This window comes from Hallella seregens ATCC 51272, assembly GCF_000518545.1.
In the GTDB taxonomy this organism is placed as follows: domain Bacteria; phylum Bacteroidota; class Bacteroidia; order Bacteroidales; family Bacteroidaceae; genus Prevotella; species Prevotella seregens.
In genome coordinates this window covers 68,729-126,399 of the sequence record NZ_KI912452.1, presented here as the reverse complement: position 1 = coordinate 126,399, position 57,671 = coordinate 68,729, and the positions used below count along the sequence as shown (strand labels likewise).

Annotated in this window: 40 protein-coding genes and 1 pseudogene (1 of these 41 cut by a window edge); 31 read left to right on the top strand and 10 right to left on the bottom strand. The window is 57.9% G+C overall.

Annotated features, from left to right (window positions below):
- The 7 genes in view from L888_RS0112305 to L888_RS0112275 are tightly spaced (at most 43 nt apart) and all read left to right on the top strand, a layout consistent with a single transcriptional unit that may run on beyond the window.
- Positions 1-1,980, top strand: partial view of a SusC/RagA family TonB-linked outer membrane protein gene (locus L888_RS0112305; RefSeq protein WP_245594887.1) — the 3' portion only. The gene continues 1,365 nt to the left of window position 1, outside the view; 1,980 of the gene's 3,345 nt are visible here — the last part of the coding sequence; its start codon lies off the left edge, out of view; it ends in the stop codon at positions 1,978-1,980.
- Positions 1,981-1,991: 11 nt separating this feature from the next.
- Positions 1,992-3,614, top strand: coding sequence for a RagB/SusD family nutrient uptake outer membrane protein (locus L888_RS0112300; protein WP_245594886.1), 1,623 nt, complete (start codon positions 1,992-1,994; stop codon positions 3,612-3,614).
- Between the two features lie 23 nt (positions 3,615-3,637).
- A complete protein-coding gene (locus L888_RS0112295) occupies positions 3,638-4,537 on the top strand; it encodes a hypothetical protein (RefSeq protein WP_005845137.1) in 900 nt (299 codons plus the stop codon).
- A 43-nt stretch (positions 4,538-4,580) separates the two neighbouring features.
- Positions 4,581-5,282, top strand: a complete 702-nt coding sequence (locus tag L888_RS0112290) for a fibrobacter succinogenes major paralogous domain-containing protein (protein WP_027953101.1) — start codon at positions 4,581-4,583, stop codon at positions 5,280-5,282.
- Positions 5,272-6,180, top strand: coding sequence for a lipoprotein N-acyltransferase Lnb domain-containing protein (locus L888_RS0112285; RefSeq protein WP_027953100.1), 909 nt, complete (start codon positions 5,272-5,274; stop codon positions 6,178-6,180). The genes L888_RS0112290 and L888_RS0112285 overlap by 11 nt, the downstream gene beginning before the upstream one ends.
- A 31-nt stretch (positions 6,181-6,211) precedes the next feature.
- Positions 6,212-7,564 (top strand): hypothetical protein, encoded by a 1,353-nt coding sequence (locus L888_RS0112280; protein WP_027953099.1) that lies wholly within the window; start codon positions 6,212-6,214, stop codon positions 7,562-7,564.
- 1 nt (position 7,565) lies between these two features.
- Positions 7,566-9,635, top strand: a complete 2,070-nt coding sequence (locus L888_RS0112275) for a thioredoxin-like domain-containing protein (RefSeq protein ID WP_027953098.1) — start codon at positions 7,566-7,568, stop codon at positions 9,633-9,635.
- 262 nt (positions 9,636-9,897) lie between these two features.
- On the opposite strand, the gene L888_RS0112270 is transcribed toward L888_RS0112275, so the two are convergent.
- Positions 9,898-11,244, bottom strand: coding sequence for a TIGR00341 family protein (locus L888_RS0112270; RefSeq protein ID WP_015298555.1), 1,347 nt, complete (start codon positions 11,242-11,244; stop codon positions 9,898-9,900).
- 339 nt (positions 11,245-11,583) lie between these two features.
- Here L888_RS0112270 and nhaA point away from each other — a divergent pair.
- Positions 11,584-12,907, top strand: a pseudogene (gene nhaA / locus L888_RS13775) (Na+/H+ antiporter NhaA).
- Positions 12,908-13,129: 222 nt separating this feature from the next.
- Here nhaA and L888_RS0112260 read toward each other — a convergent pair.
- The 4 genes from L888_RS0112260 to L888_RS0112245 all read right to left on the bottom strand — a co-directional run bounded on the left by L888_RS0112260 (position 13,130) and on the right by L888_RS0112245 (position 18,530).
- The gene (locus L888_RS0112260; RefSeq protein ID WP_027953097.1) at positions 13,130-13,555 is read right to left on the bottom strand and encodes an amino acid-binding protein; all 426 of its coding nucleotides are present in this window, start codon (positions 13,553-13,555) and stop codon (positions 13,130-13,132) included.
- A 163-nt stretch (positions 13,556-13,718) separates the two neighbouring features.
- The gene (locus tag L888_RS0112255; RefSeq protein ID WP_005845146.1) at positions 13,719-15,017 is read right to left on the bottom strand and encodes a phenylacetate--CoA ligase family protein; all 1,299 of its coding nucleotides are present in this window, start codon (positions 15,015-15,017) and stop codon (positions 13,719-13,721) included.
- A gap of 38 nt (positions 15,018-15,055) precedes the next feature.
- Positions 15,056-16,765, bottom strand: a complete 1,710-nt coding sequence (locus L888_RS0112250) for a Na/Pi cotransporter family protein (RefSeq protein WP_027953096.1) — start codon at positions 16,763-16,765, stop codon at positions 15,056-15,058.
- A 55-nt stretch (positions 16,766-16,820) separates the two neighbouring features.
- Positions 16,821-18,530 carry a Na/Pi cotransporter family protein gene (locus L888_RS0112245; RefSeq protein WP_005845148.1) on the bottom strand — a complete coding sequence of 570 codons (1,710 nt, stop codon included), beginning with the start codon at positions 18,528-18,530 and terminating at the stop codon, positions 16,821-16,823.
- A gap of 97 nt (positions 18,531-18,627) precedes the next feature.
- Between L888_RS0112245 and L888_RS0112240 the strand changes: the two genes are divergently transcribed.
- From L888_RS0112240 to L888_RS0112230, 3 genes are all read left to right on the top strand, one after another.
- A complete protein-coding gene (locus L888_RS0112240; RefSeq protein ID WP_027953095.1) occupies positions 18,628-20,289 on the top strand; it encodes a nucleoside kinase in 1,662 nt (553 codons plus the stop codon).
- 601 nt (positions 20,290-20,890) lie between these two features.
- Positions 20,891-22,741, top strand: a complete 1,851-nt coding sequence (locus L888_RS0112235; protein ID WP_027953094.1) for a 2-oxoacid:acceptor oxidoreductase subunit alpha — start codon at positions 20,891-20,893, stop codon at positions 22,739-22,741.
- 43 nt (positions 22,742-22,784) lie between these two features.
- Positions 22,785-23,792: a 2-oxoacid:ferredoxin oxidoreductase subunit beta gene (locus tag L888_RS0112230; protein ID WP_005845151.1), complete on the top strand. Its 1,008-nt coding sequence runs from the start codon at positions 22,785-22,787 to the stop codon at positions 23,790-23,792.
- Positions 23,793-23,928: 136 nt separating this feature from the next.
- Here the strand turns inward: L888_RS0112230 and upp are convergent, their stop codons facing one another.
- A complete protein-coding gene (upp, locus tag L888_RS0112225; protein WP_015298558.1) occupies positions 23,929-24,588 on the bottom strand; it encodes a uracil phosphoribosyltransferase in 660 nt (219 codons plus the stop codon).
- Positions 24,589-24,973: 385 nt separating this feature from the next.
- On the opposite strand from upp, the gene pckA reads away from it, so the two are divergent.
- From pckA to L888_RS0112165, 11 genes are all read left to right on the top strand, one after another.
- Positions 24,974-26,587 carry a phosphoenolpyruvate carboxykinase (ATP) gene (gene pckA / locus L888_RS0112220; protein ID WP_027953093.1) on the top strand — a complete coding sequence of 538 codons (1,614 nt, stop codon included), beginning with the start codon at positions 24,974-24,976 and terminating at the stop codon, positions 26,585-26,587.
- Between the two features lie 507 nt (positions 26,588-27,094).
- Positions 27,095-28,468 carry a DUF6242 domain-containing protein gene (locus tag L888_RS0112210; protein WP_027953092.1) on the top strand — a complete coding sequence of 458 codons (1,374 nt, stop codon included), beginning with the start codon at positions 27,095-27,097 and terminating at the stop codon, positions 28,466-28,468.
- Positions 28,469-28,498: 30 nt separating this feature from the next.
- Entirely contained in the window at positions 28,499-29,179 is a 681-nt protein-coding gene (porG, locus tag L888_RS0112205; protein ID WP_027953091.1) for a type IX secretion system protein PorG, read from the top strand.
- 13 nt (positions 29,180-29,192) lie between these two features.
- Positions 29,193-29,933, top strand: a complete 741-nt coding sequence (locus L888_RS0112200) for an isoprenyl transferase (protein ID WP_027953090.1) — start codon at positions 29,193-29,195, stop codon at positions 29,931-29,933.
- A 62-nt stretch (positions 29,934-29,995) separates the two neighbouring features.
- Positions 29,996-32,620 carry a BamA/OMP85 family outer membrane protein gene (locus L888_RS0112195; protein WP_005845159.1) on the top strand — a complete coding sequence of 875 codons (2,625 nt, stop codon included), beginning with the start codon at positions 29,996-29,998 and terminating at the stop codon, positions 32,618-32,620.
- A gap of 55 nt (positions 32,621-32,675) precedes the next feature.
- Entirely contained in the window at positions 32,676-33,224 is a 549-nt protein-coding gene (locus L888_RS0112190; protein WP_005845161.1) for an OmpH family outer membrane protein, read from the top strand.
- Between the two features lie 106 nt (positions 33,225-33,330).
- Positions 33,331-33,825: an OmpH family outer membrane protein gene (locus L888_RS0112185; protein ID WP_005845163.1), complete on the top strand. Its 495-nt coding sequence runs from the start codon at positions 33,331-33,333 to the stop codon at positions 33,823-33,825.
- 194 nt (positions 33,826-34,019) lie between these two features.
- Positions 34,020-34,577, top strand: coding sequence for an OmpH family outer membrane protein (locus L888_RS0112180; RefSeq protein WP_027953088.1), 558 nt, complete (start codon positions 34,020-34,022; stop codon positions 34,575-34,577).
- Positions 34,578-34,602: 25 nt separating this feature from the next.
- A complete protein-coding gene (gene murI, locus L888_RS0112175) occupies positions 34,603-35,469 on the top strand; it encodes a glutamate racemase (protein ID WP_044249427.1) in 867 nt (288 codons plus the stop codon).
- A gap of 62 nt (positions 35,470-35,531) precedes the next feature.
- A complete protein-coding gene (gene rbfA, locus L888_RS0112170) occupies positions 35,532-35,867 on the top strand; it encodes a 30S ribosome-binding factor RbfA (RefSeq protein WP_015298559.1) in 336 nt (111 codons plus the stop codon).
- A gap of 13 nt (positions 35,868-35,880) precedes the next feature.
- A complete protein-coding gene (locus L888_RS0112165; RefSeq protein ID WP_027953086.1) occupies positions 35,881-37,140 on the top strand; it encodes an FtsX-like permease family protein in 1,260 nt (419 codons plus the stop codon).
- Positions 37,141-37,286: 146 nt separating this feature from the next.
- Here L888_RS0112165 and L888_RS0112160 read toward each other — a convergent pair whose 3' ends face one another.
- Positions 37,287-39,977 (bottom strand): alpha-L-rhamnosidase, encoded by a 2,691-nt coding sequence (locus L888_RS0112160; protein WP_245594885.1) that lies wholly within the window; start codon positions 39,975-39,977, stop codon positions 37,287-37,289.
- Between the two features lie 225 nt (positions 39,978-40,202).
- On the opposite strand from L888_RS0112160, the gene L888_RS0112155 reads away from it, so the two are divergent.
- Positions 40,203-43,046 (top strand): lipocalin-like domain-containing protein, encoded by a 2,844-nt coding sequence (locus L888_RS0112155; RefSeq protein WP_027953084.1) that lies wholly within the window; start codon positions 40,203-40,205, stop codon positions 43,044-43,046.
- Between the two features lie 51 nt (positions 43,047-43,097).
- Here the strand turns inward: L888_RS0112155 and cysS are convergent, their stop codons facing one another.
- Entirely contained in the window at positions 43,098-44,588 is a 1,491-nt protein-coding gene (cysS, locus tag L888_RS0112150; RefSeq protein WP_005845176.1) for a cysteine--tRNA ligase, read from the bottom strand.
- 228 nt (positions 44,589-44,816) lie between these two features.
- Between cysS and L888_RS0112145 the strand changes: the two genes are divergently transcribed.
- Positions 44,817-45,188, top strand: a complete 372-nt coding sequence (locus tag L888_RS0112145) for a desulfoferrodoxin family protein (RefSeq protein WP_027953083.1) — start codon at positions 44,817-44,819, stop codon at positions 45,186-45,188.
- 688 nt (positions 45,189-45,876) lie between these two features.
- On the opposite strand, the gene L888_RS0112140 is transcribed toward L888_RS0112145, so the two are convergent.
- The gene (locus tag L888_RS0112140; RefSeq protein WP_027953082.1) at positions 45,877-47,949 is read right to left on the bottom strand and encodes an outer membrane beta-barrel family protein; all 2,073 of its coding nucleotides are present in this window, start codon (positions 47,947-47,949) and stop codon (positions 45,877-45,879) included.
- Positions 47,950-48,091: 142 nt separating this feature from the next.
- Here L888_RS0112140 and L888_RS0112135 point away from each other — a divergent pair, with 142 nt between their 5' ends.
- The 3 genes from L888_RS0112135 (at position 48,092) to L888_RS0112125 (ending at position 51,249) form a co-directional block, all read left to right on the top strand.
- Positions 48,092-49,543 (top strand): sensor histidine kinase, encoded by a 1,452-nt coding sequence (locus L888_RS0112135; protein ID WP_027953081.1) that lies wholly within the window; start codon positions 48,092-48,094, stop codon positions 49,541-49,543.
- Entirely contained in the window at positions 49,536-50,231 is a 696-nt protein-coding gene (locus L888_RS0112130; RefSeq protein WP_027953080.1) for a response regulator transcription factor, read from the top strand. The genes L888_RS0112135 and L888_RS0112130 overlap by 8 nt, the downstream gene beginning before the upstream one ends.
- Positions 50,232-50,439: 208 nt before the next feature.
- Entirely contained in the window at positions 50,440-51,249 is an 810-nt protein-coding gene (locus L888_RS0112125; RefSeq protein WP_015298563.1) for a gluconate 5-dehydrogenase, read from the top strand.
- 72 nt (positions 51,250-51,321) lie between these two features.
- On the opposite strand, the gene L888_RS0112120 is transcribed toward L888_RS0112125, so the two are convergent.
- A complete protein-coding gene (locus tag L888_RS0112120; protein ID WP_005845187.1) occupies positions 51,322-51,597 on the bottom strand; it encodes an HU family DNA-binding protein in 276 nt (91 codons plus the stop codon).
- Positions 51,598-51,809: 212 nt separating this feature from the next.
- Between L888_RS0112120 and L888_RS0112115 the strand changes: the two genes are divergently transcribed.
- From L888_RS0112115 to L888_RS14720, 4 genes are all read left to right on the top strand, one after another.
- A complete protein-coding gene (locus L888_RS0112115; protein ID WP_027953079.1) occupies positions 51,810-52,766 on the top strand; it encodes a rhomboid family intramembrane serine protease in 957 nt (318 codons plus the stop codon).
- The gene (locus L888_RS0112110) at positions 52,763-53,851 is read left to right on the top strand and encodes an endonuclease/exonuclease/phosphatase family protein (protein ID WP_027953078.1); all 1,089 of its coding nucleotides are present in this window, start codon (positions 52,763-52,765) and stop codon (positions 53,849-53,851) included. Before L888_RS0112115 ends, L888_RS0112110 begins: the two co-directional genes overlap by 4 nt.
- A 111-nt stretch (positions 53,852-53,962) precedes the next feature.
- Positions 53,963-56,977, top strand: coding sequence for a protein translocase subunit SecDF (secDF, locus tag L888_RS0112105; RefSeq protein ID WP_027953077.1), 3,015 nt, complete (start codon positions 53,963-53,965; stop codon positions 56,975-56,977).
- A gap of 460 nt (positions 56,978-57,437) precedes the next feature.
- Positions 57,438-57,671, top strand: a 234-nt coding sequence (locus L888_RS14720; protein ID WP_044249422.1) for a hypothetical protein, incomplete at its 3' end; no start/stop codon positions are given.

The following is a 57,671-nucleotide window of genomic DNA, read 5'->3' as shown; positions in this document are numbered from 1 at the left end:
CAGCGGGAGGGGCAGGGCACATACAACGGATACCTGCGCTTCAACGTGCTCAACGAGCTCGACAACAGCTCCATACGCCAGAACACCGGTGCCGTGACCACCACGCTCAACCTGCGCTACCAGCCGCTGGACGAGCTGTTTTTCAATGCCGTCGTGTCGGCCAACGTGCAGAACGCCACCATCGAGAACTGGTGGGGCGAGCAGAGCCACTACGTAGGCTCGCTGCGACGGGCCGAGTACGGCGAGGAGATTCCCACGGACAGCAACCTGCCCTACGGCGGACAGTTCGGCCAACAAACCAACAAAACCGTGGGCTGGACCACGCGCCTGCAGGGCAACTACAACAAATACTTCGGGCCGCTGATGCAGCACAACGTCAACGTGGCCCTCGGTTTCGAGGCCAGCGGCAGCCACTACACGGGCGATTCCTACACTCAACGCGGCTACTACGCCGACCGCGGACGCTCGTTTGCCACCAACATACCCACCAGCTACACCGCCTATTGGAACTGGATGCAGACCAACACACCCACCATCACCGACACGCGAAGCAACATCCTTTCGGCCTATGCCACGCTGAGTTACAGCTTCCGCGACCTCTTCACGGCCAATGTGAACGGACGCTTCGACGGCTCCAACAAGTTCGGTTCGCGCAGCAACGAGAACCTGCTGCCCATCTGGTCGGTATCGGGCAACGCCAACCTCATCAGCATCCTCGGCCTGAAACCCAAGTGGCTCAACGCCCTGAACCTCAAGGCAAGCTACGGCGAACAGGGCAATATGCTCGACGGACAGACCTCCGAACTCATCATCCGCAAGGGACAAATGGACGCTTATTATAACGAGATGACCTCGACAGTGGTCGCCTTTGCCAACCCCGACCTCGACTGGGAAAAGACCCACAGCACCAACGTGGGCCTGGAAGCGTCGCTCCTCGACAACCGGCTGCAGCTCGAAGCAGAGTACTATTACAAGAAGACCACCGACGCTTTCATGAACAAAACCATATCCGACATCAACGGTTACACCTCCTATGTCATCAACGGCGGCACCGTGACCAACAGCGGATTCAACTTCACCCTCACCGCCACGCCCGTGAAGATGCGTAACTTCTACTGGATATTCTCGGGCAGTCTGAGCAAGATGTACAACAAGATCAAGTCGGCGCCGGGCGCCGAAGAGTACGAGTTGGGCAACTTTCTTAACGGTACAGCCGTGGTCGACGACCAGCCCGTGGGCACGTTCTGGTCGTACAAGTTCCTCGGGCTGAGCCCTGTAGACGGCGGCCCCATCTTTGAAGACCTGGAGGACCGCCAGCGGGAGTTCTCGCAATCGAGCAAGTACGACCTCTACACCACCCTGCTCACGCCCTCGGGCAAGCGCGAGCCCGACCTCACGGGAAGCATCTCCAACACCGTCACCTACAAGCAGTGGAGGCTCAGCGCCACGCTGCTTTACAACTTCGGAGCCAGCACACGCCTCTTCCGTCTGTTCGACGGATTCACCGGTGCACAAGGCAGCACCGCCTACAGTTCGGAGCAAAACGTGAACCGCGACCTGATGAACCGATGGATGAAACCCGGCGACGAGGCCGCCACCAACATCCCCGCCATCATGGGCAGCGGCAATATCAACTTCAACTTTTACTATGCCAACCACTGGGGCGACAACCGAAACACCGTCTGGAAAACGGGCCCCGTCACCACGGGCAACTACTACACCATGTACGACTACAGCTCAGCCCGCGTGGTAAGCGCCGACTATGTGAAGCTCTCCACCCTCTCGCTCACCTATGAGTTCACGGCCAAACAGCTGGCACGGCTCAAGCTCGACCGGCTGGCCCTGACGCTGACAGGCTACAATCTCAAGACCTGGTGCGACAGAGCCCTGCGCGGACAGACGCCCACACAGGGCGGATTCTCGCAGGTGCAGCTCTCCGACACGCCCAGTTACACGCTGAGCGTCAACATCAACTTCTAAACATGGCAGCAATGATGAACCATTTTTTCAAGCATATCGGCCGTAGCGTGGCCGGCGGCAGCCTGGCCGCCCTCACGCTGCTGCTCTCCGGTTGTGGCGACTTTCTGGAGGCCACCTCGCAAGACCAAGACTACGTGCGCTCCTGGCAAGACATGAACGAGCTGCTCGTGGGCAGCTGCTACATGCCCGTGAAGCCGAGCGAACAATACGAATATGTGGGTGCCGTGAACTACGGCACGTTCCTGCATCTCGTCGGCGACGAGGTGCACGAGGTCAATACCCAAGGCACTACCGCCGCTTACGAGCCCCATTACTACATCTTCGGCTACTACACGTGGCAGCAGCGGTCGGGGCAGAACGAGACCTACACCGATGCCTATGCCGAGAACACCGAGTGGACTAAGGTGTACAACGCCATCAACGTGGCCAACAACATCCTTGCCAAGGCCGAGAAACTGCCCCAGACGACCGAGGACGAGCGGCAGGGCTACCTCAAGGTAACGGGCGAAGCCTACTTCCTGCGCGCCTTCTACTACTTCTGGCTCGTCAATATCTACGGCCAACCTTACCGTCCTTCCACCGCCGCCACCGACTTGGGCGTGACGCTCAAGACCACGCCCGAGGTGGAAAACAGGATATTCGGCCGCAACAGCGTGCAGGAAACCTACGACCAGGTGCTGGCCGACCTGCAGGAAGCCGACACCCGCCTGTCGCAGTACACCGCACCCAAGAAGAGCATCTATCGGGCCGACTCCGTGGCCGTGCACCTGCTGCGGAGCCGCGTCTACCTGTACATGCAGAACTGGGACAAGGCCGTCGAGTATGCCCGTAAGGCCATTGCCGAGCACCCCACCCTGATGAACCTCAACGGCAACTCAGTCGCTTTCATGACGAAAACCAATCCCGAGAACATCTTCTCCATGGGCGGCGACGACGTTCCCTGCCTGCTCTTGTCGGGTGCTCTGGGCCTCACGGTGTCCGACGACCAGTACAACACCTACAGTGCCAACGACCAACGCCGCGCCCAATGGTTCTGGAACTTGGGCACTTTCCACGGGCTCACCAAGCGTGCCGTAGGCAACAAGAACACGGATTTGGACATAACAGACAAGGAGTACTACTACAAGGCCTACTATGCCGGCCTTGAACGCGACAAGTCGCCCATTTCGTCGCTCTTCTGGCTACGGTCATCGGAAGCGTATCTGAACCTTGCCGAGGCCGAGGCCTGCCTGGGACACAGCGCCGAGGCCCGGGCCGCCCTGCTGCAACAGATGGCCGCCCGCTACAAGGCCGGGGCTCCCGAGCTATCGCTCGACGGCGTGTCGGATGCCGATTTGGTGGCTCTTGTCCGCAAGGAGCGCCGCCGCGAGTTCGTGCTCGAGGGCCAACGCTGGTTCGACCTGCGCCGTTACCGCGTATGCAGCGTGCAGCCAAGCCGCATCGCCATCACCCACGACTACACCTATTATAAGAACCATACCTCGCAGGAACCCACCGAAACGCGCCGCTTCGTGCTCACCGAGGACGATGCTTCATGGACGCTTCCCATGCCCACCGAGGTACTGGAGTTCAACGTCGGCATGCCCGGCAACGGCAATCAGTGGCGTACTTATACCACCGTCAAAGTGTATTAACCCCCTCACAAGCATATCAACGCATGAAGACCCAAGCATACCTCCTCTCCCTGCTGGCGGTTGCCGCCACGGTTCTTGCCGCTTGCGGCAGCGAGGACACGCCGGCAATCAGCTATGACAACCCCTCGCTGCTGTTCCAGCCGGCCGACAGCGACCAGAGCTCCACGGCCGCCCTGCGCCGCCGATTCTTCGGTGAAACAGGCAGCTACCTGCTGTTCAACGACACGTTGCAGCGCGTGTACCAGGGCACAGACATCACCGGACAGCCCCGCTACTTCACGGAAACCATCGACCTGGCCTACGACATCGGCAGCTCTTCCAACTCCTCTTCGGTCTACAGCTTCACGTATCTCACCACCGAGAAAGAGCAGACCGAGATGGCGCAGTTCGTCAAAGACTACATCCTGCCCCATGCCACGAAGCGCCTCAAGCCCTACTCGTTCTTCCTGTGCAACCGCATTTCCGTGACGACGAGCAACAAAGTGACCACCACACCCTATGCCGTGGCCAACGAACGGTGCGTGGCCGTGGCCGCCAACTACCTGTTGCAGCGTCCCCGCACCGAGGCGCAGAAGAAGAATTTTGCCGGTCGCGTGCTCAACACGCTGGTGGCACAGGCCGCCAAGAACAACACCAACGCCTTCCGTGCGTTCTATGCCCACAGCGCCAATTACTACAACCGCACCTACACCAGCGCCGGCATCAAGGGCTCTGCAGACGAGCTTGCCCAGCTGGGCTTCATCAGTTCGGGCGGCACACCGGGCTCGTTCCCCTCGCAAGATTCCGATCTTTCGGCCTTCATCACTTCGGCCATTCTCTACGACGACGCCTGGCTGGCCAACACTTACGGCAGGTATTCGGTGGTGATGGCCAAGTTTGCCATCGTGCGCCAGGTGCTGGCCGCGCTGGGCTACGTGGCCTGACGCGTCCCGAGCAACCATCCACCAAGATTCAAAAGACAAGACGATGAACAGGATTTATACATGCAGCGCACTGCTGCTCGCGGTTTTAGGCCTGACCTTTCTCACGGCCTGCGGCAACGACGACGACGCCACACCCGCCAAAGTGCAGCCCGCAGCGGCCGGCAGCTACACCGACACGCGCGACGGGCAGACCTACGGCTGGGTGCGGTATGGCCGCCAGGACTGGATGACCGACAACTACCGGTACGACGCCGGCAGTGAAAGCACCGTGTATCTCGATACCGAAGACTACGAGAAGAACCCCCGAAGCACCAAGCATCTGACCCTCTACGGCCGCCTCTACACCCTGAAAGGGGCCCAGGCCGCCTGTCCGGAGGGCTGGCGGCTGCCCACCGACGAGGACTGGCAACAGCTGGAACAGCAGTTGGGCATGAGCCCAAGCGACACCCGGCAACGCGAATGGCGCGGGCGCATTGCCCACAACATGCTCACCATGAAAGGCGACACCTGCGCCCTGAACCTGCTGCTCGGCGGCTATTACACGGCCCACACCATCATGAGCATGCCGGGCTGGCGACACATGGGCGAGATGGCCTACTACTGGACAGCCACCAAAGACACGGGCAAGGAGGGCGAGTTCTACTTCTTCCGCAAGCTGTTCTACGGCCGCAACGAGGTTTGCCGCGAGAGCACCGAGCCCGACGGCTACCAGATGAGCGTGAGATACGTGCGCGATGCCCAGTAGACTGCGACTGCCATTCCTGCTCGTGGCCCTGCTCTGGCTACCGTCGCTGCACGCCCGGGGAGCCGTCGGGACACCGCCGCCGACGGCTGCCGACAGTGCGCGTCTGGCCCGCGAGGCCTTGGAGCCCGGCTTCATCCGGGCCAGTCTGCTCGTGGTGGAGCCCGGCCGAGAGGTCTACTCGGCCTTCGGCCACGCCGCCCTGCGGCTGGAATGCCCCAGCAAAGGGCTGGACTACAGCTTCACGTTCGAGATGGATACCGACCTCGGCGCCACGCTCAGCCTGCTGTTCCACCGGGCCAAGGCCGGGTTCGCGGCCGCCCCCACACCGCTGTTTCTCCGGCAATACCGGGCCGAACGGCGCGGCGTCAAGGCCTACCGGCTCAACCTGAACCCCGTGGAGAAGCAGACGCTCTGGCGCAATCTGGACCAGGAAGTGGCCGCAGGGGCGCACTGGGACTACGACTATCCGGCCGTGAACTGTGCCTCGATGTGCATCTATATGGTGGAGAAATCGCTGGCCAACAACCGTCTGACCTACCACCATCTCTCCCCCATCCTGAACGGAACCTACCGCGACGTGTTGCACCACATCTCGCAAAACGCCCCGTGGGCACGCCTCGTCTGGGACATTCTGCTGCTGGGACGCGGCGACAAGACCGGCCAGCCCGAGGACAAAATGACCCCCGCCCTGCTCGCCGAGGCCTGGCAACACGCCACGCTGACCGACAGCACGGGGCACAGCCGCCCCCTCATCACCGGCCGTCCGGCGGCTCTGCTGCCCGCCGGCCCACGGCAGGAGCCCGGATGGTTCACCCCCGCGGCATGCGCGCTGCTGCTCGCCGGGCTGCTCTGCACAGGGGCCGCCGCCGGGCTGCTGTACCGCAAACGAAAACATTAACCATATTATCAACCCTCAAAAAAGAACGCTTATGAAAAGGTTTTCTACTTTACACAAAGCAATCATGCTGCTCGTGGCTTTTGCGGCCACGGCTCTTCAGGCCCAGGCCGGCTCCACCTGGTATGCCTACTACGGCCAGCTGACCGCCTGGCCCACGGGTGCCGGCGAGGTGTATCTGTCGCAGGACAACCAGGTTGCCGCCGACCAGATACAGTGGGGAGCCCAGTCGGAGACGAAGTTTGTCAGCACGATGGGTTCCGTCTACGGCTTTGCCAAGCCCGCCGAGGGCTGGATTCTGGCCGGCTTCAGCCAGGCCAAGTTCGATGAAAACGACCAGCCCGTGTTCAACGACTCCATCGCAACCACCGCCAATCCCGGCTACCTCACCGTGAACAACACAGTGACCGACGACCCGAGCGGCCAGGGAGGCAGCGACTCGGCCACGGTGGCCGGCCTGATGCCACTGGATCCCAACGGCGCGTTCCGCGCCCTCTTCACCCACGTGGTGGCCCGGGCCGCCAACGGACAAGACGAGTTGGGCACCGTCAAGGTGAGCCCCGTGTGCAACAACATCGGCGACAACGTGACGCTGACCGCCACGCCAAGCGCCGACTTTGCCAACACCAAGTTTGACCGCTGGACGCTCAACGGCCAGACCGTGTCCACCGATGCCACGATGCAGGTGGCGGTAACCGACACCGCCCGCTACGTGGCCCACTTCACTTCGGACGATGCCGAGACCATCGACTTCGGCGAGGGACGTCTCCTCATGTACTATCCCGGCGACGCAACCGACGTGAGCATCCCCACCAACGTGGAGACCTGGGCTTTCAAGGCCGACAGCATGCGCCTCAAAAGCGTAGACGGAAACGACAACTGCACCAACCCAAGCACCGGCGGATTCAACATTCCGGCCGCCAATCCTTTCTTTGTCTACGGCAAGGGCGAGGCCACACTGGTGCGCCGGCCAGCCGCAACGCCGAACGTAGACCCCACCAGCCTGAACCGCTGGGCCGCCACGGAGGTGAACGTGGACACGCTCGACAAGCTGCACAGCTACTACACTCTCGATGTCAAGAACCGCGTGCTGAAGCTGGCTCCGGCCGGCACCGTGCTCCAGCCTCGGACGGTTTACATGGCCCTGCCCGACTCGGTGTGGGACGGCAGCAAGCAGATAGACCCCGTGAAGCTCGATGCAGCTCCCGCCATGATCTATCTGAGCAAGGGCGCCGACGTGCCCAACGCCATCTCTGCCCTCGCCGCAGACAAGAAGAAAGCCGTGCGCCGCGGCATCTATACCCTCGACGGCCGCAAGGTGGAAGCCATGAAAGAGACGGGCATCTACGTGTTCGACGGCCGCAAGGTGGCCTATCGCAAGAAGTAATATGAAGAAAAAAATCATCCTGACGGCTCTTCTCGGGTGCGCGCTCACGGCGGGCGCCCAGAAAGAGGGCTTCGTCGTCAACGGGCGTGTAGCCATGCCCGACGGTACCGAGGTGGGGCTTTCGTGCACCACCGATACGAGCTTTTCCGTAGAACTGGCCCACGGCACGGTAAAGAACGGACGCTTCAAACTGAAGGGACGAGTGGACCGTCCCTACGTGGGCATGCTGACCACCAACAACCTGCGGCTGGTGGAGAAGCACAAGTGGCCCACTGATTCCATCAAGTGGACCTATACGGACGTGTATGTGGGCAACGACACGTACAACGTTTCGCCCGACCTCACGGTGACGGGCGGCTCCGTACAGGCCGACTTTGCCGAGCTGCAGCGCATGGGAGGCGCGCGCGGCGACTCCGTGTGGGCCTTTATAGACCGCCGGCCGCAGTCGCCCGTGGCGGTGTGGCTGGCCAACACGCTGCTGCAGCGCGCCTATAACCTGACCGACGCGCAGGTGGCCCACCTGGCACAAACACTCCAGCCCAACACCATCGACCCCGAGGGATTCCGGCAATACCAGACGCGCCTCGCCGCCGCCCGACGCACCACCATCGGCTCGCCGCTGGCCTCGCTGGAGCTGAAAACCACCGACAGCCGCACCCTGCAACTCACCGATGCCGTGCCCCGCAACGGCAAATACACGCTGCTCGACTTCTGGGCCAGCTGGTGCGGCATCTGTCTTTACGCCATGCCCGAGGTGAAGACGTTGAGCGAACGCCATGCCGACAGCCTGAACGTGCTGGGCATTTCCATCGACACCAAGGACGAGGCGTGGCGCAAGGCCATGGAGAAACATCCCGAACCGTGGCCGCAATACTGCACCACAGCCGCCGGTTACCGCGACCTGACGGACAAACTGCAGATTGGCAACGGCGTGCCCTACTATCTGCTCGTGGCCCCCGACGGCCGCGTGGTGGGCTCGCCAGACAGTCCCGCCAACGTGGAGCGCATGCTCCTGGAGCGGCAAGGCCGCTACTGCATCACCGGAACGGCCGACAGCACGGCCGACGGCGACTCGGTGTTCATCTGTTCCATGCAGGGTTTCTTCTCCATGGTGCCCGAAGACACGGCCGTGGTGCTCGGCGGTGAGTTCTGTTTCATGGGCAACACCGAGGGTGCACGGCTGCGCTACATCGTGCCCATCCACCAAGGCGAAGCCAAAGGCATGGCCTCGTTCATCCTCGAACCGGGACGCGCCCGCATGCAGGTCTATGCCGACAACACCCGCAACATGGTCGAGGGCGGCCCCAACCAGCAGCTCTGGGACGCGTTCGAGCGCGAGGACAGCACCCTATCCGCACGGCAGAATGACCCCTGGGCCATCATGCAGGACTCCACGCAGGACGAGGCTGCACGCCGCCAAGCCCAGGCGCAGCTCGATTCGCTGCAGGCGCAGCAGCGGCTGTTCCACCGCCAATACATCGTCGACCACATGCCTTCGGCCCTGAGCGACATGCTCTACGGCTTCTATCAAGGTGACATGACGACCGACGAACAGGAGGCCCTGCTCAAGCTCATGGGCGAGCGGCAGCCGCAATATCCGGTCTACAAGGAGCTGATGGCCGCACGCGCCGCCACGGCGGCCACGGCCGTGGGACAGCCCTACACCGACATCGCCATGGGCGGAACCGACGGCCGGACGGTGAAAGTGTCCGACTATGTAGGCCGCAACCGCTACACGCTCATCGACTTCTGGGCCAGCTGGTGCGGCCCCTGCCGCGCCGAAATGCCCAATGTGGCGAAGGCCTACGCCAAGTATCACAAGAAAGGTTTCGAGGTCGTCGGCGTGTCGCTCGACAACAATCGGGCCGCCTGGCTCAAGGCCATCAAGCAGCTGCGCATGCCTTGGCCGCAGATGAGCGACCTGAAAGGCTGGGAGAGCGCCGGGGCCGCCGCCTACAACGTGCGCGCCATTCCGGCCAACGTGCTCGTGGACAGCGAGGGTCGCATCGTGGCCAAGGACCTGCGAGAGGAGGCACTTCAGGAGAAACTCGCCGAGCTTTTCAACAAGTAGGAGGGCCTTGGGGCCCAAGCTAAAAAGGGGAGGCAAGCGGCTGCAACGACGCTTGCCTCCCCCTTTGCGTTGCAGGGGCTCCGCGATTGCGCCGTGAAGGCCGCACGAGAACGGTGCAATCGCAACGCGATTGCGGTGTTGTCGGCACGCGAAAACGGTATCATCGCGGCGCGATTGCGGTGTGAAAGTTTTGCGAGGGCTCGCGCAGGGGCGCAGGGAACGCGGAGAGAGGGCAAAGGACGGCCAGCCCATGCGCCCGCGGCTACTGGGCGACCAGCAGCCGCAGACTGTCGGCCTTGGTGCGCTCCTGCAGCCAGTCATGCAGCCGGCGGCGGTCGGTGGCGTTTAGTCCGCGCGGGCACCCCACCACAGCCAGCACATACTGCCGGGTGGCTGCGGTGTCGGTACGCGCCTCCGTAACCAGGGACAGACTGACGCTTCCCGCCGCCGGGCACACCGCCCGAAGCTCTCCCCGGATCACGAGGCCCAGATGGGCATACTGCGTATAGTCGCCCAGCTGCGTCTCCAGCGCATGAATTTGCTCGGCTTGCTCCAGCAATTTCTGCTTGCTCACCTGCGTGCCGGTCGTGGCATTGCTGAGCACGCGGCTGAGCAACAGACTGTCCGACTGCGACCCCTGGATGACGTTGAGCCGATAGCCACCCAGCCGGTACTCGTCCATCAGACCGCGGGCCTGGGCGATGGCCTCGGGGGTGATGACCCGGCCCACGGCAACCACGTTCAAGGTCTTGGTCTTCTCGTCGCGGTTCTGCGAGATAATCTGCGTGCCCTTGAATGAAAGTTCGTTCCTGACAAACTTCCGCGTGTCGTTCTCGCGAACGCTTTGGCGGATGATTTGCACCGTCATGTAGGTGGCGGGAAGCATCGTCAGCACCACGATGCCGACGATATAGCGGTTCACCTTGGCCAGTTTGGCGGGGTCGACAAACGTCTTGTGCCGGAACCTCAGCATGCGCACACCCACGAAAGTGGCCAGTGCAATGAACACGGTGTTGATGAAAAACAGATAGAACGCCCCGAAGAAATAGGCCGGACGGCCCACGGCCAGCCCATAGCCCGCCGTGCAGAGGGGAGGCATGAGCGCCGTGGCGATAGCCACGCCGGGGATGACATTGCCCTTGCCCTTGGTTGAAAGGGCCAAAATGCCGGCAGCGCCGCCGCAGAGAGCAATCAGTACATCGTAGAGCGTGGGCGAGGTGCGGGCCAGCAATTCCGACTGCGCCTCGGTGAGCGGAGTGATGAGAAAGTAGAGCGTGGCCGTGAGTACGCTGATGAGTGTAGCCACCAAATAGCTCTTGATAGACCGTTTGAGCAACTCCAAATCGCTGACGCCCACGGCCAAGCCCATGCCGATGATGGGGCCCATGAGCGGCGAAATGAGCATGGCGCCGATGATGACGGCCGTGGAATTGACGTTGAGACCCAGCGAAGCAATGAAGATGGCAAACACCAGCACCCAGAGATTGGCCCCGTGGAAAGCCACGCCGCTGTCGATTTGGGCTATCGTCTCTTCCTCGTTCTCCTTGTCGGGCAGGGCGTTGAAATATCCCTTCACCACCTGCCACAGTGTTTTTTCGTTCTGTTCCATATCATGATTCATTTGCCGCAAAAATACGACATTTCCCGAAAAATAACAATATTCTGAAAACAAATCTGCTGCAAACGCGGGCCGAAAAGGCGGCGAGAAAGCATGAAAAATTGTCAAACGCAGTACAAATCGACTGACGCCGCCCCGTTTTTCACCTTTTTCCACAATCTTTATCGTATGGCATTTATGCTTATAGAAGAATCATGCAACCCATTTTACAGCATAAAGACCACCACGGCGACCAGACTTGGGCCATGGAAAAGACAGGGGCCTTGACCAAAGGATGCGGTTTTTCGACACCCTGAAAGAATAGGAAGCTCAATGATTTGCAACAAGATGCTGAAACAACAATACCAAAAGAATATAGAAAACCGCATGATTATCCCGACGTTACAGTTTTTGCAACGGGAGAAGTCGAGCGGAATCGTACTGGCCCTATTCGTCGCGCTGGCCCTGATACTGACCTATTCTCCCCTGCACGAGGAGTACGCGCAATTGCTGGAACACCACTTCGGCTTTGTCTTCGACGGGCAGCCCTTTCTGAATTTCAGCATCGAACACTGGTTCAACAACGGCTTGATGTCGATGTTTTTCTTCGTCATGGGACTCGAGCTGAAGCGTGAGTTCATCGGCGGCGAGCTGCGCGACCTGCGCAAAGTCACCCTCCCGGTGGCGGCTGCCGTCATGGGCATGCTGCTGTCTGCGGGCATCTACCTGCTGTTCAACCTCGGAACGCCCGTGGCCCACGGCTGGGAAATCCCCATGGCGACCGACATTGCGTTTGCCCTGGCCGTGCTCTACATGCTGGGCAACCGCGTTCCCATCTCTGCGAAAGTGTTTCTCACCACGCTCGCCATCGTGGACGATTTGGGGTCGGTGGTGGTCATTGCCTTGTTCTACACCTCGCACATCTCGGTCGGCAACCTTGTTGTGGGGCTGTCTTTCCTCCTCGTCATGTTCGTCGGCAACCGGCTTGGGGGTGAAGAATGTGTGGTTCTACGGCCTTCTGGGAATAGGCGGTGTCTGGGTGGCTTTCCTCATGTCGGGCATCCATGCCACCATCTCCGCCGTTCTGGCAGCCATGGTCATCCCTGCCGACTCCCGCATCCCCGAGGCTGCATTCATAGCCCGCATGAAAAAGCTCACGCGGCAATTTGAGCAGTCAGGGCCCAACGACGTGAGAACGCTTGAGCCCGAACAGCTTGAGATTCTCTCCCACGTCAAGGCCGACTCCGTGCAGGCCATGCCTCCGCTCCAGCGTCTGGAGCACAGCCTGCACCCCTTGGTTTTCTTCGTTATCATGCCCGTCTTTGCCCTTGCAAACACGGGAGTGTCGTTTGTGGACATGAATATTCACGTGCTGAACACAAACCACGTGGCACCGGGAGTGCTGTGCGGACTGCTGTTGGGCAAGCCACTGGGCATCGTCCTGACGGTGTGGCTCACCGAAAAGACGGGGCTGGGCAAGCGTTCCCGCTCCATGAGCTGGCGCACCGTCACGGGAGTGGGCTTCCTTACCTCCATCGGATTCACCATGTCCATGTTTGTCACCATGCTGGCTTTCGACAATCCAGACAACTACATTCAGGCCAAAGTCGGCATCTTTGCCGCCTCCATCATGGGTGGATTCATTGGCTATCGCCTTCTGAAAAAGAAGTCATGACACCTGCCGGACAGCCGACAAGGCTCGGCGGCAATACGGTTTCTCCTCCCCTACCGCCGTGCCCTTGTCCGCAGTCAAGGGCTTCAGGCACCACTTCGCAGGGCTCCTGCCCAGTGTGGCAAAAGGCCACACCAGCCATTCTGGGAGTGCATCGGCCGCACTCGGCGCAGGGCGGGCAGCCTCGGACGTGCGTCCTCGGCCCTCTTGCCTGCAGCCACAGCCTTACATGCGGTAGAGGTCGCTGGCGGCAATGAGGTCTACCCGCTTCTCCAAGAGGATGCGCTCGCAAGCCGCGAGGTCGCTCGGACGAATGATAACGTTGGCTCCGTCGCCGTTGGAAAAGGAGTAGAGGTACTCGATGAACACGCCGGCGGCCGACAGATATTGCAGGATGATGGCAAGCGCACCGGGCGTGTTGGGCACCGTGAGCCCGATGACGTCGGTTATCTTCACCGTGAATCCGGCCTCCTTGAGCACGGTGTAGGCCTTGTCCGGCTCGGACACAATGCAGCGCAGAATGCCGAAATCGCTGTTGTCGGCAATGCTCATGGCCGAGAGGTTCACCCCCGCACGGCCCAGCACCTCGGTCACTTCGGTGAGACGGCCCGACTTGTTCTCCAGAAATATAGACAGTTGTTTTGCCAGCATAACGTGAATTTTAAATGTAAATGCCTCTTCTTTCGGATTAAAAAATCTCATCGTTGGGATTGGGAAATCCTAAAGCTGGGACTAAAAAGCTCGATGTTGGGATGGGGAAAGATGAGAAGCGGTATTGGGAAATTTTGAATTTTGAATTCTGAATTTTGAATTATCACATCTTTCTGTTGTCGATGACGCGCCGCGCCTTGCCCGTGCTTCGCTCGATGCTCTTGGGTTCTACGAGTCTCACTTTGAAGCCCAGGCCGATGACGCTGCGCAGTTCGTTCTCGAGTTTCTTCTGCAACCGCACCATCTGCCCCATCTCGTCGCTGAAGTATTCCTCTTTCACCTCGACCCGGAGTTCGGTGGTATCGGTGTTGTTATCGCGGTCGACGGTGAGCAGATAATGGGGTTCAAACTCCGTCAGGCTCAGGATGACGGCCTCGATTTGCGTGGGGAACACGTTGACGCCACGGATGATAAGCATGTCGTCGCAGCGTCCCAGGATGCGGTCCATGCGCACAAAGGTGCGGCCGCAGGCACACTTCTCGTAGTGCAACGCCGTGAGGTCGTGGGTGCGATAGCGCAGCAGCGGCATGCCCTCCTTGGTGAGATGGGTGAAACAGAGCTCGCCCACCGTGCCCTCGGGCAGGGCCTGGCCCGTCTCGGGATCCACGATTTCGGGATAGTAGTAGTCCTCGTTCAGGTGGGTGCCGTGCTGGCACTCACACTCGTAGCCCACGCCGGGGCCTGCAATCTCGCTCAGTCCGTAGATGTCGTAAGCCTTGATGCCCAGTGCGTCCTGCAGTTTCCGGCGCATGCTCTCCGTCCACGGCTCGGCGCCGAAAGCCCCGATGCGCAGCTTGAAATCGTCCTTGTCCCAAGGCGATTCCTTCATGGCCTCGCCCAGAAACATGGCATACGAGGGTGTGCAGCAGAGGGCCGTGGCCCCAAAATCGTGCATCAGCGTGATCTGTTTCTGCGTGTTGCCGGAGGAGATGGGAATAACGCTGGCCCCGATATTGGTGGCTCCCGAGTGAGCCCCGAGGCCGCCAGTGAAGAGGCCGTAGCCGTAGGAAATCTGGAAAATGTCATTGCGGTCGGCACCGAATGAGGTGAAGGCCCGCGAGAGCGACTCCGTCCACTGGGCCAGATCGTTGCGTGTGTAAAGGGCCACGACGGGCTTGCCCGTGGTGCCCGACGAGGCATGGATGCGCACAATCTGGCTCATCGGCACGGCGGCAAACCCGAAGGGGTAGTTGTCGCGCAGGTCGAGCTTGTCGGTGAAAGGCAGTTTCGCTATGTCGTCGATGTCGCGAATGTCCTCGGGAAGAAGCCCCGTTTCCTGGAACTTCTTGCGGTAAAAGGGGGTGTTGTGGTAGACATAATCCACCATTTTCCGCAGTCGTCGGCTCTGGATTTCGCGCAGCTGGCCGCGGTCCATGCACTCCATCGTCTCATTCCAAATCATAAGTCACAGTCTGTTTTCTCTCTGACAATAGGTCTTGACTATCCGGCCTGACGCACGCCCATGCGTGCCTCGACCACGTTCACCACATAGTCGCCCAGCTTCTCGCACTCCTGAATGAGGTCCATATAGAGCGTACCCATGGCGTAGCTGTACTCGTGGTTGTCAATATCGTTGATGTTCTGCTGACGCAGCTGGTTGCGCAGCCGGTTGATTTCGTTCTCAATGGCAAACGATCGGTCAACGTCCAGCTCGTCTTTATGGCCTGTAAGCAACACCACCATCTGTGAAAGCGCCATGTCGGTGAGGTTGAACATCTGCCGCACCTGCTCGTAGAGCTTGGCCGTGAAGTCGTCCTTGTAGGCGCCTTTGCGCACCAGCGTGTGGGCCATGTTGTTGCAGGCGTCGCCGATGCTCTCTATCTCGGTGATCTGGCGAAGCATGGAACGTATCTTGCCTTTGGTCTCGTCGCTCAAGTGTGCATTGCTCACGGAATCGAGGTATTTGGCAATTTCAATCTCCATGTTGTCGGCAATGCTCTCATATTTCTCGATGCGGGCGGCCAGTTTTTCGGCTTTCGACTTGTCTTTCTCGTCGAGCAGCTCGCACACCATACCGAACATGCGCTGCATGCGCTCACCGAAACTCTGTACCTCTTTCTGGGCCTCGAACACCGAGAGCTCGGGGGTCTTCATGATTCCGGTCTGGATAAAGCGCAGACGGAAGTCGTCGTCCTCGCTCTTCTCCTTGCCCTTGATGATGGCGCAGACCACTTTTTCCATCTGCGGAATGAACCAAATGAGCACCGCCGTGTTGGTTACATTGAAACAAGTATGGAACGCAGCCAGCACGATGGGCAGCAGGGCGGCCCGCTGTGCCACAGTGTAAGTGGTGGCATCGGGGTCGTAGCCCACGAGCCGGCACACCATGCCCACAAAAGGATAGAACAACAACATGACCCACACCACGCCGAACACGTTGAACAGCAGATGGGCAAAGGCGGCGCGGCGGGCCTGGGTGTTGGCCCCGAGGGCCGCCAGATTGGCCGTGGCGGTGGTGCCGATGTTCTCGCCCATGACCAGTGCAACGCCCAGATAGATGGGCAGCACGCCCGTGGAGCAGAGCAGGATGGTGATGGCCATGACGGCGGCCGAGCTCTGCACGACGCAGGTGATGACGGTGCCGATGAGCAGGAAAATCAGGATGGTGAGGTGGCTGCCCGTGTCGAACGACGAGAAGAAGCTGATGGCGGCAGGGTTGTGCTCCAGGTCGAGCGCCTTGCCGGCGTTGCTGAGCAACACCAGCGAGAAGAAGAGAAAGGCGATGCCAAAGAGGAAGTCGCCCACGTAGCGGCTCTTCTTGGTATAGATGAGGATGATGCCGACAAAGAAAGCCGGGAAGACGGCCATCGTGAGGTCGACGTTGTAGCCCAGCGACATGATCCAAGCTGTGAGCGTGGTTCCGATGTTGGCACCCATGATGACGGAGATGGCCTGGGCCAGCGTGAGCAGACCGGCATTGACGAAACTCACCGTCATCACCGTGGTGGCCGAAGACGACTGCACGGCGCAGGTGATGAAAGCACCAGTGGCAAGGCCGGTGAAACGGTTGGTGGTCATCGCGCCAAGAATGTGTCGCAACTGCGCGCCGGCCATCTTCTGCAAGGCTTCGCTCATCACTTTCATGCCGTAAATCAGGAGGGCCAGCGATCCGAGAATCTGCAAAAAAACGACCCAGTAACTTTCACTCATAAAACGAATGGTTGGATTAATGTGATATAATAATAGAAATTCACTGCAACCAGACCTATGCCTCCGACTGCCTTACACGCATGCGGGCCTCGACGACATTGACCACATAGTCGCCGAGTTTCTCGCATTCCTGAATGACGTCCATGTACATGGTGCCGATGGTATAGGTATAAGTGTGGCTGTTCACGTCGGTGATGTTCTGCGTGCGCAGCTGGTCACGGTAGTTGTTGATTTCGTTCTCGATGTTGAACGAACGGTTGGCGTCGAGGTCGGCACGGTGTCCTTGGAACATCAGGTTCATCTGGCTCAGGGCGTCGTCGGTCAGTTCAAACATCTGATGAATGTGTTCATACTGCCTGTCGGTGAAGTCTTCCTTGCTGTTCACCCGGCGCTTGATGGTGCGGGCCAGGTTGAAACAGCTGTCGCCGATGCTCTCTATCTCGGAGATTTCACGCAACATGGCCCGCACTTTCTCCTTGGTCTCGTCGCTCAGATGGGCGTTGGACACGTTGTCCAGGTAGTTGGCGATCTCGACTTCCATATTGTCTGCGATGCCCTCATACTTCTCAATGCGGGTGTATAGCTTCACAAACTTGTCGGTATCGCGCTCGCCCAGCAGTTCGCGCACCATGCCGAACATGCGCTGTATGCGCTCGGCGAAGCTCTGTATCTCCTTTTGCGCCTCAAGCACGGAGAGCTCGGGGGTCTTCATGATACCGGTCTGGATGAAGCGCAGACGGAAGTCATCCTCATCCTTGTGGGCCTTGGGCTTGATGACCCACGACACCAACCTCTCCATCTGGGGCACCAGCCACACCAGAATGAGCGTGTTGGTAACGTTGAACGTGGTGTGGAAGGCGGCCAGCACAAAGCTCAGCCGGGCGGCATTGGCCAAGAAGCCGGGGTCGGTTTTGGCCATCGTCACGTCGAAGCCCACCCAGCTGCATATCATGTTGATGAAAGGATGGAACACCGCAAGCACCCACACCACGCCAAAAACATTGAACACCATGTGGGCGAAAGCCGCCCGCCGCGCCTGCGTATTGGCTGTGAGGGCGGCCAGATTGGAGGTGACAGTGGTGCCGATGTTCTCGCCCATGACCAGCGCAATGCCCTGATAAATGGGCAGCACGCCCGTGGAACAGAGTATCATCGTGATGGCCATGATGGCGGCAGAGCTCTGCACACACATGGTGAGCACGCTGCCAATGAGGAGGAAAACAATGGTGGTGACGAAGCTGTCGGGGTCGAAAGAGGAGAAGAAAGCCAACACGGGGGCGTCGTGTGCGAGGTCCATGTCGATGCCGGTTTGCCGCAGGGTGCCCAGGCCCAGGAGCATGAAGCTCACGCCAAAAAGGAAGTCACCGATGATTTTGCGCCGCTTGGAGTAGATGAGAATGATGCCGACGAAGAAGGCGGGCCACACAAAATCGGTGATGTTGAACGCGAACCCGGCCGACATGATCCAGGCCGTGAGCGTGGTTCCGATGTTCGCTCCCATGATGACCGAGATGGCCTGGGCCAGCGTAAGCAGACCGGCGTTGACAAAGCTAACGGTCATCACCGTGGTGGCGGTGGACGACTGGACGGCTGCGGTGATGAACGTCCCGGTGAGAATGCCGGTGAAACGGTTGGTGGTCATTGCTCCAAGCACATGCCGCAACTGGGGGCCGGCCATCTTTTGGAGGCTGTCACTCATCGACTTCATGCCGAACATGAGGAGCGCGAGCGAGCCGATCAGCCTAAACAAAATCCAAATCGACATAAATTTAGTTTATTTGTCGTGTCATCGTATTGGCGGATTGCAAAATAATTTCTAACTTTGACTGCGTGCGTTGTCACATCAACGCCGCAGCCTCGAAATGAAACAAATGATACAAATCCGTTGCAAAAATAATAAAAAAACATTAAAAGCAGACATTGGCAGCTCACTTTCTGATGTTTACCAAACGTTAAATCTCAAAATGAACCACGGTCCCATCTGCGCCAAAGTCAATAATAAGGTGGAGGGAATGCACTATCGACTCTACCACAACAAGGACGTGGAGTTTCTCGACATGACCTCCGGGTCGGGCTCGCGCAACTATTCGCGCACGCTTTTCTTTGTGCTCTGCAAGGCCGTGCACGACCTCTACCCCAAGAGCCGGGTCAACATCGACATCCCGGTGAGCAACGGATACTACGTGGATTTGCAGATAGGCCGCAGCGTGGAACAGGCCGACGTGGACCGCATCAGGGGGCGCATGCAGCAGATTGTCGACGCCCGCATGCCCATCACCCGCCACCAAGTACCCACCGAGGAGGCCATACGCATGTTCGAGGACAAGGGCGACGAGGCCAAAGTGAAGCTGCTGCGCAGCATCGGCACCATCTACACCACTTATTATCGGATAGACGACTACGTGGATTACTACTACGGAGCCCTGCTCACCAACACCTCGCAGCTCTATCTCTTCGGGCTGGAGCCGTTCTACGACGGCCTGTTGCTGCGCATCCCCGACCTGAAGACGCCGGGCGTGCTGCCCCAGTTCGTCCATCAGGAAAAGATGTTCGAGATCTTCAAGGAGCACCACCGGTGGCAACGCATCATGGGCATCCGCACCGTGGGAGACTTCAACGAGATGGTGAATGCCGGGCGGGCCACCGACCTCATCAACGTGTCGGAGGCCCTGCAAGAGAAGAAAATATCGCAGATTGCCGACGAGATAGCCAGCCGCAAGGACGTGAGGCTGGTGCTGCTGGCCGGCCCTTCGTCATCGGGCAAGACCACGGCGTGCAAGCGGCTCAGCATCCAACTGCTGGCCAACGGCCTCAAACCGCTGCAGATTTCGCTCGACGACTACTTCGTGGACCGCGCCCACACGCCGCTCGACGCCCACGGCGAGTTCGACTACGAGAGCCTCTACGCCCTCAACCTGCCCCTGCTCAACGCGCAGTTCAACGCCCTCTTTCGTGGCGAGGAGGTGCAATTGCCCAAGTACAATTTCCAAACGGGCATGAGCGAAAGCGGCGGCCGGCGGCTGCGCATGGCCGACAACAACGTGCTCGTGGTCGAGGGCATCCACGCCCTCAACCCGGAGCTCACGGCGCAGATACCCGAGACACAGAAGTTCCGCGTCTATGTTTCGGCCCTCACCACCATCCTGCTCGACGACCATAACTACATTCCTACCACCGACAACAGGCTGTTGCGCCGCATCATCCGCGACTACAAATACCGAGGAGTGAACGCCCGCGAGACCATCCGCCGCTGGCCGTCGGTGCGCGCCGGCGAGAACAAGTGGATCTTTCCCTACCAAGAAAACGCCGACGCCATGTTCAACTCGGCCATGCTCTTCGAACTGGCCGTCATCCGGCAGCAGGCCGAACCCCTGCTGGAACTGGTGCCCGAGAACTGCGAGGAGCACTCCGAGGCCTACCGACTGCGCAAGTTCCTGCAATACCTGAGCCCCATTCCCAACCGCGACATCCCGCCCACCAGCCTGTTGCGCGAGTTTCTGGGGGGAAGCTCGTTCAAGTATTAATGCCCAATTCAAAATTCAGAATTCAAAATTCAAAATGGCCGACGGGAGTTAAGCTGCCATTCGCCACTCATCGTTACTGGCATTGTTTGTTAGGCGATTATAGGACAAATAGGATGATATAGGGGATGCTCGTAGGGGCCGGCCTTTGTGCCGGCCCGCCAATCACCGGCTATTCAGAAACATGTTGTTATGTTGTTCTGTCTAAAAATACCATCTTTTCTGTCTGAACAACTCTTTCTTTCTATCTGAAATTCCCCGTTTTCCTGTCTGAACAACGGCGTAATCGCACGACGATTGCGCCGCAAACGCGCGGCTGCTACGCCGTAATCGCACGGCGTTTACGGCATAATCATTCAGCCAAAAACGTAGCATGTCCACAAGATGGCGTCCACGTCATGGAACCGCAACCCGGCCAACCGCCCCCCACGAGGCCCCGCCCGCAGCCGTTTGCAGCCGTTCTGTCACAAGGGGCCGCAACTTGCATACCGAAGAAAATCGGGAGAAAGATAAATATAAATACGCTTTTTTATTTGCGCGTTGCCCAAAGTTTACTATCTTTGATCCCAAAATAAAACCAAAAACTAAAAGCGCAGAAAACATGATGGCAGAAGAATTAGAGGTGAAAGAACTCGAGGACGTCGTCGTGCGGTTCTCCGGCGATTCCGGCGACGGCATGCAATTGGCCGGCAACATTTTCTCAACCATATCGGCTACCGTGGGCAACGGCATCTCCACGTTCCCCGACTATCCGGCCGACATCCGGGCTCCGCAGGGTTCGCTCACGGGCGTATCGGGCTACCAGGTACACATCGGCGAGGGCCGTGTCTATACTCCGGGCGACAAGTGCGACGTGTTGGTGGCCATGAATGCCGCCGCGCTGAAGACGCAATACAAGTATGCCAAGCCGCAGGCCTGCATCATCATCGACACCGATTGCTTCAGGCAGACCGACCTGAAAAAGGCCGAAATCAACAGCGAATACTACTTCGAGGAGATGGGACTCGACACCGATCGCCTCATCGCCTGCCCCATCACGACGATGGTGCGCGAGTGTCTGGCCGACAGTGGAATGGACAACAAGTCCATCCTGAAGTGCCGCAACATGTTCGCCCTGGGGCTGGTGTGCTGGCTCTTCAACCGCGACCTGCGGCTGGTGGACAACTTTCTGAAGGCCAAGTTCGGCAAGAAGCCGGGACTGGCCGAGTGCAACATGAGGGTGGTGGAGACCGGATACCACTACGGGGCCAACACCCACGCCTCGGTGCCCAACACTTATCGCATCGACTCCAGGCACAAGGAGACGGGCCGCTACATGGACATCACGGGCAACAAGGCCACGGCCTACGGCCTGATGGCCGCCGCCGAGAAAGCGGGGCTGCGCCTCTTTCTGGGCTCCTACCCCATCACGCCGGCCACCGACATCCTGCACGAGCTGTCCAAACACAAGTCGTTGGGCGTGACCACCGTGCAGTGCGAAGACGAGATTGCCGGCTGCGCCAGTGCCATCGGGGCGGCCTTTGCCGGTGCGCTGGCCGCCACGTCGACCTCGGGGCCCGGCATCTGCCTCAAGTCGGAAGCCATCAATCTGGCTGTCATCGACGAGTTGCCGCTGGTCATCGTCAATGTGCAGCGCGGCGGTCCGTCGACCGGTCTGCCCACCAAGAGCGAGCAAACCGACCTGCTGCAGGCCCTCTACGGGCGCAACGGCGAGTCGCCCATCCCCGTGATTGCCGCCACCAGCCCCACCAATTGCTTCGAGGCAGCCTACACGGCAGCCAAGATGGCGCTGGAGCATCTCACGCCCGTCATCCTGCTTACAGACGCTTTTATCGCCAACGGATCGGCGGCATGGCGGCTGCCCGACATCAACAAACTGCCCGACATACAGCCCCATTACGCCGGCCCGGAGATGCGAGGGCTCTACACGCCCTACCGCCGCGACAAGCAAACAGCCGCCCGATACTGGGCCGTGCCCGGCCAGGAGGGCTACGCCCACATCCTGGGCGGACTGGAGAAAGACGGGGCCACGGGAGCCATCTCGACCGAGCCCGAGAACCACGACCGCATGGACCACCTGCGGGCAGAGAAAGTGGCCCGCATCGAAGTGCCCGACGTGGAGGTGCTCGGCGACGTTGACGACGCACAGTTGCTCATCGTTGGCTTCGGCAGCACCTACGGACACCTCTACTCCGCCATGCAGGCACTGCGTGCCAAAGGCTACAAAACGGCATGCGCTCCCTTTGAGTACATCAATCCGCTACCGGCCAATACCGAGGCCGTGATGCGCCGATACCCCAAGGTGGTGGTGGCCGAACAAAACCTGGGACAGTTTGCCGGGTACCTGCGCATGAAGATCAACGGCTTCGTGCCCTACCAATATAATGAGGTGAAAGGCCAGCCTTTCAACGTGGAGGACCTCGTGGCCAGCTTCGAGAAAATCATCAACGACTAACCGGCAGGGCCCACAGCCCGCCCCTCAAGACAAGAAAACATTTATGGAAACACTTACAGCGCAAGATTTCAAGAAAGGACTGCCACGGTGGTGTCCCGGATGCGGCGACCACTTTTTCCTGGCCTCGCTGCACAAGGCCATGGCCGAGATAGGCATTCCACAGCACATGACGGCCGTCATCTCGGGCATCGGATGCTCCAGCCGACTGCCCTACTACGTCAATGCCTACGCCATGCAGACCATCCACGGCCGGGCCGCCGCCATCGCCACGGGCGTGAAAGTGACCAACCCGGAGCTCACCGTGTGGCAGATCAGCGGCGACGGCGACGGGCTGGCCATCGGCGGAAACCACTTCATTCACGCCATACGCCGCAACGTGGACATCAATATCATCCTGCTCAACAACCGTATCTACGGCCTCACCAAGGGCCAGTACTCCCCCACATCGCCCCGCGGCTTCGTGTCGAAATCGAGTCCTTACGGCACGGTGGAAGACCCGTTCCGCCCGGCCGAACTCTGTTTCGGTGCCCGCGGCCGCTTCTTTGCCCGCGCCGTGGCCACCGACTCCACGGGCACCATCGAGGTGCTCAAGGCCGCCCAACGGCACAAGGGGGCCTCCGTGTGCGAGATTATGCAGAACTGCGTCATCTTCAACAACGGCACCCACGAGTCTATTTACAGCAAGGAGGGGCGCCGGCAGAATGCCATCTACGTGGAAGACGGCAAGCCGCTGGTGTTTGGCGAGGACGACAGGTACGGACTGGTGCAGGAGGGTTTCGGCCTGAAAGTGGTCGAAATCGGCAAGGACGGATACACGATGGACGACATCCTGATTCACGACAGCCACTGCGAGGACAAGACGCTACAGCTCAAACTGGCCATGATGGACAACGAACACGGCTTCCCGGTGGCCCTTGGCGTCATCCGTGACGTGCAGGCGCCGACCTACGACGAGGCCGTGAACCGGCAAATTGAAGAGGTAAGCCAACAGAAAGCCTACCACAACTTCACCGAGCTGCTCGAGACCAACGATATTTGGGAAGTGGAGTAAAGTCCAGGCTTCACTTCCCGACAAGAAAAACTCCCTCCACGCCGCGGCCCGGCGCATCCCGGTTTTCGGGTGTCGCACAGGGCCGCAGCGTGGAGGGAGGACAGGTTAAACCATAGGGGGCAACAAGGGGTCCGGCCTACAGTTTGCCGCCGTAGCACAGGTCGCCGGCATCGCCGAAGCCCGGCACGATGTACTTGTGGTCGTTCATGCCCGGGTCGATGGCGGCACACCAGATGGTGGTCTTGTCCTCGGGGAACGTTTTCTGGATGTGAGCGATGCCCTCGGGCGTGGCGATGACACAGGCCACATGGATGCGCTTGGGCGTGCCCTTGGTGAGGAATGCCCTGTATCCCAGCTCCATACTGCCGCCGGTGGCCAGCATCGGGTCGGCGATAATCAGGTTCTTGCCGTCGATGCTCGGTGTGGCCAGATACTCCACATGAATGCCCACCTTGGTGTGTTCCTCGTCCTTGTACTCGCGATAGGCGCTGACAAACGCATTGCCGGCATGGTCGAACACATTGAGGAAGCCATTGTGGAAAGGCAGTCCGGCACGGAAGATGGTGGCCAGCACTATCTTATCGGTGGGCACGTTCACCTGGGAAAAGCCCAGCGGGGTCTCGATGTCCTGCGGCTCATAGTCGAGCGTCTTCGAGATTTCAAAGGCCTCGAACTCACCTATGCGCGTAATGTTGTTGCGGAAAAGCAACCGGTTTTTCTGATACTCCCTGTCACGTATCTCCGCCATATACTGATTGATGATGGAGTTGTGCTCGCTCAGGTTGATGATTTTCATATTTGCAGAATGGCTTTTTGTTAAATTCGTGCAAAGATACTCGTTTTCTCTGGGATGGGAAAGACAAATCCCGGAAAAGTTGAACCATCCCGGCATCGCGCCTTGATCGGGAAATCACGACTGCGGCACGGGCCCTGCCCTACCCCGGTATGGGAGTGCCGAATTTTTGCAAAGTCTAAATAGCAAATCCAAAAAGGGCGTCTCTGTTTTTGTATTCTTTAACCTAAAAAGGACAGAGAGGCCGTATTTTTACAAAATGAAAGTTGGCCGTTCATCACAATTTACGTAACTTTGTGGGCGTATAAGGATAGTTTGGAGCCATGTAACTCCAGTCCGACAAAGGGTAAAAAGCATTTATTCACAACTTAATACATTGAATTAGAAAATGGCAAAGTTTGACAAGAGCGTACTGGAAAAGTACGGCATCACGGGAACCAAAGAGGTTCTCTACAATCCTACTTACGAGGTGTTATTTAACGAGGAGACCAAGGAAGGCCTTGAAGGTTTCGAGGTGGGCCAGGAAACTGAGCTCGGCGCCATCAATGTCATGACTGGTATCTACACCGGCCGTTCTCCTAAGGACAAGTTCATCGTTGACGATGAGAACTCTCACGACACCGTATGGTGGACTTCCGAGGAGTACAAGAACGACAACCACAGGGCCACCAAGGAGGCTTGGGCCGCCGTGAAGGAAATCGCCAAGAAGGAACTGTCAAACAAGCGTCTGTTCGTGGTCGACGGTTTCTGCGGCACGCACAAGGACACCCGCATGAAAGTGCGCTTCATCATGGAGGTGGCATGGCAGGCTCACTTCGTGACCAACATGTTCATCCGTCCTCAGAGCGAGGCCGACTTCGAGCAGGAGCCCGATTTCATCGTCTACAACGCCTCCAAGGCCAAGGTGGAGAACTACAAGGAACTCGGCCTGAACTCTGAGACTGCCGTTGTGTTCAACGTAACCAGCAAGGAGCAGGTTATCGTCAACACATGGTATGGCGGCGAAATGAAGAAAGGTATGTTCTCGATGATGAACTACTTCCTCCCGCTGAAAGGCATGGCTTCCATGCACTGCTCTGCCAACACTGACATGAACGGTGAGAACACCGCCATCTTCTTCGGCCTGTCCGGCACGGGCAAGACCACGCTGTCCACCGATCCGAAGCGCAAGCTCATCGGCGACGACGAGCACGGTTGGGACGACGAGGGCGTGTTCAACTACGAGGGTGGCTGCTATGCCAAGGTGATCAACCTCGACAAAGAGGCTGAGCCCGACATCTACGGCGCCATCACCCGCGACGCTCTGCTGGAGAACGTTACCGTTGACAAGAACGGCAAAATTGACTTCGCAGACAAGAGCGTGACCGAGAACACCCGCGTAAGCTATCCCATCTATCACATCAAGAACATCCAGCGTCCCACCTCTCAGGGTCCCGCCGCCAAGCAGGTGATCTTCCTGAGTGCCGACGCTTTCGGCGTGCTGCCTCCCGTATCTATCCTGAACGCAGAGCAGACGAAGTACTACTTCCTCTCTGGCTTCACCGCCAAGCTGGCCGGTACAGAGCGCGGCATCACCGAGCCCACGCCCACATTCTCGGCTTGCTTCGGCCAGGCTTTCTTGGAGTTGCATCCCACAAAGTATGCTGAGGAGCTTGTGAAGAAGATGGAGAAGAGCGGCGCCAAGGCCTATCTCGTGAACACTGGCTGGAACGGAACAGGCAAGCGTATCTCTATCCGCGACACCCGCGGCATCATCGACGCCATCCTGAACCACAGCATCGACGCTGCCCCGACCAAGCAGATTCCTTACTTCAACTTCACCGTTCCCACAAAGCTCGAGGGCGTAGCCACCAACATCCTCGATCCCCGCGACACCTACGCTGACGCTGCTCAGTGGGAGGAGAAAGCCAAGGATCTGGCCGCCCGCTTCATCAAGAACTTCAAGAAGTACGAGGGCAACGAAGCCGGCAAGGCTCTCGTGGCTGCCGGTCCTCAGCTCTAAGCATCCGATTCACGGAATCACAAATCATCAAGCCCGCCTCCGATGGAGGCGGGCTTTTTAGATTGACCTAAATCAAAAAGGCTGCTTAAAATAATAAAAATGTGCAAATATATTTGGTTTCGTCAAAAACTTGACGTAACTTTGCACAGTCTTCGTGAGAAGATTCACATAAAGTTTCATTAGGTTAGTAGTTTGATAGATTTTTAAGGTAAAGATTAGGATTATGTTATTAGATTTTGAATCAGTCGTGATGCTGGTATTGGTCATGTTGATGACCGCTCTTAGTATTATTGCTTTGGTACATACCAGCATCCGTTAACATTATTCTTACAAAGAGGCAGTGCGAGTGATCGTATTGCCTTTTTTGTTTGCCTTGTTGAGGCAAACTTCTAAACAACCTTAAAAAACACGCTATAAACCAATATTTTACATAATAAAGCCTCAAAAGTGGCGCAATTTTGGATATTTCTAAGTAATTTTGCAGCTAAATCAACTAAATTGCGCGCAATGATCAAGAAGTTATTGTCATGGGCCATGATAGCCTCAGCCACGGTCTCAATGACCTCGTGCCTGAGCAACAATAATGACGAAGACATAACCTACTATGACGATACGGCCGTGACAGCATTCTCTCTGACCACGGTAAAACGGCATCTCCACACCACAGCTTCTGACGGTGTGACCGACAGCATATACACTTCCAACTACAGTGCCAGCACCTATACTTTCTATATTGACCACCAGAAACAACTGATTTACAACCCCGACTCGCTGCGCTATGGCACGGACGCCTCCAAGGTGGTGTGCTCCATCACAACCAAAAACAGCGGAACCATTGTCCTGAATCTCAGGGACAAAGAAGGAAAGGACAGCCTGACCTACTATGCCAGTACCGACTCTCTCGACTTCTCTTCGCCTCTGCGTGTACGTGTTTACAGCCTCCGGGGCACAGCTTGGCGGGAATACACAGTCAAGCTGAACGTGCACCAACAGACCGGCCAGGAGATGAGTTGGAACCGGCATGCCATTGATGCACTCGACGGTGTGGAGGGACGCAAGCTGATTGTCAGCAACAAGCAGACCTACATCTTTGGTGTGAAATCAGGAAAGACTGTGGTACTCAAGCAAACGGGAACCACCTATACACAGCTTACCACGACCTTTTCGGCAGCAGCCTACCAGAGTGCCATAGCCAAGGATGGCATGCTCTACGTGCTCGACGAGGGAGGCAAGGTGATGCAGTCTGCCGATGGTGAGAGTTGGAAACAAGTAAGTTCCAATGCCGAGCTGACGCAAATCATCGGTGCCAGTGATGTCCGCCTCTACGCTCTGACGGCTGTCGGCATCTCCAGTTCGGCCGACAACGGTGCCACATGGACCACCGACAGCTTGGACGACGAGACCGCCAACCTGCCCACAGACAACCTTAACTTCGTTTGCAAGGCCTCGAAAACCAATGCTCACACCAACGATCTGGTGATTGTGGGAACCAGAAACGGCGAAACCAAGATATGGCGCAAGGTGGAAGAAAATGCCAGCGGCTCTCAAAACCAGCCTTGGGCTTTCTATCCAGCCGACGAATACAACCGCAAAAAACTCCCGGCCTTAGCCAATCTCCAGGCCATCGGCTACGACGGCGGCATACTGGCCATTGGCGGTGACTTCACATCGTTCTATTTCAGCAATGACGAAGGACTCACCTGGGTCAAGACCACAGCCTATGCCCTGCCCGCCAGCTTCGTCAAGTCGGCCGCTGCGTTCACCATGACCGCAGACGGTGGCAACTACATCCATCTGTCCAAGAATGGCGAAAATCAAATCTGGAGCGGACGCCTCGCCCGCCTGAGCTGGGCCACTGAACAGAAAGCTTTCACCGAATAACCGCACACAACAGGTATCAGGCAACAAGGGATGAGGAAGCTGCTGACACTCATAGCCGTGCTGACGGTTGCTGCCATTTCGACCAAGGCACAGGACGACCCAGAATACCGCATGGAGATAGGAGGCGGTGTGGGTATCAACGGGTATCTGGGCGACTTCAACGGCAACATCACCAAAAACCTGCAGCCCATGGCTACGCTCCTGGCCCGCTATGTATTCAATCCCTACATGGGACTGCGCATGAATGTGAGTTATGGCACCATGAAAGGCTCGTCGGCCGACGTGCAAACCTATTATCCCGACTACGCCAGGACTCCCTACACGTTCAAGAACGGACTCTACGACGTGTGCCTGACATACGAATATAACTTCTGGCCCTACGGCACCGGCCGCGACTATCGCGGGGCCAAACGCCTCACGCCGTTTGTCTTTGCCGGATTGGGCGGCACCTACGCCGATACGAGAGCCAAAGGAAAGTTTGCACTCAATGTGCCTGTAGGCATCGGCCTGAAATACAAGATGGGCGACCGGGCTAACCTCGGACTGGAGTGGGCCATCCACTGGGCACAGAGCGATGAACTCGACGGAGTGAAAGATCCCTACTATATCAAGAGCAGCGGCCTCTTCAAGAACACCGACTGCTACACGGCATTGCAAGTGACACTCAGCTACAGCCTCATGGCGAAGTGCAGGACATGTAATAAGGAATAAAGCGACAAGCGATATGACAGAACTCGACAGAACAAGAATTCCACAGCACGTTGCCATCATCATGGATGGCAATGGACGATGGGCCATGGAACGTGGAAAAGACCGCAGCTATGGCCATCAGGCAGGTGTAGAGACCGTCAAGCGCATCACCTCCGAATGTACACGTCTGGGTGTGAAGTATCTCACCCTCTACACTTTTTCTACCGAGAACTGGAGTAGGCCCGAATCAGAGATTGCCGCTATTATGGGACTCATCATCGAGTTTCTGGAGGAAGAACTCTTCCATAAGAACAATGTAAGGTTCCGCATGGTGGGCGAGATGGACCGTCTGCCCAGCAACGTGCAAGAAAAAATCAAGGGTATGATGGAGCGCACAGCCTACAATACAGCCATGACAATGGTTGTGGCATTGAGCTACAGCTCACGATGGGAATTGACACGCGCCGCCCAACACATTGCCACCGAAGTGAAAGAGGGTACACTGGCCGTCAACGACATTACCGAAGACACCATCAGCCAGCATCTGGAAACCCATTTTATGCCAGACCCCGACCTGCTCATCCGTACCGGCGGTGAGCTGCGCATATCCAACTACCTGCTTTGGCAGATTGCCTATTCTGAACTCTACTTCTGTGATACCTACTGGCCCGACTTCGACGAGGGCGACCTCCATCAGGCCATCGCCAGCTATCAGAATCGCCAACGAAGATTCGGCAAGACCGAAGCACAGGTAGAAGGAGAAGCATATATATAATAAGGTGAAAGGAACAAAAGCTAAAAGAGCAAAGGTAACAGGGTAACCCAAACCAACATACGATGCACCATAACAAGAATAAGATATTTGCAACCCTCGTGGCCATGGCCTGCTGCATGGGAGCTGAAGCACAGGACAAGATTATCCACCCGGACATCACCTATGCCGGAACGCCGCGCGATGTCGTCATCGCGGGGTTCAATGTCTCAGGCATGGACGGTTATGAAGACTACACGCTGACCGGTATCTCCGGGTTGGCCATAGGCCAGCATATTTCGTTGCCGGGCAACGAGATTACCGATGCTGTGAAGCGTTACTGGAAACATGGGCTCTTCTCCGACGTGCAAATCGCCGCAGACTCGCTCGTGGGCAACAAGGTATACCTGCATATTGCGCTGAAGCCGCGCCCACGCGTCTCTGAAATCAACTATACCGGACTCAAAAAGAGTGAACGCGAGGACATGGAACAGAAACTGGGCATGATGAAAGGCGGACAAATTACGCCCAACATGATTGACCGTGCCAAGATTCTGGCCAAGAAATACTTCGATGACAAGGGATTCAAGAACGCCGACATCGAGATACGCCAGCGCGATGACGTGACCGCCAAGAACCAGGTGATTCTGGACGTCATCATCGACAAGAAGCAGAAGATGAAGATTCGCAACATCATCATCGAGGGCAACGAGAAGCTCAGCGACGCTAAAATAAAGGGCGGTCTCTTCTCTAAAGGGGCCTTTGCCAAAACCCACGAAGCTGGCAAGCTCTCGTCGTTCCTGAAATCCAAAAAGTACACACCCGAGCGCTGGAAAGAAGACAAGGAAAAACTCATTGAGAAATACAACGAGCTGGGATACCGCGATGCAGCCATCTTGGAAGACAGTGTGTGGAACAACGACCCCAAGCACGTCAATGTATTTGTCAAGGTAGCCGAAGGGCAGAAATACTACATCCGCAACCTGCATTGGGTGGGCAATACGGTGTACAACTCCGATTATCTCTCCGGTCTGCTCACCATGAGGGCCGGTGATGTCTACAACCAGAAGCTCATGAATAAGCGCCTCTCCGAGGATGACGATGCCGTGGGCAATCTCTACTACAACAACGGCTACGTATTCTCCAGTATCACGCCTACAGAAGTGAACATCGTGGGCGACTCCATCGACCTGGAAATGCGTGTCGTGGAGGGGCCACAGGCTCACCTCAGCCATGTGCGCATCAACGGAAACGACCGTCTCTACGAGAATGTCGTGCGCCGTGAGCTCCGTACCAAACCAGGCGACCTCTTCTCCAAAGAGGCTCTCATGCGTTCGGCGCGCGAGCTGGCTTCCATGGGGCACTTCGATCCAGAGAAAGTTGCACCCGATATAAAACCCAACTATGAGAATGGCACGGTAGACGTGAACTGGAACTTAGAGCAGAAGTCCAACGACCAAGTGGAATTCTCACTCGGATGGGGACAGACAGGTGTCATCGGCCGGGTAGGCCTCACGCTCAACAACTTCTCCATGGCCAACCTCTTCAACAAGAATAAAGAGCATCGGGGCATCATGCCTGTGGGCGACGGCGAGAAGCTCTCGCTCGGTGTGCAGACCAACGGAAAATACTATCAGAGCTACAACGGAAGCTATTCCACGCAATGGTTTGGCGGCAAGCGCCCCATTCAGTTCTCGTTCAGCATGTTCTACTCCAAGCAGACCGACGTGTCAAGCAACTACTACAACTCGGCTTGGCGGAACAGTTACTATAACTATATGCTTGGGTCAAGCAGCTATGGCTACAACTACTCCAACTACGAGAACTATTACGACCCCGACAAATATGTGCAGCTCATCGGTGCCAGTCTGGGATGGGGCAAGCGTCTGCGGTGGCCCGACGATTACTTCACACTCTCGCTGCAACTGTCCTACACGCGCTACATGCTGAAAAACTGGCGTTATTTCCTGCTCACTACAGGTAACTCCAACAATCTGAATCTCAGCATCTCGCTCGACCGTTCGTCCACCGACAACCAGCTTTTCCCGCATCGCGGCTCTGAGTTCTCGGCCAGTGTCACCATCACTCCGCCATGGTCGGCCTGGGACGGCAAGGACTATAAGAACCTCGCCACCAATCCCAGATCGGCTTCCTACAACCGTGAACAGCAAGAGAAATACAAGTGGATTGAGTACCACAAGTGGAAGTTCAAGTCACGTACCTTTACCGCTCTCGGCAGTGCACAGAAGTGCTTCGTGCTGATGACACGTATCGAGATGGGCTTGCTCGGTAGCTACAACAAGAACAAGAAGTCGCCTTTCGAGACCTATTATATGGGTGGCGACGGCATGAGCGGCTACTCCACGAGCTATGCCGAGGAAACCATTGGCCTGCGTGGTTACGAGAATGGATCGCTCACCCCCTACGGCTACGAGGGTTACGCCTACGACCGCTTCTCGCTGGAACTCCGTTACCCGTTCATGTTGGGCAACACCACCATCTACGGCCTGACGTTCCTCGAAGGCGGTAATGCCTGGACCGAGACCAAGAACTTCAATCCTTTCAACATGAAACGCTCGGCCGGCGTAGGTGTTCGCATCTTCCTGCCTATGGTCGGACTCATGGGTATCGACTGGGCCTACGGCTTCGACAAGGTGTTTGGCACCAAGGGCGGCAGCCAGTTCCACTTTGTACTCGGACAGGAGTTCTAAGCATTGAGGAAAAGATAAGTTCAATAAGAGAAAAATTAAAAGGAGAGGATAAGCAATGAAAACCATACGTCATTTCAAAACAACAGCATGGGTCAGAACCTTTCTGCTGATTGCCGTTTTTACTGTCACACCATTTGCTGTCAGTGCCCAGAAGTTTGCGCTGGTCGACATGGAGTATGTGATGAAGAACATCCCAGCCTATGAGCGTGCCAACGAGCAACTCAATCAGGTGTCCAAAAAGTGGCAGGCCGAGGTAGAGGCCCTCAATACCGAGGCTGCCACCATGTACAAAAACTACCAGAACGAGGTGGTGTTCCTGTCTCAAGAGCAAAAAAAGACTAAGCAGGAGCAAATCATGACCAAGGAAAAAGAGGCTGCCGACCTGAAGAAAAAGTATTTCGGTCCCGAAGGCGAACTCTTCAAAAAGCGTGAAAGTCTCATGACCCCTATTCAAGAAGAGGTATACAATGCAGTCAAAGAGATTTCCGACCTCCGCGGCTACAGCCTTGTGCTCGACCGTGCCTCTGACACAGCCATCATCTTTGGCTCACCCAGGATAGACATTTCCAACGAGGTGCTTGAGAAACTGGGCTATGGCAAATAAGCCCCAAGGACGAAAAGACACAAAGTGACAAGATGAAAGAATGGCAAGGAAGCCATCACAACATCGACAATAAAGTACAAACCATAATTAAAACATAAGAAAAGAAATGAAAAAACTATTTTTAATGATGATGCTGATGGCCCCCTTGGCCACTTTTGCCCAGAAGTTCGGCAAGGTGAACACCCAGACCATCATGCAGTCCCTGCCCGAGATTTCCAAGATCAATGGTGAACTTGAGGCCACGGCCAAGCAGTATGAAAACGACTTGAAGAGCATGCAGGACGAGCTGCAGCGTCAGAGCGATGCCTACGACAAGGGCAAAAGCACCATGAATGCCACCGCTCAGAAACAGAAAGAGCAGGAACTTCAGCAACTCTATCAGAAGATTCAGCAGACCTATCAGGACAACCAGCAGGCCCTGCAAAAGGCCCAGCAGGAGAAGATGCAGCCCGTCGTGGCCAAGGTGCGCAATGCCATCACCAACGTGGGCAACGCCGGTGGCTTCACCTATATCTTTGAAGAAGGTGCTGCTGTCTACACAGGATCCAACGTAGAGGACGTGACCTCCAAAGTGCAGTCTGAGCTCAGCAAGATGAAGTAACCCCCATTTCATCACAGGTCTCCCAAACGGAAGACCGTCAGAGACAGGAGAAGTTAAGACCCGTTGCCCGTGCCAACCATCGGCACGTGCATCCTGTCTTAACTTCTTTGTCGCCTTACGGGCTCCCTGCCACTCCCTCACCAAGTCTGCTCCACCCCCGTGAATCTCCAAATCACGAATCAGAACATATCGCAATGAAACATACTTCCCTCCTCCTGTTACTTGTCATGGCCACCCAAACCACACCGGCCCAGACCACAGCCGAGCCCATCCAGCAGCCCCAGCAGATACTCCCCACTGCCGGTGCCACCCTGCACTTTGGCTATCTCAGTTATCAAGCCGCTCTCCATGCCATGCCCACATACACCATCGCCCAGCACAATCTCAATGCCTTGCGCACCAAGTACGATGAAGAGATGAAGCGCGTGGAGGAAGAGTTCAATCAGAAATACGAGCTGTTCCTCGACGGGCAGCACAACTTTGCCCCCTCCATCCTGCAAAAGCGACAAGCCGAACTGCAAGACCTCATGGAGAAGAACATGGCTTTCAAGCAGGAAGCCCGGCGACTGATGCACCAGGCAGAGGAAGAAGCCTACAAGCCATTGCGCGACCGTCTTGCCTTGGCCATCCAGAAAGTGGGGCGCGAAAAAGGACTTGCTTTCGTACTCAACACCGATAATGATGCCGTCCCCTATGTCAACACTGCTTGGGGAATCGACATCTCTGAGGCTGTCAAGGCCGAGACCAAGTAAGCCTCACACCCATCCGCGTCTGCTTATGGATTCCTCTTCACTTTCCATTTTGCCTCCCAGCGAGGGCACATCCATCGGGGTCTTCGACTCCGGATACGGCGGACTTACCATTCTCCATGGCATCCGTCAGCTGCTGCCACAATACGACTACGTCTATCTGGGCGACAATGCCCGTGCTCCCTATGGCCCCCGCTCGTTCGATGTGGTCTATGAATTCACGCGGCAGGCCGTGAGGAAACTCTTCGAGATGGGATGCCGGCTGGTCATTCTGGGTTGCAACACCGCCTCGGCCAAAGCCCTGCGCTCCATCCAGCAGAACGACTTGCCCCACTGGGATCCCTCCCGTCGCGTGCTGGGCATCATCCGACCCACAGCCGAAGTCATTGGCAAACTCACCCGCAACAACCATGTGGGTCTATTGGCCACCGAAGGTACAGTCAGGAGTCATAGCTATGCCTTGGAGATAGCCAAGCTCTGGCCCGACATCCAGGTCACCGGACAAGCCTGTCCTTTCTGGGTGCCCCTTGTAGAATACAACGAAGCCGACTCGCCCGGGGCCGACTATTTTGTCAAGAAACGCCTCGACCAGCTCATGGTCAAAGATCCCGACATAGACACCATTATCCTGGGCTGCACCCATTTTCCTTTGCTCATGCCCAAGATTCTGAAATACGTGCACGATGGCATCCGTCTCGTCCCCCAAGGCGAATATGTGGCCGACAGCCTGAAAAACTATCTTCACCGGCATGCCGACATGGAGAGCCGGCTCAGTAAAGGACATTCCGTCCGATACTTCACCACAGAAAGTCCCCAACGCTTCAAAGAGTCGGCCTCTGTGTTCCTCCGCGAGAAAATCGACGTGGAGCACATTGAGCTGGGTAACCGGGAATGAGCGGAAAAAGGTTGGAAGCCAAACGTTTATAGTTAGAAATTCATGATTTCAAATTAAAAATTATGCAAGAAACCAGACAGAACAAAATATCACGTCTGCTCCAAAAGGAGCTGGCCGAGATTTTCCAGGCCCAGACACGCCAGATGCACGGCGTGCTCATCAGCGTCACTCGTGTGCGCATCAGCCCCGACTTGAGCATCTGCTCGGCCTATCTCAGCATCTTTCCCTCCGAACAAGGAGAGCAGTTGCTGCAGAACATCACAGCCAACGAAAAGAGCATCCGCTACGAGCTGGGCCGACGCGTGCGCAACCAGCTGCGTATCATTCCCGAGCTGCGCTTCTTCATCGACGACAGCCTCGACTATATCGATCGCATCGACGAGCTGCTGAAGAAGTAACCTCCCGGCAACCATGAAGCAGAATCTCAACCATTCTTCGGTCTCCCCTTTCTCCCTCTTCATTGCCCATCGCTATCTCTTCTCCAAAAAGAAGACGCATGCCATCAACATCATCTCGCTGATTTCGGTCATCGGCGTGGCTGTGGCAACGACGGCACTGGTCATTGTACTCTCGGTGTTCAACGGATTTCACGATTTGGTGGCGAGCTTCTTCACCAACTTTGACCCGCAACTCAAGGTGATGCCCGTGAGTGGAAAGACGGCTCCTGCCGATGATCCGATACTCACCCAGATACGCCAACTGCCCCAAGTGGAGGTAGCTACGGAGACCGTGGAAGACATGGCCTTAGCCGTCTACAACGGCAGACAGGCCATGGTGACCGTGAAAGGAGTGGACGACAACTTTGCCGACCTCACCCACATCACCGAGATTCTCTATGGTGACGGACAGTTCCAGCTGCACACGGCCAACCTGCAATACGGAACGCCTGGGTTGCGTCTGGCCCAGACGCTGGGCACCGGCACGCAGTGGAAAGGCTATATGCACATCTATGCGCCGCAGCGCGAGGGACAGTTCGATTTCTCCGACCCAGAGAGTAGCTTCGTCACCGACTCGCTCATCGCCTCGGGAGTGGTCTTCTCCGTGAATCAGAGCAAGTACGACAGACGTTATCTCATCACCAGTCTTGGGTTCGCCCGTAACCTCTTCGGGCAGCAGGGCATGGTGTCTGCCCTGGAACTGCGACTCAAACCGGGCTCGGATTTCGAGGCCGTGAAATCCCGGATGCAGCAACTGGCAGGCTCGCGTTATCGCGTGCTCGACCGTTTCGAGCAACAAGCCGACACGTTCAAGATTATGCAAATCGAGAAACTCATGGCCTATATCTTCCTCACGTTCATCCTCGTGGTGGCCTGTCTCAACATCATTGGGTCGGTCTCGATGCTCATCATCGACAAGAAAGACGATGTGCACACCCTGCGCAATCTCGGAGCCACCGACCACCAGATTACGGGCATCTTCCTTTTTGAGGGCCGTATGATTAGTGCCATTGGTGCCGTTGTGGGCATCTTGCTGGGACTGCTGCTCTGCTGGCTCCAGCAAGAGTACGGTTTTGTGCGCATGGGCGAGGCCGACGACACTTTCGTGGTCAATGCCTATCCCGTCAGTGTGCACTATCTCGACGTGTTCCTCGTCTTCCTCACCGTCATCGTAGCCAGCTGGCTTGCCGTGTGGTATCCCGTCAAGGCATTGAGCCGTCGCCAGCTTCGGTAGCAGCATCAAGCCTTTTTTTGCATTCATCCATCGGGAGGTTTATTCCAAATGCGGGGGCCGGCATAAAGACCGGCCCCCGCATCAACACCCCGTTTTCTCCCTGTTCATTCTATCTCAAGGCGGGCATCCTTTCATTTTTCTTGTTTTCATTTTTCCATTTCCTTTCTCATTCGGTACACTCCCGACCCCACGATGCGCGTCTTCCTACCAGGCAGATGGAGTTCGGCCGTCGTGTTGGGCGGCACAGTAACCGTCCACACGATACCATTCCCCTCACGATGCCAGTTGCTGCGCACCGTTCCATAAGGACTCTCGTGCGAGGCCTCTACACCCGCACAGGCCTCAACGGAAAAGTCGGGAGCCATGACCGTGCGGTGGAATCCCGGGTCGGTGTCGCTGCTCCGTAGCCCGCCCATCTGCTCATAGGCCCACGGCAGCAGGTCGCCCAGCAGCATTACGTGGTTGCCGCTGTTCATCGACGGGTTGGCCGTATCGCCATTCCATAGTTCCCAGATGGTGGTAGCCCCACGACTCACCATATAGCCCCAGCTGGGATAAGCCGTGCTGGTAGCCATGCGCCAGGCCAAGTCGCCCCGCCCTATACCGGCCAGATAGCGCATGAGCCACTGTATTCCCACCACGCCGCAACTCTGCATGCCATGGTTCCGCTCCTCAATGGTACGCAGCAACGCGTCTCTCACGGCCGCTTCCTGGTCGGCCGGCACCAGTCTCATGGCCAGCGGCAGCAGGTTGGCCGTCACCGTGCCGTTGGCATAAGTGCCGTTGTGCAGATAAGCAGCGTTGAGCGCACGGCACGTGGTGTCGGCCTCCTGCATGTAATAGTTGTGGTCGGTCTCCTTGCCCTGCGTGACGGCATAGCCCGCCATCAGCCGGCACAGGTAGGCATAGTAGCACGACGAAATGAGCTTGCCGTCGGTCTGTCGGGCCGGATCCTTGCTGTGTATCAGCTCGGCCGACTCCGGCGGCACACACCAGTCGCCATAGCGATCATAGGTGATGAGCCCGTCTTTCCACCTATAGTTGCGCACATGGCGCAGCCAGCGGTCGACATGTCCGTAATGCCGGGCCACCATGCGGTCGTCGCCATACTGCCGTCGTATCATCTCACAGGCAAAGGGCAACACGGCCGGCCAGGTCATATTGGTGTTGTAAAGCCGCCAGTAAGCCGGCATCACGTCAGAGAGGGCTCCATTGGGCAACTGGCTGTCGGCCATGTCGTCCAGCCACTTGGCATAGAGCGGACGCACGTCGAGCACATAGCTTTCCCCCAGACAGCCCATGGTGCGGTCGCCCGTCCATGGCATGCGCTCGTCGCGTTGCGGGCAGTCCATGGGCATTCCCTTGTAGTTGCTGCGTATGCCGCGGTAAGCTGCCTCCATGACAAGGTTCAGCGTGTCGGCCCCCACGAACCGAATGCTGTTGCCCATTCTTGACAGATTGTCGGAAATCAGCAGTCGCTCCACGTCTTCAGGCTCCAGCCGTTCCACCCCCGTCACCTCGGCATAGCGGAATCCAAACCAGGTGAACTCCGGCTGCCACCTGCGCGCTTTGCCGTCGGCCACATACCATGCCGTGGCCTGAGCCGAGCGCAGATTGTCCGTGTAGAGCGTCGAATCGCCCGGTTCCAGCAGTTCGGCATGGTGCACACGCACGGTGTCTCCCTTGGCGGCGTGCACGCGCAGACTCACCACTCCGGCCCCATTGGTGCCAAAGTCGATGAGATAGCGACGGCCCATCTTGCGCAGACTCACGGGGCTGTCCGTCTCGTACACTGTCACCGGCTCGGTGAGACTGCCGCGCATGGTGCCCCCAGGAGCCTGGCAGCATGGGGCGACGGCCCAGCGGCTGTCGTCGAAGCCGGGCTGTGTCCAGCCGGCAAAGTCCAGCCGACTGTCATACGTCTCACCGTCGTAAAGGTTGCTCCAGCGCAGCGGGCCGTCGGCATTCATCCGCCACGAGGGGCCGGTGGCAACGGTGTCGGCGCGGCCGTCGGCATATTCTATGATGAGGTCAAGGCGCAACCGGGGCAGACCATAAGTGGGGCGCATATCGGTTCCACTACTTTGTCGCGGGGCGAAATAGTAGCCCGGGGCCACCACAGCCCCGATGGCATTGCTGCGGCCAAGCAGTGAAGTGACGTCGTAGCTGTCGTAGGCCACGCTCTTGGCATAGTCGGTGGGCACCGGCGAGAGCCGGTTGCGGTTCACGCGGCGGCCGTTCAGCCAGAATGCATAGTAGCCCAGCCCCGACACGTGGACCGTGGCACGCCGCACGTCTCCACGGGTCTCAAACTCCCGACGAAAGTATCGTCCCGTGGCGCGGCTATGCTTCTGGCAGCTGTCGTGGGCCAGCAACGAGTCGGTGCCTATCCACCGGCCCGTCCAATTGGCGTCGCCCATGAGCCCCGTACTCCACTGCGCCACGGGGCTCCAACGGGCCCGTCCCTTGTTGGTCTTGGCCTTCACTTTCCAGTAATAGGTGGTATTGGGGTGCAGGGCAGGGCCTGCATAGACCACGTTTTGCGAGCGGTCGGACTGCACGGTGTGCGTATCCCACACGTCACCCTCGTCGGCCTCCAGCTTCTCCCTGCTCGTAGCCACGAGCAACCGGTAGGCCTTTTGCACCACGTTTTTCTTGTCCGACCTGATTTGCCACCCCATGCGGGGCTGCGGTTCGTCAAGTCCCATGGGGCTTTGGCGGCCCTCCACGGTGAGTCGTCCATAGCCATTCTGCGCTGTCAGGGGCAGAGCGGCCCACCAAAGCAGGGCTGCGCCAAGCAGGTTCGCCACATACGGTTGCATCTTCTTCCGTTTCATGTCATCCAGTTTCATACGTTTAGCTTTCATTGCAAAGATAGGCCTTTTCCATCGTTCCGGCCTCGGATATTTGGCTTTTTTGCTTCAACTTTCAGTGGCCGGCGGCACATGGTGCAATGACGGGCAAAAAAAGTGTCTGCCGTACTGTTATTTTGATTTTTTGTTTTAACTTTGCAAGCAAGGCCATACAGCCGTCGCAATCCCAAGATAACACAACAACACTATATGAAAAAACTATCTGCCCTCCTGTTTCTGCTGGCTGCCCTGCCCTGGGCGCCGCTGTCGGCCCAAAGCCAACTCTCCCGAACCGACTTGCAACGCCTCTACACCCGGCATGCGCCCACGCGTGTCAGCGTGCACGATCCCTCGGTGGTATGGGACGAAGCAAGCCAGCAATACTACATCTTCGGGTCGCACCGCGCCCAGGCCAAGACGCGCGATCTGTACCACTGGACGGCCATCTCGCCCGCCATTCCCTGGGGACGCGTCAGTGCCTCGGGGGCCATACAACAGCTGACCAGCCAGTTTGCCTTCGACACCCCACAGGTGAAGACCGTGACCAAGGGCGGCGTAGCCCACACGTTGCCGGCTTTCAATGCCAGGGAATGGGCTGCACAAACCTCCACAAACTACGGCATCGACGGCAACCTGTGGGCTCCGGACATTATATATAATAAGGTGATGAAGAAGTGGTGCCAGTATCTGAGCATCAACGGCGACAAGTGGGCATCGAGCATTGTACTGCTCACGGCCGACAAGATTGAGGGGCCCTACGTGTACCAGGCTCCGGTGGTTGTCTCGGGATTCAACGGCACCAACACCAACGACTACCACAAGACCGACCTGGAGATTGTGCTCGGCGCACAGTCGTCGCTGCCCGCACGCTACAACAAGGGCAGCCAATGGGGCACCACCTGGCCCAACAACATAGACCCTTGCGTATTCTACGACGAGCAGGGCAAACTCTGGATGACCTACGGCTCATGGTCGGGCGGCATCTTTGCCCTGCAGCTCGACGAGACGACGGGACTGCGCGACTACGACGTCACTTACCCGCTCACGGGCAGTGGCAGCAACTATACCTCCGACCCTTACTTCGGAAAGAAGATAGCCGGCGGCTTCTACGTCTCGGGCGAAGCCTCTTACGTGCAGCACATCGGCGACTACTACTACCTCTTCATGACCTACGGCGGGCTCGATTCCAAGGGTGGTTACGAGATGGAGGTGTTTCGCTCGAAGAACCCCGACGGCCCCTATACCGACCCGCGCGGCACCAGCGCCATCTTCTCCAACTACCAAATGAACTACGGCCTCAAGGCCAGCAGCGTGCGGGGCGAGAAGATTCTCGGGGCCTATGCCGACTGGGGCTACATGGCTACCGGCAAGGCGGGCGAGCTGTCGCAGGGTCACAACTCGGCCATCACCGACGACAAGGGCCGCTCTTTCCTGGTCTACCACACTCGTTTCAACGATGGCAGCGAGGGCCATCAGGTGCGCGTGCACCAGCTCTTCACCACGCAGAGCGGCTGGCTGGCCGCCGCGCCCTTCGAGTTCAATGGCGAGACAGTGACCGACGACTCCATCGCCACACACCAACGCTTCCCGGCCGCCGAGGTGGCCGGCACCTATCAGGTGCTGCTGCACAAGCAGAAGATGGACTATGCCAACCGTGAGGTGGTGCGCCCCGAGACGCTCTCGCTGAATGCCGACGGCACTGTGACCGGAGCCTACACGGGTTCGTGGGAGCTCGTCGACGGCACGTCCTACATCAACATCACTGTCGGGGGCTACACCTATCAGGGTGTCGTGGTGGAGCAGCAGCTGGAACCCTACGCCCTCAAGGCCGTCGCATTCTCGGGGGTAAGCAATCGCGGCGTGGCCCTCTGGGGCTACAAGCTGCACGGCAGCTCACAGCTGGCCGCGCTGGTGGTCGGCGGCAAGGTACCCGTGAACGATGGCGACCGCGTGAGCTACAGCCTCGACCTGACGAGCTTTGCCGGCGACACCAAGGTGGAATGGCAGTCGTCGCGCCCCGACATCCTCTCGGGCACGGGCGAATACCATGCCGACGCCATGACGGCCGACGAGCAACCCGTGGATCTCTACATGACGCTCACGGCCGGCGATGCCCAATACTGCGACACCATCAGCGTGACGGTGGTGCGCTCCACGGCCGACTACTGGACGGGGGCCAAGGCCTATTATCCTTTCAGCCAGCAGCCGGCGGCCAACGCTTTCAACACAACACAGGCGGCGCAACTCAAGCGTAACGGCGCGACGGCCCTGCCCACGCTCGCCACCGCCCCCGACCGTAGCAGCCAAGCCGTGCATACGGCGTTCGGGGCCAACGGCAGCGAGAGCTACGTGCAGATGCCCAACGCGCTTCAGGGAGCGGCCCTTGCCGAGGGCTTCAGCGTGTCGTTCCTCACCAAGCGGGTCGACGACAACCTCTGGGATGCCCTTTTTGCTTTCTACAATGCCGCAAGCGGCGCGCGCCTCTACCTCACGGGCAACGCCTATTTGGGCTACAACAACAATGCCGGCAACTGGACCGACCTGAACTATCCCGACGTTGCCACGGGCCACATCGGCGTGGGTAGCTGGTCGCTGGTGACGCTCACCCTCTCGCGTGCCGAGGGGCCGAAGCTCTACGTCGACGGCTCGCCCAAGCCTTTCAACACGGTCAAGGGCTCGCAAGGGGGCACCGGCATCACGCAGATGGGGCAGTTCAGCTTCTCCGAAGTGGTCGACTTCGTGAAGTCGTGCCCCGACATGTATCTGGGCTATGGCTCGTTCTGGGGCTCCTGCGATGCCTGGTTCGACGACCTGATGGTGTTCGACCGCGTGCTCTCGGCCGACGACGTGGCAGCCCTCAACGCCGCCGAACGCATCGGACACGACTTCACCGGCATCAGCAACACAAGGCCAAATGCACACGATGCCCGTACCGAAAGTGCCGTCTACAACCTGCAGGGCCAGCGCGTAGCGGCCTCCGGGGGCCAAGCCTCACTCGCCCGTCTACCCCACGGCATCTACATTTGCAACGGAAAAAAGTTTGTTGTGAAGTAAGAATAAACGTATTGCTCCCCCATAAGCACGGCTTATGGGGGAGCAATTTTTTTACCTGTTGAGCTTCCAGGTGGCACCGTCCTTGGTGTCTTTCACCTCGAAGCCGGCCTCGGCGAGGGCGTCGCGAATCTGGTCGCTCGTGGCCCAGTCCTTGGCTTCCTTGGCCTGCTGTCGCAGCCGGAGCACCATCTCCACCACCTTGCCGTAGGCCTCCTCGCGGGCTTCGCCCGTCTGTCCTTTCTCGTTGCTCAGCCCCAGCAGGTCGAAAGCAAAGGTGTGCATCGTGTCGGAAAGGGCTTGCAGGTCGTCGGCCGATATTTTGGCCTTGTGGTCGATGAGCGTGTTGATGAGGTGACAAGCCTCGAAAAGCCCACTGATGACCAGCGGTGTCTGCAAGTCGTCGTTCATCGCGTCGTAGAGTCGCTGGCGCAGGGCACCCACAAACCGGGCCACCTCGGGCTGCGAGCCCTTGGCGGGCTGGATGCGTTCCAGGTCGGACAGGCCGTTCATGAGCCGCTCGTAGCCTTTCTGCGCGGCCTTGAGGGCATCGTTGGAGAAGTCGACCGTGCCGCGATAGTGGGCCGAGAGGATGAAGAAACGGATAGTCATGGGCGTGTAGGCCTGCTCCAACGACGGATGGCTGCCCTGGAAAAACTGCTCCAGCGTGATGAAGTTGCCGAGCGATTTGCCCATCTTTTGGCCGTTGATGGTAATCATATTATTGTGCATCCAGTAGCGCACCATCTGGTCGCCCTGGCTGGCCACGGCCTGTGCAATCTCGCACTCGTGGTGCGGGAACACCAGGTCCATGCCGCCGCCATGGATGTCGAAGTGGTCGCCCAGGTACTTGCGGCCCATGGCCGTGCACTCGCAGTGCCAGCCGGGAAAGCCTGCACCCCAGGGGCTGGGCCAGCGCATGATGTGCCCGGGCTGGGCCTTCTTCCACAGGGCAAAGTCGGCTTGGTTGCGTTTCTCGCCCGTGCCGGCCAGCTCGCGACTGTTGTTGATGATGTCGGTAAGGTTTCGACCCGAGAGGATGCCGTACTTATGGTCGCGGTCGTACCGCTCCACGTCGAAGTAGATGGAGCCGTTGCTCTCGTAGGCGTAGCCGTTGGCCAGAATCTGTTTCACCAGCTCTTCCTGCTCGATGATGTGGCCGGTGGCCCGCGGCTCTATGCTGGGGGGCAGCACGCCCAGCCGTTCCATGGCCTTGTGGTAGCGGTTGGCGTAGTGCTGGGCTATCTCCATGGGCTCCAGTTGTTCCAGCCGAGCCTTCTTCTCTATCTTGTCGTCGCCCTCATCGGCATCGTGCTCCAGGTGGCCCACATCGGTGATATTGCGCACGTAGCGCACCTTGTAGCCCAAGTGTCTGAGGTAGCGGAAGAGCACATCGAACGTGATGGCCGGACGGGCGTGGCCCAGATGCGGGTCGCCATAGACGGTGGGGCCGCACACATACATGCCCACATGGGGGGCGTGCAGCGGCTTGAAGAGCTCTTTGCTCCGGCTGAGCGTATTGTAAATCAGCAAATTCTGTTCCATCTTTTTTCTGTGTTTGGTATTGCAAAGTTAGCGATTATAATCGAGAATCTGTGCGGCCGGCCGGCCTTTTATGCAATTTTTGATGCCCCCGGGCCACGGCAACCGCATGCAGGAGAGGGGTTTTCTTCTTTTTTGTAATTATTACACCAGAAGCCTTGCGCCTTTCAAATTAATGTCTTAACTTTGCAATTGAACATCATGAACCATTAGAACAAGATTGTAACAAGAATGAAAACAAACGAAATTTACAAGCATGCTGCCACAGGCAGCCTGGTCGAAGTGTTGAATGCAGACGATGGCGAGCTGGCCGGAGAGTGGAAACTGATGAACGAGAACTCCACCGACGCAGCCACCGAGAAGCACGTTCCCGTGCTGGAAAGAGTGGAGGGCGGCTACCGTGTGACCGTGGGCTCTGTGGAACATCCCATGACCGAGGCTCACTCCATCCAGTGGATTGAGCTGGTTACCGAGACGGAGGTGCTGCGCAAATACCTCACTCCTAACGACAAACCAGTGGCAGAGTTCAAGACCGACGCGCCGAAGGCCTACGCCCGAGAGTATTGCAACCTGCACGGACTGTGGAAGTCGGAGTGGCTCTAAGCCGCTGATCGACAGCGATTTCAAAGAATCATTGAGCGTGCTGCGCCGCCGTCGACCGACGGGCAACCGTAGCCCCCGCCGCGATTACGGCCTTATCGGCCGTCGTTTACGCCGTGACGGGCCCACGAAAAAGGGCTGAACGCAGCACGATTACGCCGTGATGGCACGATGAAACAAGCGGTTTCGCAACGCGAGACCCGGTGTTTCATCGTGCCATCCCCGTTTTTAGACAGAAGCAACCGCGAGTTTTTTAGACAAAACAACCGTGTATTTCAGACTGAAACATGGGGTTTTTAGACAGAACAACAGACTGGACATATAGCTCGCGCGGTGGGTTTTAGACAGAACAACAAATCAAACACATGGCTCGCGCAATGGGTTTTAGACAGAACAATAGATAAAACACATGGCTCGCGCGGTGAATTTTAGACAGAACAACATAACAACATGTTTCTACATAGCCGGTGATTGGCGGGCCGGCATAGAGGCCGGCCCCTACAAGCACCTCCTATATCATCCTATTTGTCCTATAATAGCCTAACAAACAGTGCCAGTAATGACGAGTGGCGAATGGCAGATTAACCCCCGTCGCCCATTTTGAATTTTGAATTCTGAATTTTGAATTGAGCAATGCTTACGGTATGGCAGGAATAATTTTGAATTTTGAATTCTGAATTTTGAATTGCACTCACTGTCCAAACCGGCTGGTATCGACCTCCTCTCGCTTTTTCTCCGTATATCCGCCAAACCGGTAGGTGAACGACAGCCCCACCTCACGGTATCGTGCAAAAGCCATGCGCAGCTGCTGCCCGCGGTAGTCAATGCGCGGATTGATGCCGCCCGTCTCGAACAAATCGGTGCAGAACAGTCGCACCACCGCCCGCTTGTTCCACCACCGCCACCGCACGCTGAGATCCACAGTGCCCGATCCCGGCAGGTCGTAGGTGGCCTGGATGGCACGCGACCGAATCATGCCATCGGCCGAAAGCGTGATGTCCGGCCGCGTGGAGAGGGTAACTGTGTTGTTGAGTCGCGCCATGACGTAGGCCATCCTGCGGTCGAAAGGTATGTCGTAGAAAGCCGAGTTCTTGTCGCGCATCCACACTCCAATGAGCGTGGCCCGCACGTCGAGCCACCGCCAGGGCCGCACCGGCGCCGAGGCTTGGAAGCCCGCCTGCTGCTGGAAGTCGAAGTTCTGATACTGATAGCTCACGGTGAGACGGTCGCGACGCTGGTAGGGAGTCTGCGTGAAATAGTCGTCGGTGTGGTGGAACCAAGCCACCAACTGATACTTGCCATGCAGCAGTCCGACCAGCTGCAACCGGTATTTGGACGTGGGTCGGAGGCCCGGATTGCCCGTCACCTCATTGTAGCCGCCGTTGCTGTAGGTGGTGAAATTGGTGAGAGTCCAATAGTCCGGGTAGCGGCGATCGCAGCTTAACCCCAGCTGCACCATGTTTCCCGCCTTGGGAGCCCACGTGAGCGTGAGTGTGGGGAAGAGGTTCCACCGGTGCCAGGCCACCGAATGGTAATAAGATGCAGCGGCAGAAGCCTCCATCGACAGATGCCCGACGAAGGTCTTGCTGAAGCCCGCATAGAGGTTCAGGTCGTCCTCTTGCTGATGCGTTTCCGACGAGGCGGGGCGGGGTCCGGCGGTCTGCATCGTCTCGGCATACAGCTGGCGGCTGCGGTTGCTGCTGCCCATATAGATGGCGCCATAGTTCAGCGACCAGCCACGGCCCAGCCGATGCTCCTGCGACAGAAAGAACTTGGAGCGGAAGATGCGCTGGCTGTTGTCCACCACATAGCGCAGCGACCCGGTGGGCAGCGTGCTGGCGAGGGTCTGTGTCTCGGGGTTGCGATACCACGTGAGGTCGGCCCCGAGCCGCAGTCCAAAGGGTGCCGCATAGTCGGTGCGCAGGTTGTGTAGCCACGTGTGGCCGTCTATCTGCGTGCGGCCGTCCACATTGCCCGAGATGGTCTGGCGGGTGCGGTCCCGGTCGTACTGGCCGGTGTAGACCAGACTGAGCAGATGGCCCGCGGCCGGCCGCCAGTCCACGCCCAGCCTGTAGTCGTGGGTGGGGCCGTCGCCACGCATCTGCTGGTGGGTGTCCATGTCGTGCACGGAGCCGTCGGCCAGCGTGTGGTGCGACGTTTCGTCGGTGCGCGTGTAGACGTTGCCATGGCTGTGCTTGTACATCGCATCGACCGACAGCGGGCCGTTACTATATAATAAGGTGGCGCGCTCGCCGAACCGGGCCTCGTGTTTCTGGTTCCAGGCCAGGTTGGCCTCGCCTTGCAGCGGCTCCCCGGCGGCGGCCTGGCGCAGCACCACGTTGATGACGGCCCCGCGTACCTGCATGCGGGCCGGTGCCGTGTACATCACTTCGGCACGGGCCACACGGCTGGCCGGCAGCGCGCGAAGCAGTTGAGCCACCTGCGCGGCATCGAGCGTGGAGACCTTTCCGTCGATGACAAGCGTGACGGGCTGGGAGCCCAGCGTGAGCCTTCCGTCCGTCTCGGCCACGCCGGGCAACAGTTGCAGGGCGGCGTAGGCATCGTCCACCGCGCGCTTCTCCACCAGCCGGGGCATGTCGTAGACCAGCCGCGAGCCGTCGACGCGCACCACCGGGCGCTCGCCCCGCACCATCACCTCTGGCAGACTACGCACCACACTGTCCATGCGCAGCGAGTCGGATTGCTGCCCCCAAACGTTGGCGGCCACCGCAAGCAGGGCGGCCGAGAGAATCATCTGTTTCATTTCTGTCATGTTTTAAGCTGCGGCAAAGGTAGCAAAAAACCGACAAACGGCTGTCCGCCACGGCTTATACAGGCTTAATGCGAGTGTTATTTAGTCTTATCGTTTGCGTCGGGTTACGTCTAAAAACCGTAAATTTGCAACGATGAGACTCCCAATGAAATACATTGTGGTGCTGGTGATGGTGGTGCTGACCGCCATCCTTGGCTATCAGGGCTACTGGCTGCTCGACCTCTACCACAGCATGGAGGCCCGTGCACGCAGCGACGCGCGCGAGGCCGTGCGCGTGGCCGACTACGACGAGATGATACACCGCATCCAAGTGCTGCGCCAACGCAAGGACGCAGAGCACGAACGGACGGACGTGAGCATCCACGTGGACAGCCATTCGGGACGGTCCACCGTGTCGAGCGACGTGAAGACGATCCAGATGGGCGGGGCCGGCGTCATGGCTGTGCTGCCCTATCTCAAGTTCTCCACCATGCTCCGTGACGCGCACAACATGATGCAGTTTGGCCTTTACATGCAGCAAGGCATCCACTCGGGCCTGGACCCGATGCAGCCCAACGACGCCGCCTACTTCGACAGTCTGCTCACCCGTCGCCTCGACTCGCTGGGCATTGCCTCCAGCCACCGGCTGCTCCACCTCCACCACTACACCGTTTACCGCGGCAAACCCCGTGTCATCACCGACACGCTGGCCGTCTTCGGCCCTGCCAATGAGACCTGGGCCGACACCATCCGCTTTGAAATGGATGCCACTAAGAGCCAGAGCTACGTGGTGTTCCTGCCGCCCTACCGGCCGCGAGTGCTGCGCCAGATGGCCGGCATTCTGGCCACGTCGGGTGTGATACTGCTCGTGCTGGCCCTCGTGTTCTGGTATCTGGTGCGCACGCTGATGCAGCTGCGCACGCTCGACGAGATGAAGACCGACTTCACCAACAACATGACTCACGAGCTGAAGACGCCCATCGCCGTGGCCTATGCGGCCAACGACGCACTGCTCAACTTCGATGCAGCCAGCGACCCGGCCCGTATGCGGCGCTATCTCGCCATCAGCCAGCAACAGCTGCAGCGGCTCGGTGGGCTCGTGGAACAGATACTCTCGATGAGCATGGAGCGGCGCAAGACCATGCAGCTCACAATGGAACCGGTGGACATTGGCGCGTTGTTGCCGCCGCTCGTCAGGGAGCAGAAGCTCAAGGCGGGCAAGCCTGTGGACATCGAGACGCACGCAACGCCGGGCGTCACCGTGCGGGCCGACCGCGCACATCTGGCCAACGTCATCGGAAACCTGCTCGACAATGCCGTGAAATACAGCGAGGGACGGGCCCGCATCGTGGTGACGGCACGGCCCGGCAACGGCGGCGGCGCCACGATAACCGTGCATGACCAGGGCATCGGCATAGACGCCGGGCACCTGCCCTACGTCTTTGACAAGTTCTACCGCGTGCCGCAGGGAAACCGGCACAACGTGAAGGGCTACGGACTGGGGCTCTACTACGTGCGCAGCATGATGGAGAAGTTTGGCGGAGAGGTGAGCGTGGAGAGTGCGCCCGGCCGCGGCACAACCTTTAAACTGACGTTTTATGAATGAAATCAACGTACTGCTGGTGGAGGACGAGCCCACACTGGCCATGATTATCAAGGACACACTGGAGGCCCAGGGCTTCTGCATCCGCCTGGCTGCCGACGGCGAGGAGGGACTGCGACGCATGGCCGAGCAGATGCCCGACGTGCTGGTGGCCGACGTCATGATGCCACACATGGATGGATTCGAGATGGTAAGGCGGATGAGGCAGACCGACACGACGACGCCCGTGCTGTTCCTCTCGGCCCGTTCGGCGGTGAGCGATGTCGTCGAGGGCTTCGGTCTGGGGGCCGACGACTACCTGAAGAAGCCTTTCGGCATGCAGGAACTCATGGTGCGCATCCGTGCCTTGGCCATGCGGGGACAGCGCATGGCTGCCACAGCACCGCCCGCTCCCGGGCAGGAAATGGTGATCGGACGCTACCGGCTGAACACGCTGACCCAACAACTCTGCCACGACGGCGGCGTCAAGGAGCTGTCGCACCGCGAGACGGGCGTGCTGCGCATGCTGGCCGAACGGAGTGGACAGGTGGTGGAGACGCGCCACATCCTGCAACAACTGTGGGGCGACGACAGCTTTTTCAACGCCCGCAGCCTGCAGGTTTTCATCACCAAGCTGCGCCATCGGCTGGCCGCCGACCCAGGAATCCGCATCCTCAACGTGCGCGGCATCGGCTACAAACTGGTGTGCTGACGGGACGGCGTTTGATTAAATTAAGGTTTCGGCGGGCAAGAATCACAGGCAGATGCGCGCGATTCCAAAATAATTGGCTATCTTTGCAACGCAACGGCCCCACCGGCGGGGCAGGAAACAAACTACGGTTCCCCGCTGTCCGCCCATGCGGCACGCGCGGAAGCAACCGTCGCAAGACATTCATTTCAACCTTATCAACAATAACAAAATGGACAGTTTAAACATTTTCTCACTGTCAGGCAAGAACGCCTGGATCACCGGTGCCTCCTATGGCATCGGATTCAACATTGCCAAGGCCTTTGCTGCAGCCGGCATCAACCACATCATCTTCAACGACGTGAAGCAGGAACTCGTGGACCGCGGCCTGGCTGCCTACAAGGAAGCCGGCATCGAGAACGTGACGGGCTACGTGTGCGACGTGACCAAGGAAAACGATGTAAAGGCTCTGGTGGAGCGCATTCACCAGGAAGTGGGCCACATCGACATCCTCGTGAACAACGCCGGCATCATCAAACGCATCCCCATGCACGAGATGAAGCGCGAAGAGTTCCAGCAGGTGATCGACATTGACCTCGTTGGCCCGTTCATCGTTTCCTCGGCCGTGCTGCCTGAAATGATGGAGCGCAGGGAGGGCAAAATCATCAATATCTGCTCCATGATGTCCGAGCTGGGCCGTGAAACAGTGTCGGCCTATGCCGCCGCCAAGGGCGGTTTGAAGATGCTCACCCGCAACATCTGCTCGGAATATGGCGAGTACAACATCCAGTGCAACGGCATCGGGCCGGGCTATATCGCCACGCCGCAGACGGCTCCGCTGCGCGAACGCCAGGCCGACGGCAGTCGCCACCCGTTCGACAGCTTCATCTGCGCCAAGACTCCGGCCGGCCGATGGCTCGAGCCTTCGGAGCTGGGCGGCCCCGCTGTGTTCCTCGCTTCGCATGCCTCTGACGCCGTAAACGGTCATGTGCTCTATGTGGACGGCGGCATTCTGGCCTACATCGGCAAGCAGCCGAAGTAGTGTTTCGGACAGCTGAAACATAAAAGGGCCCGTGCTTCGCACGGGCCCTTTTATATGGTAATTATATTGACATTATTTGTTAACTGCCTCTTCAAATTCAGCTCCCGGGTTAAACTTCACCACTTTCTTGGCCGCAATCTGAATCTTGTCGCCCGTAGCGGGATTCACACCCTGGCGGGCGGGACGCTCCTTGACGGCAAATGTGCCGAAACCTACGAGCTGAACTTTCTCTCCTGCCACCAGTGCATCCTTGATGGCAACGGTTGTAGCGTCGAGGGCCTTCTTGGCATCGGCCGCGCTCAAACCTGCAGCGTCAGCAATCTTCTTTACTAAATCTGTTTTGTTCATAACTTCTATGTATTAAGTGAATAATATCATGACACTTCGTTCTTTTCTGGCAACAAATATAGGGGATTCCTTTTAGATTCCAAACAAAATGCTGAAAAAAAAGCCGCGACATATCAAAAAAACTCCTAAAACGGTTGTTTCATAGCTGATTAACCGAGTTTTTTCGTATTTTTGCACCCATCATAAACGTTTCACGACACAATTTCGACATCATGCCAAGGATTCCAACCATCACCAAGAATCTGCTCATCATCAATATTCTGGCCTTTGTGGGCACACTGGCCACCAGACAGCAAGGTAGCGTTGACCTGAACGACCTCTTCGGGTTACACTTCTTCATGGCCTCCGACTTCCACGTGTTCCAGCTCGTCAGCTACATGTTCATGCACGCCGGATGGGAGCATCTCATCTTCAATATGTTCATGTTGTGGATGTTTGGCACCGTGGTGGAGCACACCTGGGGCAGCAGAAGATTTATTTTTTATTACATCTTCTGCGGTGTCGGAGCCGGCATTCTGCAAGAGGTGGCCCAGTTCGGCTGGGTGTATTACATGCTCTACGGCCAGCAACCACTGGGTATCGGCGAAGCCTTCAGCGTGATGCACCAGCTGGCTTCACAGCTCAACGGCCTCACCACCGTGGGAGCCTCGGGGGCGCTCTACGCACTGCTGCTGGCCTTTGGAATGATGTTTCCCAACGAGAAAATGTTCATCATCCCCATCCCTGTCCCCATCAAAGCCAAGTGGATGGTCATTGGTTCCATTGCCGTTGAACTGACGCTGGGCCTGGCCATGCCAGGCGGCAAGGTGGCCCATCTGGCCCATTTGGGCGGCATGGTCTTCGGTTTCTTCCTCATCCGCTACTGGCAACGGCATCCGGGCAGCCAGGGCGTGGGCATGGGCGGCACGGGCTTCTTCGACCAGTTGCGCTCGCGTTGGGAGCAGCATGCCGCCGGCCGCAGGAAGGGCAGCACGTCCGAGGGTAGCCGCCGGTCGGTCGGCGGCCATGCCCACAGGCAGTCCACGGGCAATGCCGACTGGGACTACAATTCCCGAAAGAAAGCCACACAGGAAGAGACCGACCGCATTTTGGACAAGATTCGCAAGAGCGGCTACGACAGTCTGACCCGCGAGGAGAAACAAACGCTCTTTGACCAGAGCAAGAAATGATTCGCAAACTCAAGACGGTCACCCTGCAAATGATGGGCGGCGCCAACGTGGCCACCGTGCTTATCATGCTGATGGTGGGTCACTCCGACCTGCTCAACCCCGTGTCGTTTCCCACTCTGAGCAATGCCGGACTGGCGTTTCCGCTGTTCCTCCTCTTCAACACGGCTTTCCTTGTCTTCTGGCTTCTCTTCAAGCCCAAGGGGGCGTGGATTCCATTCTTGGGTTTCATCTTGTGCTACGGGCCCGTGCGCCGCTACACGCCTGTCAACGTGAACCGTAAGCCTCCCAAGGGAGCCATCAAGGTTATATCGTACAACGTGTGGCTTTTTGCCGGGTGGGAAGACAGCGAATCGGACCCCAACCCCATTCTGGAATACCTGCGCGATCAGGATGCCGACATTGTTTGCCTGCAGGAGTCGGGAGCCAACGAAGTGGGACAGCAGCAGATAGACTCCATGCTCAACCCCATCTATCAGTACCGCGACACGGCCATGCGCGACAAAGGCGACTGCATCAGCATCTTCAGCAAGTACCCCATCGTGGGCAAGGAGCACATCATCTACGCATCGGAGGGCAACCTGAGTGCGGCTTTCAAGTTGCGCATGGGTCGGGACACGGTGGTCGTCATCAACAATCATCTGGAAACCACGGGGTTGACCAACAAGGAAAAAGGCCGTTTCAGGAGTCTGCTCAAGGGCACGCTGAACGCCGACACTGCCGAGCAAACCTCAAGGCTGCTCATCCACAAACTGGGCAAGGCCACCGCCACGCGGGCTCCCGAGGCCGAGGCCGTGGCGCGCTACATCGACCTCCACCGCAACCTGCCCATGATTGTATGCGGCGACTTCAACGACGGCCCCATCTCCTACGCCCGCCGAACCATAGCCGACGGACTGACCGACTGCTATGTAGCCACGGGCAACGGCCCAGGAATCAGCTACCACTACAACGGGTTTCTGGTGCGTATAGACCATATTTTCTGCTCCAGCCACTTCAAACCCTATGGCTGCCACGTGGACAACAAAATCAAAACTTCCGACCATTATCCCATCATCTGCTGGCTCGAAAAGCGCGCGAAACGCTAAAAACGAAAGCCTTTGTGTAATAAAAAGGTGGATATTTTGCGTCGAACGTGGAAAAATGAGTACCTTTGCAGAATATAGTGAAACCATAGAAAACAATAAATAACCAACAAAATGCAAAACAAAGGAATTGTAATTGTAACCGCAGTCCTACTGACGCTTGCAAGCATCTTCTATTTGTCTTTCTCGTTCGCCACGCGATACTATGACGAACAAGCCGACAAACTGAAGGATCCCATTGCCCAGCAGGACTACAAGGACTCTGTAAAGTATCTGGGAATCTACAGCTACCAGAAGTGCCTCGAAACGCAGATTGGACTGGGCCTTGACCTGAAAGGCGGCATGAACGTCATTCTCGAGATCTCCGTTCCCGATGTTGTGGAGACACTGGCCGACCACAAAACCGACCCCGCTTTTGTGAAATCGATGAACGAAGCCCGGCAGGAGCAGGAGGCTACACAGGGAAATTTCATCTCGCTCTTCATCAACGCTTATCATAAAAATGCCCCTGGCCACCGCTTGGCCGAGGTGTTTGCCACCCAGCAGCTACAGGGCAAGGTCTCGCCGACCAGCTCGGACAGCGAGGTGGAAAAGGTGCTCCGCTCAGAAGTGAGCGCCGCCATCGACAACTCGTTCAACGTGGTACGCACCCGTATTGACCAGTTCGGCGTGGTTCAGCCCAACATCCAGAAGGTGCAGGGAGCCGAAGGCCGCATCATGGTGGAGATGCCGGGCATCAAAGAACCCGAGCGCATGCGCAAGCTGTTGCAGGGCAGTGCCAACCTGGAATTCTGGGAAACCTACAACGCCGCCGAGGCCATACCCTATCTTCAACAGCTTGACAGCCGCCTGGCCAACGCCGACCAGGACACCGTTGCCACCAAGGACAGCACCAAGGCCAAGGCTCAGAAACCTGCCGTACAGGCAGCCAAGCCCAAGTTCCAGCTGAAGAACGATACCAAAAAGACCGCAGTGAAGACCACTCCCGACGACCAGCTCGCCCAGGCCAAGAAGCTGCATCCGCTGCTTGCCATGCTGCAAACCACCGGCGGACAGAGCCTGAGCCTGGTGGGATATGCCAGCGTCCGCGACACCGCTGCCATCAACAAGCTCATCTACAGCGACGTGGCCAAACAAGTATTGCCCGCCGACATGCGGCTCCTTTGGAGTGCCAAGGCTGCCGACGGCATCTCTGCCAAGAACATTTTTGAGCTCCATGCCCTGAAAGTGACCACCACCAGCGGCCGCGCTCCGCTGGAGGGCGACGTGGTTACAGACGCCAAAGACCAGTTCAACAACCTTTCAGGCCAGCCCGAAGTAAGCATGACCATGAACTCGGAAGGGGCCCGACGCTGGGCCGAACTCACCAAAGCCAACGTGGGTAAAGCCATTGCCATCGTGCTCGACGGCGTGGTTTACTCCGCCCCCCGCGTGAATGGAGAGATCGATGGCGGCCAGTCTTCCATCTCCGGCAACTTCACCATCGAGGACACTAAAGACTTGGCCAACACTCTCAAGTCGGGCCGCATGCCTGCTCCCGCCCACATTGTGCAGGAAGAAGTAGTGGGTCCCACGCTCGGTGCGCAGTCCATTCAGCAGGGCATTGTGTCGTTCATTATTGCCTTCGTACTGCTGATTGTCTACATGCTTGCCATGTACAATATCATCCCCGGCCTCATTGCCGTGAGCGCCCTGCTCATCAACGTATTCTTCACGCTCGGCATTCTCACCTCGTTCCAGGCCGCCCTCACCATGTCGGGTATAGCTGGTATGGTGCTGTCGCTCGGTACGGCGGTCGACGCCAACGTGCTGATCTATGAGCGCATCAAGGAAGAGCTGCGTGCCGGCAAGGGCATGAAGCAGGCCGTAAGCGCAGGTTACAGCAATGCTTTCTCGGCCATTTTCGACTCCAACCTCACCAGCATCATCACCGGTGTCATCCTCTACGTCTTCGGTACAGGCCCCATCCGCGGCTTCGCCACCACCTGGATCATCGGTATTGTCTGCTCGTTCTTCAGTGCCGTCTACCTCACCCGTCTGGTCTATGAGTACAAACTGAGCAAGGACAAGTGGCTCAACCTGAAGTATTGGACCGCCATTTCCAAGAACATGATGCAGGGCACGAACGTGAAATTCATGTCAATGTACAAGAAAACATTCACGATTGCCATTGCTGCCGTCGTGGTTTTCGGCGCCAGCTTCCTTGTACGCGGCTTGGCCCAGAGCATCGACTTCACGGGTGGACGCAACTATGTCATCGCCTTTGAGCAGCCCACGCAACCCGAGCAGGTGCGCGACGTGCTCGCCAAGACGTTCCCCGGCTGCACCAGCAGTGCCCTCTCGCTGGGTACCGACAACAAGACCATCCGCATTTCGACCAACTACAAGATTGAGTCGAGCAGCCCCACCGTCGACGACGAGGCAGAGAACCTGCTGTTCAAGGGTCTCAAGGGTGCCGGCCTGGTGAGCCAGAAGAGCGTCGAAGCCTTCAAGAACCCCGACATTCGTCAGGGCGGATCCATCATCAGCTCGTCCAAGGTGGGCCCGTCCGTGGCCCGCGACGTGACCTATGGAGCCATCATCAGTGTGCTCATCGCCTTAGTGGCCATCTTCCTCTACATCCTGCTGCGCTTCCGCAACGTGGCTTTCTCGGTGGGTTCCACGGTGGCTCTGGCCCTCGACGCCCTCACCGTGATTGGCCTTTTCTCGCTGCTGCAAGGCCTCGTGCCTTTCTCGTTGGAGGTGGATCAGACATTCATCGGTGCCGTGCTGACGGTCATCGGCTACTCCATCAACGATAAAGTGGTGGTGTTCGACCGCATCCGCGAGAACCTGCGACTGCATCCCAAACAGGACATTCAGACCCTTTTCAACAACTCCATCAACCAAACGCTGGCCCGTACCATCAATACTTCGTTCTCGACGCTGATAGTATTGCTCTGCATCCTCTTCCTCGGCGGCAAGAGCATCCAGCCGTTTGCCTTTGCCATGACGATGGGCGTGGTGTCCGGCACACTGAGTTCCATCTTCATTGCCTCGCCCATTGCCTACCTCGTGATGGGTCGCAAGATTCAGGACCGACGCGTCCCGGACGGCGACGAAGCAGCTCTTGCAACGGCCCAGGCCTAAGCCTCGGCGGGTAAACACCCCGCCGGCTGGGTCCGACCAGCCCTTTCATCCAAAGACCATCCCTGCAGCCCTGGGCTGCAGGGATGGTCTTTTCATTTGTCATCCTGTCATCCATGCACACCTTGCCGTTGCTGTTCCTCGGCGGCCGGCCGGCCCCTGGCCCACTGTCCGCCGCCGCCCGCCCCAACGCCCGGCGCCATGCCGCCCTGCTGTTGCAGCTCCCAAAGGTTCGCAATACCTACCGGGCGCCGCGCCGCGACCTCCCATGACTGTGCCCTTTCCCCTGTTGTCCAAAAGCCCAATCCCGTCCAAAGATTGGGCTTTTTTGCTTTTTAGGGCCCCCTTAAAAGCATTTTTCTAAAATTGCGACACTAAAATTCCGAAATTGCGACGCTTTTACGGCACTTCCTGCCCTATTTTTGTAAACTTAAACATATGTAATCCTATAAACCGAAACAAGATGAAAAACGCTACGCACAACCTACGAGCGGCCCTCATGGCCGCCGTGCTCCTGGGCGCAACACACGCTTGGGGGCAGGATGCCGTGCCCGACAACACCTGGAAACAGGCACAGGCCATCGAGACTGGAACCGCCGTTCGCGGACAGTTGGGAGCCGACGGCGACACCCAAGACTGGTACAAAGTGACCCTGACCGACGACGGCGACCTCGACATTTCGGCAGCGGCACAGACC

Bases quoted from the DNA above. Each gene is read 5' to 3' on its own strand.
- L888_RS0112300 (WP_245594886.1), top strand. From the start codon at position 1,992: ATGATGAACCATTTTTTCAAGCATATCGGCCGTAGCGTGGCCGGCGGC.
- L888_RS0112295 (WP_005845137.1), top strand. From the start codon at position 3,638: ATGAAGACCCAAGCATACCTCCTCTCCCTGCTGGCGGTTGCCGCCACG.
- L888_RS0112290 (WP_027953101.1), top strand. From the start codon at position 4,581: ATGAACAGGATTTATACATGCAGCGCACTGCTGCTCGCGGTTTTAGGC.
- L888_RS0112285 (WP_027953100.1), top strand. From the start codon at position 5,272: ATGCCCAGTAGACTGCGACTGCCATTCCTGCTCGTGGCCCTGCTCTGG.
- L888_RS0112280 (WP_027953099.1), top strand. From the start codon at position 6,212: ATGAAAAGGTTTTCTACTTTACACAAAGCAATCATGCTGCTCGTGGCT.
- L888_RS0112275 (WP_027953098.1), top strand. From the start codon at position 7,566: ATGAAGAAAAAAATCATCCTGACGGCTCTTCTCGGGTGCGCGCTCACG.
- L888_RS0112270 (WP_015298555.1), bottom strand. From the start codon at position 11,244: ATGGAACAGAACGAAAAAACACTGTGGCAGGTGGTGAAGGGATATTTC.
- L888_RS0112260 (WP_027953097.1), bottom strand. From the start codon at position 13,555: ATGCTGGCAAAACAACTGTCTATATTTCTGGAGAACAAGTCGGGCCGT.
- L888_RS0112255 (WP_005845146.1), bottom strand. From the start codon at position 15,017: ATGATTTGGAATGAGACGATGGAGTGCATGGACCGCGGCCAGCTGCGC.
- L888_RS0112250 (WP_027953096.1), bottom strand. From the start codon at position 16,765: ATGAGTGAAAGTTACTGGGTCGTTTTTTTGCAGATTCTCGGATCGCTG.
- L888_RS0112245 (WP_005845148.1), bottom strand. From the start codon at position 18,530: ATGTCGATTTGGATTTTGTTTAGGCTGATCGGCTCGCTCGCGCTCCTC.
- L888_RS0112240 (WP_027953095.1), top strand. From the start codon at position 18,628: ATGAAACAAATGATACAAATCCGTTGCAAAAATAATAAAAAAACATTA.
- L888_RS0112235 (WP_027953094.1), top strand. From the start codon at position 20,891: ATGGCAGAAGAATTAGAGGTGAAAGAACTCGAGGACGTCGTCGTGCGG.
- L888_RS0112230 (WP_005845151.1), top strand. From the start codon at position 22,785: ATGGAAACACTTACAGCGCAAGATTTCAAGAAAGGACTGCCACGGTGG.
- upp (WP_015298558.1), bottom strand. From the start codon at position 24,588: ATGAAAATCATCAACCTGAGCGAGCACAACTCCATCATCAATCAGTAT.
- pckA (WP_027953093.1), top strand. From the start codon at position 24,974: ATGGCAAAGTTTGACAAGAGCGTACTGGAAAAGTACGGCATCACGGGA.
- L888_RS0112210 (WP_027953092.1), top strand. From the start codon at position 27,095: ATGATCAAGAAGTTATTGTCATGGGCCATGATAGCCTCAGCCACGGTC.
- porG (WP_027953091.1), top strand. From the start codon at position 28,499: ATGAGGAAGCTGCTGACACTCATAGCCGTGCTGACGGTTGCTGCCATT.
- L888_RS0112200 (WP_027953090.1), top strand. From the start codon at position 29,193: ATGACAGAACTCGACAGAACAAGAATTCCACAGCACGTTGCCATCATC.
- L888_RS0112195 (WP_005845159.1), top strand. From the start codon at position 29,996: ATGCACCATAACAAGAATAAGATATTTGCAACCCTCGTGGCCATGGCC.
- L888_RS0112190 (WP_005845161.1), top strand. From the start codon at position 32,676: ATGAAAACCATACGTCATTTCAAAACAACAGCATGGGTCAGAACCTTT.
- L888_RS0112185 (WP_005845163.1), top strand. From the start codon at position 33,331: ATGAAAAAACTATTTTTAATGATGATGCTGATGGCCCCCTTGGCCACT.
- L888_RS0112180 (WP_027953088.1), top strand. From the start codon at position 34,020: ATGAAACATACTTCCCTCCTCCTGTTACTTGTCATGGCCACCCAAACC.
- murI (WP_044249427.1), top strand. From the start codon at position 34,603: ATGGATTCCTCTTCACTTTCCATTTTGCCTCCCAGCGAGGGCACATCC.
- rbfA (WP_015298559.1), top strand. From the start codon at position 35,532: ATGCAAGAAACCAGACAGAACAAAATATCACGTCTGCTCCAAAAGGAG.
- L888_RS0112165 (WP_027953086.1), top strand. From the start codon at position 35,881: ATGAAGCAGAATCTCAACCATTCTTCGGTCTCCCCTTTCTCCCTCTTC.
- L888_RS0112160 (WP_245594885.1), bottom strand. From the start codon at position 39,977: ATGAAACGGAAGAAGATGCAACCGTATGTGGCGAACCTGCTTGGCGCA.
- L888_RS0112155 (WP_027953084.1), top strand. From the start codon at position 40,203: ATGAAAAAACTATCTGCCCTCCTGTTTCTGCTGGCTGCCCTGCCCTGG.
- cysS (WP_005845176.1), bottom strand. From the start codon at position 44,588: ATGGAACAGAATTTGCTGATTTACAATACGCTCAGCCGGAGCAAAGAG.
- L888_RS0112145 (WP_027953083.1), top strand. From the start codon at position 44,817: ATGAAAACAAACGAAATTTACAAGCATGCTGCCACAGGCAGCCTGGTC.
- L888_RS0112140 (WP_027953082.1), bottom strand. From the start codon at position 47,949: ATGAAACAGATGATTCTCTCGGCCGCCCTGCTTGCGGTGGCCGCCAAC.
- L888_RS0112135 (WP_027953081.1), top strand. From the start codon at position 48,092: ATGAGACTCCCAATGAAATACATTGTGGTGCTGGTGATGGTGGTGCTG.
- L888_RS0112130 (WP_027953080.1), top strand. From the start codon at position 49,536: ATGAATGAAATCAACGTACTGCTGGTGGAGGACGAGCCCACACTGGCC.
- L888_RS0112125 (WP_015298563.1), top strand. From the start codon at position 50,440: ATGGACAGTTTAAACATTTTCTCACTGTCAGGCAAGAACGCCTGGATC.
- L888_RS0112120 (WP_005845187.1), bottom strand. From the start codon at position 51,597: ATGAACAAAACAGATTTAGTAAAGAAGATTGCTGACGCTGCAGGTTTG.
- L888_RS0112115 (WP_027953079.1), top strand. From the start codon at position 51,810: ATGCCAAGGATTCCAACCATCACCAAGAATCTGCTCATCATCAATATT.
- L888_RS0112110 (WP_027953078.1), top strand. From the start codon at position 52,763: ATGATTCGCAAACTCAAGACGGTCACCCTGCAAATGATGGGCGGCGCC.
- secDF (WP_027953077.1), top strand. From the start codon at position 53,963: ATGCAAAACAAAGGAATTGTAATTGTAACCGCAGTCCTACTGACGCTT.